General features: G+C 65.5%; 55 protein-coding genes and 1 other RNA gene (1 of these 56 running past the window's edge). 28 read left to right on the forward strand and 28 right to left on the reverse strand.

Going from position 1 to position 55,979, the window contains the following annotated elements; translation table 11 throughout:
* Nucleotides 1–867: sodium/proton-translocating pyrophosphatase (locus tag B2527_RS04600; protein ID WP_293706361.1), on the reverse strand; the 867-nt coding region annotated here is incomplete at its 3' end.
* Nucleotides 868–1,114: 247 nt separating this feature from the next.
* Here B2527_RS04600 and B2527_RS04605 point away from each other — a divergent pair.
* Nucleotides 1,115–1,621, forward strand: coding sequence for a hypothetical protein (locus tag B2527_RS04605; RefSeq protein ID WP_293706362.1), 507 nt, complete (start codon nt 1,115–1,117; stop codon nt 1,619–1,621).
* Between the two features lie 414 nt (nt 1,622–2,035).
* On the opposite strand, the gene B2527_RS04610 is transcribed toward B2527_RS04605, so the two are convergent.
* Both B2527_RS04610 and B2527_RS04615 read right to left on the reverse strand, forming a co-directional pair.
* Nucleotides 2,036–2,692 carry a YiiX family permuted papain-like enzyme gene (locus tag B2527_RS04610; protein ID WP_293706363.1) on the reverse strand — a complete coding sequence of 219 codons (657 nt, stop codon included), beginning with the start codon at nt 2,690–2,692 and terminating at the stop codon, nt 2,036–2,038.
* Nucleotides 2,692–3,948 carry a 6-phosphofructokinase gene (locus tag B2527_RS04615; protein WP_293706364.1) on the reverse strand — a complete coding sequence of 419 codons (1,257 nt, stop codon included), beginning with the start codon at nt 3,946–3,948 and terminating at the stop codon, nt 2,692–2,694. The genes B2527_RS04610 and B2527_RS04615 overlap by 1 nt, the downstream gene beginning before the upstream one ends.
* Before the next feature lie 141 nt (nt 3,949–4,089).
* On the opposite strand from B2527_RS04615, the gene B2527_RS04620 reads away from it, so the two are divergent.
* A complete protein-coding gene (locus B2527_RS04620) occupies nt 4,090–4,653 on the forward strand; it encodes an adenylate kinase (RefSeq protein WP_293706365.1) in 564 nt (187 codons plus the stop codon).
* A gap of 332 nt (nt 4,654–4,985) precedes the next feature.
* Nucleotides 4,986–6,443, forward strand: coding sequence for a UDP-N-acetylmuramate:L-alanyl-gamma-D-glutamyl-meso-diaminopimelate ligase (gene mpl, locus B2527_RS04625; RefSeq protein ID WP_293706366.1), 1,458 nt, complete (start codon nt 4,986–4,988; stop codon nt 6,441–6,443).
* A gap of 444 nt (nt 6,444–6,887) precedes the next feature.
* Here mpl and B2527_RS04630 read toward each other — a convergent pair whose 3' ends face one another.
* Nucleotides 6,888–7,733 carry an IclR family transcriptional regulator gene (locus B2527_RS04630; protein WP_293706367.1) on the reverse strand — a complete coding sequence of 282 codons (846 nt, stop codon included), beginning with the start codon at nt 7,731–7,733 and terminating at the stop codon, nt 6,888–6,890.
* Between the two features lie 61 nt (nt 7,734–7,794).
* Entirely contained in the window at nt 7,795–8,463 is a 669-nt protein-coding gene (locus B2527_RS04635) for a hypothetical protein (protein ID WP_293706368.1), read from the reverse strand.
* A 149-nt stretch (nt 8,464–8,612) separates the two neighbouring features.
* On the opposite strand from B2527_RS04635, the gene B2527_RS04640 reads away from it, so the two are divergent.
* The 8 genes from B2527_RS04640 to B2527_RS04675 all read left to right on the forward strand — a co-directional run bounded on the left by B2527_RS04640 (nt 8,613) and on the right by B2527_RS04675 (nt 15,946).
* The gene (locus B2527_RS04640) at nt 8,613–9,878 is read left to right on the forward strand and encodes an MFS transporter (RefSeq protein WP_293706369.1); all 1,266 of its coding nucleotides are present in this window, start codon (nt 8,613–8,615) and stop codon (nt 9,876–9,878) included.
* A complete protein-coding gene (locus B2527_RS04645; protein ID WP_293706370.1) occupies nt 9,879–10,103 on the forward strand; it encodes a tautomerase family protein in 225 nt (74 codons plus the stop codon).
* Nucleotides 10,100–10,897, forward strand: a complete 798-nt coding sequence (locus B2527_RS04650) for a fumarylacetoacetate hydrolase family protein (protein WP_293706371.1) — start codon at nt 10,100–10,102, stop codon at nt 10,895–10,897. The genes B2527_RS04645 and B2527_RS04650 overlap by 4 nt, the downstream gene beginning before the upstream one ends.
* A 40-nt stretch (nt 10,898–10,937) precedes the next feature.
* On the forward strand, nt 10,938–11,876 hold the full coding sequence (locus B2527_RS04655; RefSeq protein ID WP_293706372.1) for an acetaldehyde dehydrogenase (acetylating): 939 nt from the start codon (nt 10,938–10,940) through the stop codon (nt 11,874–11,876).
* Nucleotides 11,877–11,885: 9 nt separating this feature from the next.
* Nucleotides 11,886–12,926 carry a 4-hydroxy-2-oxovalerate aldolase gene (gene dmpG, locus B2527_RS04660; protein ID WP_293706373.1) on the forward strand — a complete coding sequence of 347 codons (1,041 nt, stop codon included), beginning with the start codon at nt 11,886–11,888 and terminating at the stop codon, nt 12,924–12,926.
* Entirely contained in the window at nt 12,923–13,711 is a 789-nt protein-coding gene (gene dmpH, locus B2527_RS04665; RefSeq protein ID WP_293706374.1) for a 2-oxo-3-hexenedioate decarboxylase, read from the forward strand. Before dmpG ends, dmpH begins: the two co-directional genes overlap by 4 nt.
* Nucleotides 13,712–13,883: 172 nt before the next feature.
* A complete protein-coding gene (locus tag B2527_RS04670; RefSeq protein WP_293706375.1) occupies nt 13,884–15,257 on the forward strand; it encodes a DcaP family trimeric outer membrane transporter in 1,374 nt (457 codons plus the stop codon).
* An 83-nt stretch (nt 15,258–15,340) separates the two neighbouring features.
* Nucleotides 15,341–15,946: an LON peptidase substrate-binding domain-containing protein gene (locus B2527_RS04675; protein ID WP_293706376.1), complete on the forward strand. Its 606-nt coding sequence runs from the start codon at nt 15,341–15,343 to the stop codon at nt 15,944–15,946.
* Nucleotides 15,947–16,043: 97 nt separating this feature from the next.
* Here the strand turns inward: B2527_RS04675 and B2527_RS04680 are convergent, their stop codons facing one another.
* The gene (locus tag B2527_RS04680) at nt 16,044–18,047 is read right to left on the reverse strand and encodes a bifunctional DedA family/phosphatase PAP2 family protein (RefSeq protein ID WP_293706377.1); all 2,004 of its coding nucleotides are present in this window, start codon (nt 18,045–18,047) and stop codon (nt 16,044–16,046) included.
* Nucleotides 18,048–18,173: 126 nt separating this feature from the next.
* On the opposite strand from B2527_RS04680, the gene B2527_RS04685 reads away from it, so the two are divergent.
* Nucleotides 18,174–18,839: a phosphotransferase gene (locus tag B2527_RS04685; RefSeq protein ID WP_293706378.1), complete on the forward strand. Its 666-nt coding sequence runs from the start codon at nt 18,174–18,176 to the stop codon at nt 18,837–18,839.
* A gap of 40 nt (nt 18,840–18,879) precedes the next feature.
* Here the strand turns inward: B2527_RS04685 and B2527_RS04690 are convergent, their stop codons facing one another.
* A complete protein-coding gene (locus tag B2527_RS04690; RefSeq protein WP_293706379.1) occupies nt 18,880–19,554 on the reverse strand; it encodes a hypothetical protein in 675 nt (224 codons plus the stop codon).
* 142 nt (nt 19,555–19,696) lie between these two features.
* Here B2527_RS04690 and B2527_RS04695 point away from each other — a divergent pair, with 142 nt between their 5' ends.
* Nucleotides 19,697–20,512, forward strand: a complete 816-nt coding sequence (locus B2527_RS04695; RefSeq protein WP_293706380.1) for an SDR family oxidoreductase — start codon at nt 19,697–19,699, stop codon at nt 20,510–20,512.
* 188 nt (nt 20,513–20,700) lie between these two features.
* Here B2527_RS04695 and B2527_RS04700 read toward each other — a convergent pair whose 3' ends face one another.
* The gene (locus B2527_RS04700; RefSeq protein ID WP_293706381.1) at nt 20,701–21,564 is read right to left on the reverse strand and encodes an ion transporter; all 864 of its coding nucleotides are present in this window, start codon (nt 21,562–21,564) and stop codon (nt 20,701–20,703) included.
* A 70-nt stretch (nt 21,565–21,634) separates the two neighbouring features.
* On the opposite strand from B2527_RS04700, the gene B2527_RS04705 reads away from it, so the two are divergent.
* On the forward strand, nt 21,635–22,864 hold the full coding sequence (locus tag B2527_RS04705) for an acetylornithine transaminase (RefSeq protein WP_293706416.1): 1,230 nt from the start codon (nt 21,635–21,637) through the stop codon (nt 22,862–22,864).
* A gap of 233 nt (nt 22,865–23,097) precedes the next feature.
* Here B2527_RS04705 and B2527_RS04710 read toward each other — a convergent pair whose 3' ends face one another.
* Nucleotides 23,098–23,694: an HAD-IA family hydrolase gene (locus B2527_RS04710; RefSeq protein ID WP_293706382.1), complete on the reverse strand. Its 597-nt coding sequence runs from the start codon at nt 23,692–23,694 to the stop codon at nt 23,098–23,100.
* Nucleotides 23,695–23,831: 137 nt separating this feature from the next.
* Here B2527_RS04710 and azu point away from each other — a divergent pair, with 137 nt between their 5' ends.
* Entirely contained in the window at nt 23,832–24,284 is a 453-nt protein-coding gene (gene azu / locus B2527_RS04715; RefSeq protein WP_293706383.1) for an azurin, read from the forward strand.
* Nucleotides 24,285–24,484: 200 nt separating this feature from the next.
* On the opposite strand, the gene hemL is transcribed toward azu, so the two are convergent.
* Together hemL and thiE are read right to left on the reverse strand one after the other, a co-directional pair.
* Nucleotides 24,485–25,777 carry a glutamate-1-semialdehyde 2,1-aminomutase gene (gene hemL, locus B2527_RS04720; protein ID WP_293706384.1) on the reverse strand — a complete coding sequence of 431 codons (1,293 nt, stop codon included), beginning with the start codon at nt 25,775–25,777 and terminating at the stop codon, nt 24,485–24,487.
* Nucleotides 25,778–25,930: 153 nt separating this feature from the next.
* Nucleotides 25,931–26,557, reverse strand: coding sequence for a thiamine phosphate synthase (gene thiE, locus B2527_RS04725; RefSeq protein ID WP_293706385.1), 627 nt, complete (start codon nt 26,555–26,557; stop codon nt 25,931–25,933).
* A gap of 69 nt (nt 26,558–26,626) precedes the next feature.
* On the opposite strand from thiE, the gene B2527_RS04730 reads away from it, so the two are divergent.
* A complete protein-coding gene (locus B2527_RS04730; RefSeq protein WP_293706386.1) occupies nt 26,627–26,818 on the forward strand; it encodes a rubredoxin in 192 nt (63 codons plus the stop codon).
* A gap of 22 nt (nt 26,819–26,840) precedes the next feature.
* Here the strand turns inward: B2527_RS04730 and B2527_RS04735 are convergent, their stop codons facing one another.
* The 8 genes from B2527_RS04735 to B2527_RS04770 form a co-directional block, all read right to left on the reverse strand.
* Nucleotides 26,841–27,689, reverse strand: a complete 849-nt coding sequence (locus B2527_RS04735) for a SirB1 family protein (RefSeq protein WP_293706387.1) — start codon at nt 27,687–27,689, stop codon at nt 26,841–26,843.
* A gap of 65 nt (nt 27,690–27,754) precedes the next feature.
* A complete protein-coding gene (locus tag B2527_RS04740; protein ID WP_293706388.1) occupies nt 27,755–28,213 on the reverse strand; it encodes a DUF192 domain-containing protein in 459 nt (152 codons plus the stop codon).
* A gap of 229 nt (nt 28,214–28,442) precedes the next feature.
* A complete protein-coding gene (rpiA, locus tag B2527_RS04745) occupies nt 28,443–29,090 on the reverse strand; it encodes a ribose-5-phosphate isomerase RpiA (protein WP_293706389.1) in 648 nt (215 codons plus the stop codon).
* Between the two features lie 155 nt (nt 29,091–29,245).
* Complete coding sequence (locus tag B2527_RS04750) at nt 29,246–29,722, reverse strand: EVE domain-containing protein (protein ID WP_293706390.1); 477 nt, start codon at nt 29,720–29,722, stop codon at nt 29,246–29,248.
* The gene (locus B2527_RS04755; RefSeq protein ID WP_293706391.1) at nt 29,719–30,309 is read right to left on the reverse strand and encodes a 5-formyltetrahydrofolate cyclo-ligase; all 591 of its coding nucleotides are present in this window, start codon (nt 30,307–30,309) and stop codon (nt 29,719–29,721) included. The genes B2527_RS04750 and B2527_RS04755 overlap by 4 nt, the downstream gene beginning before the upstream one ends.
* Nucleotides 30,310–30,516: 207 nt before the next feature.
* A non-coding RNA gene (gene ssrS, locus B2527_RS04760) (6S RNA) lies at nt 30,517–30,701 on the reverse strand.
* Between the two features lie 87 nt (nt 30,702–30,788).
* Nucleotides 30,789–31,088, reverse strand: coding sequence for a cell division protein ZapA (locus B2527_RS04765; protein WP_293706392.1), 300 nt, complete (start codon nt 31,086–31,088; stop codon nt 30,789–30,791).
* Entirely contained in the window at nt 31,085–31,306 is a 222-nt protein-coding gene (locus tag B2527_RS04770; protein ID WP_293706393.1) for a TIGR02449 family protein, read from the reverse strand. Before B2527_RS04770 ends, B2527_RS04765 begins: the two co-directional genes overlap by 4 nt.
* A 126-nt stretch (nt 31,307–31,432) precedes the next feature.
* Here B2527_RS04770 and B2527_RS04775 point away from each other — a divergent pair, with 126 nt between their 5' ends.
* Nucleotides 31,433–31,978: a YecA family protein gene (locus B2527_RS04775; RefSeq protein ID WP_293706394.1), complete on the forward strand. Its 546-nt coding sequence runs from the start codon at nt 31,433–31,435 to the stop codon at nt 31,976–31,978.
* Between the two features lie 8 nt (nt 31,979–31,986).
* Nucleotides 31,987–33,312 carry a Xaa-Pro aminopeptidase gene (gene pepP, locus B2527_RS04780; RefSeq protein ID WP_293706395.1) on the forward strand — a complete coding sequence of 442 codons (1,326 nt, stop codon included), beginning with the start codon at nt 31,987–31,989 and terminating at the stop codon, nt 33,310–33,312.
* A 1,070-nt stretch (nt 33,313–34,382) separates the two neighbouring features.
* Here pepP and pepQ read toward each other — a convergent pair.
* The 8 genes from pepQ to rph all read right to left on the reverse strand — a co-directional run bounded on the left by pepQ (nt 34,383) and on the right by rph (nt 42,182).
* Nucleotides 34,383–35,711, reverse strand: coding sequence for a Xaa-Pro dipeptidase (pepQ, locus tag B2527_RS04785; protein ID WP_293706396.1), 1,329 nt, complete (start codon nt 35,709–35,711; stop codon nt 34,383–34,385).
* Between the two features lie 82 nt (nt 35,712–35,793).
* Nucleotides 35,794–36,141, reverse strand: coding sequence for a PilZ domain-containing protein (locus B2527_RS04790; RefSeq protein WP_293706397.1), 348 nt, complete (start codon nt 36,139–36,141; stop codon nt 35,794–35,796).
* Nucleotides 36,138–38,606, reverse strand: coding sequence for a DUF1631 domain-containing protein (locus tag B2527_RS04795; RefSeq protein ID WP_293706398.1), 2,469 nt, complete (start codon nt 38,604–38,606; stop codon nt 36,138–36,140). Before B2527_RS04795 ends, B2527_RS04790 begins: the two co-directional genes overlap by 4 nt.
* A 71-nt stretch (nt 38,607–38,677) precedes the next feature.
* A complete protein-coding gene (hemW, locus tag B2527_RS04800) occupies nt 38,678–39,913 on the reverse strand; it encodes a radical SAM family heme chaperone HemW (protein ID WP_293706399.1) in 1,236 nt (411 codons plus the stop codon).
* Between the two features lie 41 nt (nt 39,914–39,954).
* Nucleotides 39,955–40,455 carry a hypothetical protein gene (locus B2527_RS04805; RefSeq protein ID WP_293706400.1) on the reverse strand — a complete coding sequence of 167 codons (501 nt, stop codon included), beginning with the start codon at nt 40,453–40,455 and terminating at the stop codon, nt 39,955–39,957.
* Between the two features lie 16 nt (nt 40,456–40,471).
* On the reverse strand, nt 40,472–41,071 hold the full coding sequence (gene rdgB / locus B2527_RS04810; RefSeq protein WP_293706401.1) for an RdgB/HAM1 family non-canonical purine NTP pyrophosphatase: 600 nt from the start codon (nt 41,069–41,071) through the stop codon (nt 40,472–40,474).
* Nucleotides 41,068–41,457, reverse strand: coding sequence for a VOC family protein (locus B2527_RS04815; protein WP_293706402.1), 390 nt, complete (start codon nt 41,455–41,457; stop codon nt 41,068–41,070). The genes rdgB and B2527_RS04815 overlap by 4 nt, the downstream gene beginning before the upstream one ends.
* Entirely contained in the window at nt 41,454–42,182 is a 729-nt protein-coding gene (gene rph, locus B2527_RS04820; protein WP_293706403.1) for a ribonuclease PH, read from the reverse strand. The genes B2527_RS04815 and rph overlap by 4 nt, the downstream gene beginning before the upstream one ends.
* Nucleotides 42,183–42,301: 119 nt before the next feature.
* On the opposite strand from rph, the gene B2527_RS04825 reads away from it, so the two are divergent.
* The 6 genes from B2527_RS04825 to B2527_RS04850 all read left to right on the forward strand — a co-directional run bounded on the left by B2527_RS04825 (nt 42,302) and on the right by B2527_RS04850 (nt 49,105).
* Nucleotides 42,302–43,162 carry a YicC/YloC family endoribonuclease gene (locus B2527_RS04825; RefSeq protein ID WP_293706404.1) on the forward strand — a complete coding sequence of 287 codons (861 nt, stop codon included), beginning with the start codon at nt 42,302–42,304 and terminating at the stop codon, nt 43,160–43,162.
* Nucleotides 43,163–43,476: 314 nt separating this feature from the next.
* Nucleotides 43,477–44,097, forward strand: coding sequence for a guanylate kinase (gmk, locus tag B2527_RS04830; RefSeq protein ID WP_293706405.1), 621 nt, complete (start codon nt 43,477–43,479; stop codon nt 44,095–44,097).
* A gap of 123 nt (nt 44,098–44,220) precedes the next feature.
* On the forward strand, nt 44,221–44,520 hold the full coding sequence (gene rpoZ, locus B2527_RS04835; protein ID WP_293706406.1) for a DNA-directed RNA polymerase subunit omega: 300 nt from the start codon (nt 44,221–44,223) through the stop codon (nt 44,518–44,520).
* Between the two features lie 107 nt (nt 44,521–44,627).
* A complete protein-coding gene (locus B2527_RS04840; protein WP_293706407.1) occupies nt 44,628–46,787 on the forward strand; it encodes a RelA/SpoT family protein in 2,160 nt (719 codons plus the stop codon).
* A 901-nt stretch (nt 46,788–47,688) separates the two neighbouring features.
* The gene (locus B2527_RS04845) at nt 47,689–48,333 is read left to right on the forward strand and encodes an FABP family protein (RefSeq protein ID WP_293706408.1); all 645 of its coding nucleotides are present in this window, start codon (nt 47,689–47,691) and stop codon (nt 48,331–48,333) included.
* A gap of 388 nt (nt 48,334–48,721) precedes the next feature.
* Nucleotides 48,722–49,105 carry a RidA family protein gene (locus B2527_RS04850; RefSeq protein WP_057629049.1) on the forward strand — a complete coding sequence of 128 codons (384 nt, stop codon included), beginning with the start codon at nt 48,722–48,724 and terminating at the stop codon, nt 49,103–49,105.
* A gap of 58 nt (nt 49,106–49,163) precedes the next feature.
* Here the strand turns inward: B2527_RS04850 and B2527_RS04855 are convergent, their stop codons facing one another.
* Nucleotides 49,164–50,201, reverse strand: a complete 1,038-nt coding sequence (locus B2527_RS04855) for an AraC family transcriptional regulator (RefSeq protein ID WP_293706409.1) — start codon at nt 50,199–50,201, stop codon at nt 49,164–49,166.
* Between the two features lie 117 nt (nt 50,202–50,318).
* Here B2527_RS04855 and B2527_RS04860 point away from each other — a divergent pair, with 117 nt between their 5' ends.
* From B2527_RS04860 to recG, 4 genes are all read left to right on the forward strand, one after another.
* Nucleotides 50,319–51,554 carry a parallel beta-helix domain-containing protein gene (locus B2527_RS04860; protein ID WP_293706410.1) on the forward strand — a complete coding sequence of 412 codons (1,236 nt, stop codon included), beginning with the start codon at nt 50,319–50,321 and terminating at the stop codon, nt 51,552–51,554.
* Between the two features lie 9 nt (nt 51,555–51,563).
* Nucleotides 51,564–52,751, forward strand: coding sequence for an SO2930 family diheme c-type cytochrome (locus tag B2527_RS04865; protein WP_293706411.1), 1,188 nt, complete (start codon nt 51,564–51,566; stop codon nt 52,749–52,751).
* Nucleotides 52,752–52,794: 43 nt separating this feature from the next.
* Complete coding sequence (locus tag B2527_RS04870) at nt 52,795–55,239, forward strand: TonB-dependent receptor (protein ID WP_293706412.1); 2,445 nt, start codon at nt 52,795–52,797, stop codon at nt 55,237–55,239.
* Nucleotides 55,240–55,481: 242 nt separating this feature from the next.
* A protein-coding gene (recG, locus tag B2527_RS04875; protein WP_293706413.1) for an ATP-dependent DNA helicase RecG crosses the window boundary here: on the forward strand, nt 55,482–55,979 show its 5' portion. 1,632 nt of this gene lie beyond the right edge of the window; only the first 498 of its 2,130 coding nucleotides appear in the window; it begins with the start codon at nt 55,482–55,484; its stop codon lies beyond the right edge, outside the window.

Raw genomic sequence — 55,979 nt, forward strand, 5'->3', positions numbered from 1 at the left:
GCCCATGATCGAGCCGCCGGCTTTCACCTTGACGAAGAACGCGCCGATGATCGAGGCGATGATGGATACGCCGCCCAGCACCAGCGGGTAGAGCACCGCATTGCGGCCAACCTCGTCCATCATCATGCCGCCCAGCAGCATGGTGGCGATCACGGTCACCGCATACGTCTCGAACAGGTCAGCGGCCATGCCGGCGCAGTCGCCGACGTTGTCACCGACGTTGTCGGCGATCACCGCCGGGTTGCGCGGGTCGTCCTCGGGTATGCCGGCTTCGACCTTGCCGACCAGGTCGGCGCCGACGTCCGCACCCTTGGTGAAGATGCCGCCGCCCAGCCGCGCGAAGATCGAGATCAGCGAGCTGCCGAAGGCCAGCCCGACCAGCGCATGCAGGTTGTCGGCCTGGCTCAGGCCCATGCGTTGCAGCAACAGGAAGTAGCCGGCCACACCGAGCAGGCCCAGGCCCACCACCAGCATGCCGGTGATCGCACCACCACGGAAAGCAACATCCATCGCCGCGCTCATGCCATTGCGGGCGGCCTCGGCGGTGCGCACGTTGGCGCGTACCGAGACGTTCATGCCGATGTAACCGGCAGCGCCGGACAGCACGGCGCCTATCGCAAAGCCAATTGCCGTATACCAGCTGAGGAAAATGCCCACCAATACGAACAGCACCACGCCGACCACGGCGATGGTCAGGTATTGGCGGTTGAGATAGGCGCGGGCGCCTTCCTGGATGGCGGCGGCGATTTCCTGCATGCGGGCATTGCCGGCAGGTTGCCGCAGGATCCACTGGGCCGAAATGATGCCGTAGAGGATGGCAACTACCGCACAGACCAAAGCGAGCACAAGACCGTACTGTTCGAGCATGACCCCTCCCAACGTTGGTGGATGCCAACCAGCGAATGGCTGAAGCGGGGGACACGCCGGGCAGATCGAAGCACTGGAACAGACCCGGGGCCGCTGGGCGGCTGTGGTACGTGTCGCTGTGTTCAAACACTCCTGGAGCGGCCCGAGTATGACTGCCAGCTGTCTCCTCCGCCAGCCGTCCTCGCGTTTGCCTGCCGGTTCAGCACGCCGGTGGCAACGTGCTGCGTCTGTCACCAGGAGTTGCCCGATGAAATCTGCCGCGCCATTCATGTTGTTGGCCCTGTTGCCATTGGGTGCGTTGGCCGCAACGCCCAAGGCCGAGATCGAGCGCCCGGCGGCTGCGGCGCAGGCCATTGGCGTGGTGCATACCGTGCGCCAGATCCCCGAGGCCTGTACCCGCATCGAAGGCCGTTTCACCGGTACGGCGGCGCAGCCTTATGACATGCAGCTGGTGCGGACCAATCCGCAGTGCCAGCCACGTGCGGTGTTCCTGGATGCAAGCAAGGTCAATCCCAGTGAAGCGGCTGGCTGGAAGCTCAACGAAGTAGTGCATGTGCCCTCGGCGGCCTGCAGTTCGCAGCAGGCGCTGATCGAGGTATGGCGCAAGCCTGCAGGCCAGCAGGTGGCGTTGGATGGCCAAGGCCAGAACCGGGTGTACTTGGAAGATGCCAAGCAGCAGGCCGCAGCCGGTCGGCTGGCGGCGCTGCCGGCGTATTCGGTAAAGCTGGCAATGCAGGGCGCAGCCTGCCGTTGAAGCCGCTGCCGGGCAGGGTTCGGCATTACGCATGGATCGCAGTGAGCCCCTCTCCCGCATGCGGGAGAGGGGTTGGGGTGAGGGCGCTTTGCTGGTAACGCCCCTGCCGAACATGGCTCGGCACTACGTTGTTGCGCCCTCCCTTTCGCGCAGCGAAGGGGAGGGTTGGGAGGGGTGCTTTCTGCGGGTAACGCCCCTGCCGAACATGGCTCGGCATTACGTTGTTGCCCCCTCCCTTTCGCGCAGCGAAGGGGAGGGTTGGGGAGGGGTGCTTTCTGCGGGTAACGCCCCTGCCGAGCATGGCTCGGCACTACGTTGTTGCGCCCTCCCTTTCGCGCAGCGAAGGGGAGGGTTGGGAGGGGGGCTTTCCGCGGGTAAAGCCCTGCCGAGCATGGCTCGGCACTACCCCGGCTTTCAGTGCTGAGCGACCGTCATCAGCAGCGGAGAGTCGAAGATCGCGGCGGGTGAAATCACCGGTTCCGCCAACGGGATGCGGTTGCCATAGCGTTCGCGCAACTTGCTGCGGACCGCCGGCGTCTGCAGGTTGAAGCTGTCCAATCGCGCCAGCGGTGCCAGTTCAATGCCGGCGGCGTCGCGGTACAGCTTCCACACCAGTTCCGAACAATAGATGCGCTGGTCCGACCATTCAAAAGTCAGGTCGTAGGGACGGCCGATATACGGCGCTGCGGCTGCATGCAGGCGCTGCTTGTCCGCCGGGCCGAGTGGGGTGGTGGTGCGCTTGATCACATACCGCCCCTCCAAGCCGCGTTGCAGCCAGGCCTGCAAGGGCGTGTAACGCACCGGTTGCACGGCTTCCAGGACATAGGGGCGCCCTTCGCGCAGCAGCACCATGCCCATGTGGCTGTAGCGCGAACCGGTGGCCGCCTGCACCGCTGCGCTTTGGCTGGAGGTGGAGGTGTGGAAGACGATGTCGCCATCTTCGGGGGTGTAGGCATTGGCCAACGGTGCCAATGCCAGGCACAGCAGCAAGGCAATGCAGCGCATCACCTTCGGTGCCGCATGCAAGGGCCCCGCTGCCGTCCTGCCACGATAGCGCAGGCCTGATCGCATCAGCCTTCCCAGGCCGCCAGCTTCTTCGCCACCGCCACGTTCTTCAGGGTGACGTACTTCGGCAGGCCGTCACGGCCGTAGGGCAGCGGCGCTTCGCCACGGATCAGCGGCTGCAGGTAGCGGCGCGCCTTTTCGGTAATGCCAAAACCATCCTTGCGGATGAAGCCGGCCGGCATCTTCTTCTCGTGGTTGGCCACCTTGGACAGTGGCGCGGCTTCGATTTTCCAGCGGTACGGCACATCCGAACTGCGCACGATCACCGGCATCACCGAGTTCTGTCCCTTCAGTGCGAATTGCACCGCCGCCTTGCCCACCGCCTGCGCCTGTTCCCAGTCGGTCCTGGAGGCAATGTGGCGGGCCGAGCGTTGCAGGTAGTCGGGCAAGGTCCAGTGCACCTTGTAGCCGAGCTCGGCCTTGACCTTGCCGGCCAGGTAGGAGGCCACGCCGCCGAGCTGGGTATGGCCGAAGGAATCCTTGACCCCGCCGGCATCGGCGACGAACTGGCCATCGGCGGTGTGGATGCCTTCGCTGGCGACCACCACGCAGAAACCGACCTTCTCAACGACTTGCTTCACCTTGGCCAGGAACACTGGCTCGTCATAGGCACGCTCCGGCAACAGGATGATCTGCGGTGCGTCATCGGGGTTCTCGCCAGCCAGTCCTGCAGCGGCGGCCAGCCAGCCAGCGTGGCGGCCCATCGCTTCGTAGATGAAGACGCGGGTCGAGGTTTCGGCCATCGCCGCCACATCCAGCGCCGCCTCGCGCACCGAGATGGCGGTGTACTTGGCCGCCGAGCCGAAGCCAGGGCAGGTATCGGTGACCGCCAGATCGTTGTCGATGGTCTTGGGAACGCCCACGCAGGTCAGCGGGTAGCCAAACTCCTTGGCCAGCTGTGAGACCTTCAGCGCGGTGTCGGCCGAGTCATTGCCACCGTTGTAGAGGAACCAGCGCACGTCGTGTGCCTTGAACACCTCCAGCAGGCGCTCGTACTTGGCGCGGTCGGCCTCCAGCGACTTGAGCTTGTAGCGGCAAGAGCCGAACGCGCCGCCCGGGGTGTGGGCCAGCGCGGCGATGTTGGCGGCCGACTCCTTCGAGGTGTCGATCAGCTCCTCGCGCAGGGCGCCAAGAATGCCGTTGCGTGCAGCCAACACCTTGATTTTCTTCGATCTTGCCTCGCTGATGACGGCCGAGGCGGTGGCATTGATGACGGCGGTGACGCCGCCGGACTGGGCATACAGCAAGGTGCCTTTGGACATGGGCAATACTCTCCAGAGCGGGGGACATTCCGGGACATTGGCCGGATGCGGTAAGCTGCACATATTGCGGTGCAGCGTGAATCGGCCCATGAGTCTAACGCCGCTGTCCGTCCCGTTACCTCAAACATATGGGAGTCAGGAATGCGATTGGTTCTGTTGGGACCGCCCGGTTCGGGCAAGGGCACGCAGGCGACGAGCCTGAAGGAACAACTGCAGGTTCCGCACATTTCCACCGGTGACCTGCTGCGTGCCGAAGTGGCTGCCGGCACCGAACTGGGCAAGCAGGCCAAGGCGGTGATGGATGCCGGCAACCTGGTGTCCGACGACATCCTGCTGGGCATGCTGGAGTCGCGCCTGTCCCAGGCCGATACCGCCAAGGGCTTCATCCTGGACGGTTACCCGCGCAACGTGGCCCAGGCCAATGCACTGGGTGAACTGCTGGCCAAGCTGAACCAGCCGCTGGATGCCATCGTGCAGCTGGACGTGCCGACCGACCTGCTGGTCGAGCGCATCGCCGGCCGCGCCAAGGAGCAGGGCCGCGCCGACGACAATCCGGAATCGGTGCGCCAGCGCCTGCAGGTCTACAACGATTCCACCGCACCGGTGATCGACTTCTACGCTGCCAAGGGCACCCTGGCCCGCGTGGACGGCGTTGGCGCGCTGGACGAAGTGCTGGCCCGCATCCTGGCCGCGATCAAGCGCTGATGATCCAGGGGCTGTGACGGTTTGCCGCCGCAGCCTCGATGCGCCGCCGCGCTGGTGGTGGTGGCGCATACGGAAACGCCCGGATCCATGAGCTGGATCCGGGCGTTTCGCATGTAAAAGCCAGCAAAGGGCGTGCTCACGGCCCCATCAGCATGAGCTCCCTGGGGATGGCCTCTTGGGGAGTAGGACCTGAGGGATACTGAGGCTGGCGTCACGCATTTTCGTTGTGAAATGGTCGTGACGGTATCGGGGAATCCCCTACATCGATTGGGGGTACACCTACACGATTTCGGGCGTACCCCTTACCCGCGCGCATCGGCGACAATCAACGCATGAGCAAGATCCACATTCTCGGCATTGCCGGAACTTTCATGGGCGGTGTGGCCGCCTTGGCCCGCGAGCTCGGTCATCAGGTTGAAGGCAGCGACCAGGCGGTCTATCCGCCGATGTCCACGCAGCTGGAGACCTTGGGCATCAGCCTCTCGCAGGGTTACCTGCCGTCCAATATCAGTGTTGATTGCGACGAAGTGGTGGTCGGCAACGCGCTGTCGCGTGGCAACCCGGCGGTGGAGGCGGTGCTGGATGCGGGGCGTCGCTATACCTCGGGGGCACAATGGCTGTCCGAGCAGGTGTTGCCGGGCCGCGACACGCTGGCCGTGGCCGGCACCCATGGCAAGACCACCACCACCACCATCCTGGCCTATCTGCTGCAGGCCGCGGGCCGCGAGCCCGGTTTCCTGATTGGTGGTGTAGCCGAGGATTTCGGGGTATCGGCACGACTGGGGCGATCGATTGCTGTGGTTGCGGGTAAGGCCTTACCCCCATCCGCCCCTGCGGGGCACCTTCCCCCGGCGGGGGAAGGGGAGGACGTATCGATCCTTTCGGATCGACCACTTTTTGTGGTGGAAGCTGACGAATACGACACGGCGTTCTTCGACAAGCGCAGCAAGTTCGTCCATTACCGCCCGCTGGTGGCCATCCTCAACAACCTGGAGTTCGACCACGCCGATATCTTCCCGGACGTGGCCGCGATCCAACGCCAGTTCCACCATCTGGTACGCACCGTTCCCGGCCGTGGCCGCCTGATCGTCAACGGCGAGGACGAGCATCTGGCCGAAGTATTGGCGATGGGCTGCTGGACGCCGGTGGAGCGCTTTGGCTTTGATGCGGCGCTGGAATGGAGCGCGCGTCTGATCCAGCAGGATGGCAGTGCATTCGCGGTGCTGCACCGGGGCAGGGAAGTGGCCACGGTGGAATGGTCGCTGCTGGGCCGGCACAACGTGCTCAATGGCCTGGCTGCGTTGGCCGCCGCGCATGCGGTGGGCGTGGACCCGGCGCAGGTGGCGCCGGCGCTGGCCGGTTTTCGCAGCGTCAAGCGGCGCATGGAAGTCATCGGCCAGGCGCAGGGCATCACCATCTACGATGACTTTGCCCATCACCCCACCGCCATCCACACCACGCTGGAGGGTCTGCGTGCCAAGGTGGGCGATGCGCACATCGTGGTGGCGATGGAGCCACGCAGCAATTCGATGCGGTTGGGCGCGCATTCCGATGCGCTGGCGCCGTCATTGGATATCGCCGATGCGGTGGTGTTCCTGGCCCGGCCGGAGCTGCCCTGGGATGCTGCCAAGGTGATTGATGCCGTGCGCGGTGATGCACAGGCCGTGGCCGATACCGATGCGTTGCTGGCCAAGCTGGGTGAAGTCGCGCGTGCTGGGGACCACGTGGTGTTCATGTCCAACGGTGGCTTTGATGGCGCGCCGCGGCGCTTTCTTGCGCAGTTGAGCTGAGCAGATCCGTTTCGGTCCGGTAGTGCCGAGCCATGCTCGGCAGGGGCCTTACCAGCAAAACCAAAAGCACCCCTCCCCAACCCTCCCCTTGGCCTGCGGCCAAAGGGAGGGAGCGTTGTAGTGCCGAGCCATGCTCGGCAAGGGGCTTTCCCAGCCAAGCCAAAAGCACCGCTCCCCAACACTCCCCTTGGCCTGCGGCCAAAGGGAGGGGCGTAGTGCCGAGCCATGCTCGGCAAGGGGCTTTCCCAGCCAAGCCAAAAGCACCCCTCCCCAACTCTCCCCTTGGCCTGCGGCCAAAGGGAGGGGGCGTAGTGCCGAGCCATGCTCGGCAAGGGCCGTTCCCAACCAAGCCAAAAGCACCCCTCCCCAACTCTTCCCTTGGCCTGCGGCCAAAGGGAGGGGGAGTAGTGCCGCGCATGGCCCGGCATTACCGGTGTGTTGTGGCTAACGGGTCTTCGCCGCGCTGTATCCCATCGAGGCTGATATATGCGCGGCGGCGCTCAGCAGGGCCTGTACGTGGGCCGGGTCGGGGGTACTGGGCAGGTAGTGGATCGATCCCACGATCGCCAGGGTGCCGAACAACTCGCCGTTGCCCTGCAGCAGTGGCGCGGCCAAGGCATTGATGCCGATGTACAGCTCTTCCGGCGCGTCGGCCCAGCCACGCTTGCGTACCAGCTCGATCTCCGCCGCCAGCCGGTCGGGGTCAACGATGGTGCGCGGTGTGCAGGCCGGCAGGGTTTGCGACAGGTAGGCACGGCGCAGCTTGTCGGGCCCGTAGGCCAGCGCGATCTTGCCCTGCGCCACGCTGTTGTGATGGAAACGGGTGCCCGGGCGCAGGCTGATTTCCACCGGCGCGGTGCCGCGCAGCAGATCCAGCACCACGACTTCGTTGTCGGAGAAGGTGGAGATCACCACTGTCTGCCCGACCTCGTCGCGCAGTTGCTCCAGCACCGGCTTGGCCAGGCCCATCACGTCGAAACGGCTGCTGCAGGCGCGGCCCAGCAGGAACATCTGCCAGCCCACGCGGTACTGGTTGTTGTCCGGGTCCTGATCGACATAGCCGTGTTCGCGCAGCACGCTGAGGTGACGATGCACGCGTGCCTTGGGCATACCCAGCAACTGCGCCAGGCGGGTGACGCCCAGCCCGGTGGGGGCAGCGGCCAGGGCCTCGATGACCTTCAACGAGACGATGGCGGTGGGCAGGCCGTGCTCGGCGCTTTCTTCCTGTGCTTCGACCGCGCCGTTGGCGGCACGCACTTCCTGTTTGTCATTGACGACGTTGCGGGGCATCGGTTACCTGTCGGCGTTTCCATGGTCGGAGCGCGACCGAACAGGTCGCGCTTTGTGCCGATTATGGCAGGTCGATGTATCGCTCTGCGAAAACCTTGTACCGCTGGGTCTTCTGCGCGGCGGCGTCCTCCGGGCGCACGTAGCGGATCGAGCTGCGCCCCTTGAGCTGGCGCGGCAGCAGGAAACAGCGGATGAAGCGGGTCTCCTCGGCGTCGGTGGTGGGCGCCAGCACCGGTGCGTGGCCGAGCTCGAACCAGGCGCTGCCGGGCGGATGTTGATGGCTGTTGCCCAGTGTTTCGATGCTGATCAGGCCGTAATCGCAGATGCGGATGCCCGGGCCCTGGTGCACGTGGGTCAAGGCGACGCCGCCCTTGGGAAAGTCGACCCGGTCGCAGCGCATCAGCCATTCGAAGCGGCGGTCCAGGCTGATCGGCGCTTCCAGCTTCAGTTCGCTGCGGGTAGCCGGGGCCGAGGGCAGGGCAGCGGCCGGGTGGGCGCTGTCGGTCAGGTCCCAGCGCCACAGCACCGTGTCCTGGTCACCATTGAGCAGGGTCAACGCCTGCTGGGACACCCGCGCCTGGGCGGGATCCAGGGCCTGGCTGTCATGCGGCGATTCAACGCTCAGGCCGCCGCTGCGCACATAGAGCGCGCGCGGGCCGCTGGGCAGGTAGACCGGCGGACAGCCGGCGGGCAGGTGGTCTTCATGGAGGCGGAGGATCAGCTCGGACATCGGAATCTCGCGGTTGGTACGACGGGTGTATCGTATATCGATACGAAATCGATTGTCATGTTCCATTTTTGGAAAAAGTCAGATATTTTGTGCCATCGGTATCGTTCACCGATACTTTCGTTTCAGCCAAGATTCCGGAGGGGAAGACCATGGCGCAGCGCGATTCAACGATCCAAGAGGTAACCGCCGTCAGTGGCGGACGCTGGTGGCAGGGCGCCAGCAAACAGCAGTGGGGCACGTTCCGTTCGGCCTACCTGGGCTGGATGCTGGACGTGATGGACCTGATGCTGTTCGCGATGGTGCTCAAGCACGTCAGCGCCGACCTGGGCTTCGACAAGTCGCAGGCGGGCATGGTGATGTCGGCCACGCTGCTGGCCACGGCCTTCGGTGGCCTGGTGTTTGGTTATCTGGCCGACCGCATGGGCCGCGCCAAGTCGATGATGCTCAGCATCATCTGCTACTCCATCGGTACCGCCCTGTGTGGCCTGTCCGATTCGCTGGGCCAGCTGATGCTGTTCCGCATCATCGTCGGCCTGGGTGTGGGCGGTGAATGGTCGGCCGGCTCGGCCCTGGTCAGTGAGAGCTGGCCGGCGCAGCACCGTGGCAAGATCCTGGCCTGGATCCAGAGCGCGTTTGCATCCGGTTATGCCGCTGCGGCGATCGTGGCGGCGCTGGTGGTGCCGACCCTGGGTTGGCGCTGGGTGTTCGTGGTTGGCCTGCTGCCGGCGCTGCTGGCCTTCTACGTGCGCCGCCACGTCAAGGAGCCGGAGATCTGGGTCAACCAGACCGAGCGCCTGAGCTTCACCCAGACCATGGGCAAGCTGTTCGGCTCGCATGCACGCAGCACCCTGGTCGGCCTGGCCTTTGTTACCGCCGCGATGTGCGGTTACTGGGGCCTGTTCACCTGGATCCCGACCTATCTGGCAACTCCGGTCGCCGACGGCGGCCCCGGCCTGGACATGGTCAAGTCCACCATCTGGATCGTGATCATGCAGGTGGGTGCGGCGCTGGGTTTCATCACCTTCGGCTACATCGCCGATGCGATCGGCCGCAAGAAGGCCTTCATGCTGTTCTTCGTTGCCTCCGCACTGACCGTGCCGGTGTTCGTGATGATCAAGTCGCCGATGGCGCTGATGGCCTTCGGCATCGTCGTGGCCTATTTCGGTACCGGTTTCTACAGCGGCTTCGCGCCGACCTTCGCCGAGATGTTCCCGACCACGGTGCGCGCCACCGCGCAGGGCTTCGTCTACAACGGCGGCCGCGCCATTGCCGCCATCGCACCGGCCTTGATCGGATTCCTCGCCAACCGCTATGGCGTGGCCAGCGGGCTGATGGCCACCGCCGGCTTCTTCGCGCTGGCCGCGGTGATCGTGCTGTTGTTCCTGCCCGAAACCAAGGGCGCCGAGCTGACCTGATTGCAACAACGGAGTAGAGAAATGCCGATCATCCAAGTGACCCTGGTGCAGGGCCGCGACGAGCACAAGGTGCAGCGCTTCATCCGCGAACTGGCGCGGGTGGCGCATGCCGAACTGGATGCGCCGATGAGCGCGATTCGGGTAATGGTCAACGAAGTGCCACCGCAGCGGTTCGCGGTGGGCGATGTGCTCAAGAGCGATCCGCTGGACGGAGGCAAGCCATGAGCGGGCCGGTGCTGGACAGCGCGGCGATCGCCCGGCACGGCGCCGAACTGCATGCCGCGCTGCGCAGCGGCGTTGCCGTCGAGCCGCTGAGCGAGCGCATCCCCGGCCTGGGGCTTGCCGATGCCTATGCGATCTCCAACGACCTGCTGGCACGGCGCCTGGCCGATGGCGAGCGCGTGCTTGGCAAGAAGATCGGTGCCACCTCGGTGGCCGTGCAACGCATGTTGAAGGTGGACCAGCCGGACTTCGGCTTCCTCACCGACCGCATGCAGGTAGCCAACGGTGGCGTGCTGGCCACCGCGGGCATGATCGCGCCGCGTGCCGAGGGTGAGATCGCCTTCCATCTTAAGCGCGACCTGGTCGGCCCGGGCATCACCCACCACGACGTGTTGGCGGCAACCGAGGCACTGTCGGTGTGCTTCGAGATCGTCGACTCGCGCATCCGTGACTGGCGCATCGGCATCACCGACACGGTGGCCGACAATGCCTCGGCCGCGGCTTATGTACTGGGCGAACTGCGGGTGCCGCCTAAGAACCTGGACCTGGGCACGTTGGGCATGGTGGTCGAGAAGAACGGCGAGCTGGTCGCAACCGGTGCCGGTGCCGCCGCGCTCGGCTCGCCGGTCAACTGCGTGGCCTGGCTGGCCAACACGCTGGGCCGGCTGGGTACGCCGCTCAAGGCCGGTGAAGTGATCCTCTCCGGTGCCCTGGTGCCGCTGATCCCGGTGGCTGCCGGTGACCACATGCGCGTGCGCGTCGGCGCGCTGGGCAGTGCCGATATCCAGTTTGCATGACGCCTGCTTCCTCCCCCCCATTGAACGACAGGAGTTCTGCATGACCCTGAAAGCGGCCATCGTCGGTCCCGGCAATATCGGCACCGACCTGATGATCAAGATCCTGCGCCACGGCAAGCATGTCGAAATGGCGGCGCTGGTTGGCATTGACCCGGCCTCGGACGGTCTGGCGCGCGCGGCGCGCATGGGCGTGCCCACCGTTGCCACCGGCGTGGCGGGGCTGATTGCGTCGGAGCTGTTCGCCGACATCGACATCGTGTTCGACGCCACTTCGGCATCGGCCCACATCGCCAACGATGCCCTGTTGCGCAAGGCCAAGCCGGGCATCCGCGTGGTCGACCTTACCCCGGCGGCGATTGGCCCGTACTGCGTGCCCACCGTCAACCTCGAGGACAACCTGGACGCGGCCAACGTCAACATGGTCACCTGCGGCGGCCAGGCCACCATCCCGATGGTGGCGGCGGTGGCCTCGGTGGCCAAGGTCAAGTACGCCGAGATCGTCGCCAGCATCTCCAGCAAGAGCGCCGGCCCGGGTACCCGCGCCAATATCGACGAATTCACCGAGACCACCTCGCGTGCGATCGAAACCGTGGGCGGTGCTGCCGTCGGCAAGGCCATCATCGTGCTCAACCCGGCCGAGCCGCCGTTGCTGATGCGCGACACCGTCTACGTGCTCAGCGAGCTGGCTGACACCGCTGCCGTCGAGGCCGCGGTCAATGCCATGGTCGCGCGCGTAGCCGCCTATGTGCCCGGCTACCGGCTCAAGCAGCAGGTGCAGTTCGAGGTGCTGGACGAAGCCGTCAACGTGCCGGGCGTGGGCCCGACCACCGGTTTGAAGACCTCGGTCTTCCTGGAAGTGGAAGGTGCCGCGCACTACCTGCCGGCCTATGCCGGCAACCTCGACATCATGACCTCGGCCGCGCTGGCCACCGCCGAGCGCATCGCCGCCGCGGTGCTGGCCAAGCGCGACGCCGCGTGAGGAACAAGCATGACTGACAACAAGCTCTATATCTCCGACGTCACCCTGCGCGATGGCTCGCACGCCGTGCGCCACCGTTACAGCGTCGATCAGGTGCGCAGCATCGCCGCGGCCCTGGACAAGGCCCGCGTCGACTCCATCGAAGTGGCACATGGTGACGGCCTGCAGGGGTCTTCGTTCAACTACGGCTTCGGCGCGCACAGCGACGTGGAGTGGATCGAAGCGGCCGCCAGCGTGGTGTCGCACGCGAAGATCGCCACCTTGCTGTTGCCGGGTATCGGCACCGTGCACGATCTGAAGAACGCCCATGCCGCTGGCGCCCGCATCGTGCGCGTGGCCACCCATTGCACCGAGGCCGATATCTCGCGCCAGCACCTGGAGGCCGCCAATGCCCTGGGCATGGATGCGGTGGGCTTCCTGATGATGAGCCACATGACCACGCCGGCCGCGCTGGCGGTGGAAGCGCAGAAGATGGAAAGCTACGGCGCCTCCTGCGTCTATGTGGTGGATTCCGGTGGCGCGTTGAACATGAATGATGTGCGCGAGCGGGTCAGTGCGCTGCGTGAGGTGCTGCAGCCGGCGACCCAGATCGGCATCCACGCGCACCATAACCTGTCACTGGGCGTGGCCAATTCCATTGCCGCGGTGGAAGCCGGTGCCATCCGCATCGACGCCAGCCTGGCCGGGATGGGCGCCGGTGCCGGCAACGCGCCGCTGGAAGTGTTCATTGCCGCTGCCGAGCGCATCGGCTGGAACCATGGCTGCGACCTGTACACCTTGATGGATGCGGCCGACGATATCGTGCGCCCGCTGCAGGACCGGCCGGTGCGGGTGGACCGCGAGACCCTGGCACTGGGTTATGCCGGGGTCTATTCCAGCTTCCTGCGTCACGCCGAGGCGGCATCGCGCCGGTTCGGCATCAATACCGTCGATATCCTGGTCGAGCTGGGCAAGCGCCGCATGGTCGGTGGCCAGGAAGACATGATCGTCGACGTTGCCCTGGACATGCTGCGTGCGCGCGGCGAACACCCGCAGGAGAAACTGGCATGAGCCTGGACCGTTCCCTCATCGAGGCCTGCGCGCTGCAGCTGCTTGCCGCCGAGCAGGAAGTCCGCGAGGTGGTCAAGATCACCGATGCGCACCCACAGATCGGCGTGGATGACGGTTATGACATCCAGGAATGCCTGCGTGGCATGAAGCAGGCCGCCGGCGTGCGCATCGTCGGCATGAAGATGGGCCTGACCTCCAAGCCGAAGATGCAGCAGATGGGCGTGGACACGCCGATCTACGGCTTTCTGGGTGACGACAATGCGGTGGATGACGGAGCCGTGGTCGATACCGCGCGCCTGATCCATCCCAAGGTGGAGGCCGAGATCGCCTTCGTGATGCGTGATGCATTGGCCGGCCCCGGCTGCGACATCGCCAAGGTGCTGGCCGCCACCGACTACGTGGTGCCGGCGATCGAGCTGATCGATTCGCGCTACGAGAACTTCCGCTTCGACCTGCCCAGCGTGATTGCCGACAACACCTCCGCATCGCGCTATGTCCTCGGTTCGCGCCCCACGGCGGTGCAGGGGCTCGATCTGGAGACCCTGGGCGTGGTGATGGAGAAGAACGGCCAGGTGGTGGAGGTGGGTGCAGGGGCAGCGGTACTCGGCAATCCTGCCGAAGCGGTGGCGATGCTGGTCAACATGCTGGGCGAACGCGGCCAGGCGTTGCCGGCCGGCAGCGTGGTGCTGTCCGGTGCGATCACCGCGGCGGTGGCGGTGGCTGCGGGAGACAACGTGCTGGTGCGGGCCGATGGCATCGGTAGCACGTCGATGCGCTTTGTCTGACTTGCCATGGCGGGAGCGACAGCTTGGTCATTCCCACGCAGGGGGAATGACCAGCTGAAAGCGGATTGGGGAATCAGGACCAGCGATTTTCCACAGTAAAAACGGCGTCATTTCGACCGGCCTTTCCAGCAAGGGCCGGAACGGTGTTCTGTTGCCCTGGGAGGGGAAAACAATGATCAGCAATAAACAACTGACGGCACTTGCCGTCACCACAGCCTTGGCGGCGATGCCGCTGAGCGCACTCGCGCAGGCAATGGATGCCACGGCGATGGAAGCGCGGATGCTGCAACTGGAGCAGGAAATGCAGCAGATGCGCGCCGAGCTTCAGCAGTACCAGCAACGCGAATCCGCCAACGCGGCCGGATCGCCTGCGCCCAGCGCCAGCGCGCTGGACGCAACCCGCGTGGTCCCCGCAGCAGCACCGGCTGCGCCGGTGGCGACCCTGCCCAATGCCATGCCGGGCACGAAGTTCTCCTTCGGTGGCTTCATCAAGCTGGACTCGATGTATACCCGCACCAGCGACGGCGAGATTGCCGATGGCTCGGCCGGCCGCCTGTTCTACTTCCCGGGCGCGACCCCGGTCGCCGCTGACGGCAATGGCCGCAGCGCCAGCTATACCGACGTACACGCGCAGTTCTCGCGTTTCTGGTTTGGTGCCGATACCACCACGGATAATGGCGACAAGCTCAAGGCCTATATCGAGGCCGACATGTATGGCGGCGGCAGCAATGCGTTTGCCGGCAACGAGGTCATCACCAATACCTATGCATTGACCCTGCGTCAGGCCTATGTGAGCTGGAACAACTGGCTGGCCGGCCAGACCTGGTCCAACTTCCAGGACGTGGCGGCATTGCCGGACACGGTGGATTTCACCGGTCCGTCGGAAGGCACCATCTTCTCGCGCCAGGCGCAGCTGCGTTACACCCGTGGCGCCTGGTCGTTCTCGGCGGAAAACCCGCAGACCACGATTACCCCATTTGCCGGCAAGGGCGCACGCTTCAACAGCGGTGCGGACACCGTGCCCGACCTGACCGCACGCTGGAGCACGCGGGGCGACTGGGGTCACTTCACCGCCGCCGCGCTGCTGCGCAGCTTCCGTTACGACGGTGATACCGAAACCGGCGCAGCGCTGAGCATGTCTGGCCGCTTCAACATGGGTGCCAACGATGACCTGCGCTACATGGTCAGTGGCGGCAGTGGCGTGGGCCGCTACCTCGGCTTCGCGCTGGGCAGCGACACCGTGCTGGACGAGCACGGACGCCTGCATGCGATGGATGGCTACGGTGGCTTTGCCGCCTGGCGTCACGCATTCACCCCCAAGCTGCGTGGCAACCTGGTGTATTCGGTGGCGGTGCTGGACAACGACGCCGCACTCACCGGCTACGAGGTCACCGAGAAGGCGCAGTCGGTACGTGCCAACCTGATCTACTCGCCGTTCCCGAAGCTGGACCTGGGTGTGGAGCTGAGCCACGCCACCCGCCGCATCGAAAACGGCGAAGAAGGCGACATGAATCGCCTGCACACGCATGTGAAGTACAACTTCTGAGTGCCGCCGGGCGGCGCGCGCCGCCCGGTTTGATACAGGCGGGCTGGGGTACCATCAACCCCGGTCCGTCTTTTTTCTGTCCCATGCGCAGCTCGCAAACCCTGCCGTTGTTTCCGTTGCACGCCGTGTTGTTGCCGGGGGCTGCGCTGAACCTGCGTGTGTTCGAAGCACGCTATCTGGATATGGTGCGCGAATGCGGGCGCAACGGCGGCAGCTTTGGCGTCTGCCATATTCTGGCGGGTGGGGAGGTCGGCGCGCCGGCCACTCCGGCCGCCTGGGGCGTGGAGGCATTGATCGAGGATTTCGATGTGGGCCCGGATGGCGTGCTGGTGCTGCGCCTGCGCGGTGCCCGCCGCTTCCATGTTGGCAGCACACGCGTACGTGACAACGGCCTGGTGGTTGCCGAGGTCAGCTGGTGCGAGCCGGATAGCGACGACGAGCTGCAGCCCGAGCATGGCCTGCTCGGCACCCTGCTCGAACACATCCTGGAACAGGCCGGTGGTGAACATGCCGGGGCCGGCCCGGCACAGCTGGATCAGGCGGCGTGGGTGGGTTGGCGGCTGGCCGAACTGTTGCCGCTGAGCGAACAGCAACGGCTATGCCTGCTGCAGGAGAACGACCCGCAGCAGCGCCTGGATCGGCTATTGCAGTGGATCCCCGATTTCGACGTGCCCGAGCAGGAGCTGTAGGCAAGCGCCGTGCTGCCCCTTTGTAGTGGACGTGCCGAGCCCTGCCCGGCAGTTGCAATGCGTGGATGAAAGCAGCGGAGCAGGGCTCCGCTGTCCATCACGGCTGCGGCTTGTGCCGGATCATCAGCACCGGCAGGCCGGTCTCGGGCTGCACCTGCTGCTGGGTTTCCATGCCATCCAGCGATTGCTTGAGTGTATCCAGCGCCGGGTCCACGCCACGCAGCGGCCGCCACATGCCGAACAGCTTCAGATGCCGCTGGTAGCGCAGGGTCTGCGCGCTGCCCAGCCACACCGGTGCCTGGCCGGGCTCCAGCCGTACCGGCGAAGGCCATAGCCGCAGTGCATACACTTCATCGGCGCGTTTGCCGGGGTGCAGCATCAGCAGCGCCTCGACATTGGTATCCAGCGTAGCGGGCAGCACCGGCACATCATTGGGTGTTGCTTTCATGTCCAGCATCAGCAGAGCCTGCTGCCAACCGGCCTGCGGCTGCATGCGCCAGCCATTGGCCTGCAACTGCTGCTGCAGATCAGGCAGCGGGCCGGCCACCTGCACGTCCAGCGGCCAGCGCTGGTCATCATCAAAATCGTTGCGTCGTGCGGGCAGCTCGCGCCAGCCGTCCTGCCACCAGTGTGCGCTGCTCATCAGCCGGGGGGCCTCGGCGGCGGGTTCGAACTTGGCCAGTTTTGCAGGTACGTTGCGGGGTGCATACCAGAACCCGGCCAGCGCAAAAACGCCATAGAACAGCCAGGCTACCGGTTTGACCCAGAACGAGCGGTTGAAGCGCCGCCGGTAGGCCACGCCCAGCAACAGCAGCCAGAAAATGCCGAACAGCATGCCGCCGATCACGTCGCTGACCCAGTGTGCGCCCAGGTAGATCCGCGCAAAACCGATCAGGGTGACCACGATGCCGGAGACCAGGTAGGGCCACACGCGGGTGCGCCCCGGCAGCTCACGGCCGATCAGCACCGCAAAGAAGCCGAAGGTGATGGTGGCCATGGTCACCGCCACCGAAGGAAAGCCGAAGCCGCTGCTGGCCGACGGCGGGCGCACCACGTCCACCGTGGCCCCCAGCAGCTTGGTCAGGGCCAGGCCGAAGGCCAGTGCCGCCAGCCAGTGGAAAACTGCCATCCAGCGCCGCCGCCAGGCCAGGTAGCCCATGCCGGCGGCGATGGCCGGCAGCAGCACCTGCCAATCCGCCAGCGAAGCCAGCGCGGCCATCGGGTAGTCCGCCAGCGGGTTGCGCAGGGCCAGCATCAAGCGGTGCACGGCCAGGTCCAGTGCCAGGGGCTCACCGTGGCCCACCACCACCATCAACAGCACGAACCAGCCCCAGCCCAGCACCAGCAGCATCAGTGCCAGCATTGCCAGCGGCACCGATTCACGGCGCTTGGGGTCGAACAGATCGGTCAGCGAGCGGCCCAGCAACTGCGGATGCCGTTGGGACCACGCCAGCAACCGGGCCAGCCAGACATCCATGCGGGCGGCCGACCAGCGGTAGCTGTACAGCACGATGGCCCAGACCAGACCCAGCATCGCGCCCAGCAGCGCCACCACCAGGAACAGGCGCCCGGCCACTGCCGCCACGGCGTCATAGGCCTGGCCCAGTGCCCAGCCCGGCAGCAGGAACAGCACCGCCCACGACAGGCACGCCAAGCCGCTGGCCTTGAGATAGTTGCGGAACGGCATGTGGGCGATACCGGCGATGGCCGGTACGAAGGGCCGGATCGCGCCCACGTAGCGGGCGACGAGGATGCTCTTGAAGGCATTGCGGCGGAACATCAGCTCACCGCGGTCCAGCAGTTGCGGATAGCTGCGGAACGGCCACACCAGGCGCAGGCGGTTGCCCCAGCGCCGGCCCACCCAATAGCTCAGGCCATCGCCGGCAAAGGCGCCCACGGTGGCGCAGGCTACTGCATAGGGGCCGGACAGCTCTCCCATGCCGATCAGTACGCCCACCGCGATCATCAGCGGCAATGCCGGGACGATGGCGCCAAGAATGATGACCGCATCGCAGAAGGCGATGGCGAAAATAACGGCACCGGCCAACACGGGGTGGGCGGCGATCCACGCAAGCGTGGCGTCGATCCAGGAAGAATTCATCGGCCGATTATAGAGGGAAGGCTTTTCAGACCGGCGTCAGACGACAGGGTTCCCGTACGCAGGGCGCGCACACCGTTCACGCGCCATGCCGGTGGATGAAGGCGGGCTGCCCGCTAGAATGCATGCATGGTAGAAACACTCCCCAACTCCTCCGTTATCGCCCTCAAAGCCGATAGTTTTGGTCGCATTCTGCTGGTTCAAGGGGCACAGGGCCGTTTTGTCCGCCGCGACCTGGGGGCCACACCGCTGTGGCTGCGGTTGCCGGCATGGTGGCTGGCCCGTCGCGAGGCGCGCGCGCTGGCCAAGCTGGATGGCATGGAGGCGACCCCGCGACTGTTGGGCTGGGATGGCCGCTGGCTGGACCGCAGCTACATGGAAGGGGCGGCCATGTACCAGCGCCCCCCGCGTGATGACCTGGCTTACTTCCGTGCCGCGCGGCGCCTGCTGCAGCGCGTGCACCGGCATGGCATCGCCCACAACGACCTGGCCAAGGAGGCCAACTGGCTGGTCCGCGAGGATGGCTCGCCGGCCCTGATCGATTTCCAGCTCGCCGTGTGCGGCAACCCACGCTCGCGCTGGATGCGCCTGCTGGCGCGTGAGGATCTGCGCCACCTGCTCAAGCACAAGCGCATGTACTGCCCGCAACGGCTCACCCCGGTGGAGCGGCGCGTGCTCAAGCGCCACTCCTGGGTCCGCGAGTTGTGGTTTGCCACCGGCAAGCCGGTCTACCGCTTCGTCACCCGCCGCATCCTGCATTGGGAAGACAACGAAGGGCAGGGCCCCAAGCCCTGAGCTGTCACTGCAGTGCCTGCGCACCGCAGTTGACGGTGTATCAGTGCAGCTGCAGCAGTTGCTTGCCGACAAAACGTCGTTGCGCGTCGAAATCGTAGGCAAGCACAAGCTGCCCGTCGTCGGCACAGGCGTGGCAGCTGCGCAACGGGGTGCTGTAGCGCAGGCGCAGGCCACCGTCAGGCAGGGGATCGCTGCCGACATTGACCGCAGGTGCGAACGGCCCCGATTCCGGATGTTTGGCGGCAAAGGCTCTATAGGCATCGGCTGCGCGGGTGCTGTCATCGAGCACTTCCTCGTCCACATCGATGGCCTTGCCATTGGCATCCACCAGCCAGGTGCCTTGGTTGGTATTGGCGCGGAACGGGAACTCCAGGGTGGCTACGCCGACACCGTCCACGTTCTTCCAGGAGCTGACATAGCCTGGCTTGCCCTGGGCCGACAGGGTGCGGGCCGCGGCCAGGGCGGCGGCCGATGCGCCGCTGTCGCGCAGGGCCTGCAGCAGGCAGGCATCACCGGCAGTGCTGCTGCGGCAGGCTTCCACCGAGCCGTTCCAGACTGCATCCGGGCCGATGCGGGTGGCTTCCTCGCCCAGACCGGTGGTCTGGGTGGTGACATCCTTGGCCGGGGCCAGGACCTCGGCCGCGGGTTGCGGCCTCTGGCAGGCAGACAGGGCCAGTACGAGCAGCAGGGGCGTACTGCGGAACAGGGTGTTCATCGGTGGATCCTTGCGTAATAGCCCCACCAGTATCGGTGGCCTGCATGAACACAAAATGTCGCGCGCGTGGGAAAACGCAGCCCGCGTGTGGCAGGGATGGGCGGCATAATGGCGGCCGCCACACCCTGCTTCCGGAGAACGCATGAGCAGCCTGCAAGGCAAGACCCTTTTCATTACCGGTGCCTCGCGTGGCATCGGCCTGGCCATCGCCCTGCGCGCGGCGCGCGACGGTGCCAATGTCGCCATTGCCGCCAAGTCGGCGGTGCCCAATCCCAAGTTGCCCGGCACCATCCACACTGCCGCCGAAGCGGTCAATGCTGCCGGTGGCCAAGGTCTGGCGCTCAAATGCGACATCCGCGAAGAAGACCAGGTCAACGCTGCGGTGGCGGCAACCGTGGACGCGTTCGGTGGCATCGACATCCTGGTCAACAATGCCTCGGCGATCTGGTTGCGGGGCACCCTGGATACGCCGATGAAGCGTTTCGACCTGATGCAGCAGGTCAACGCGCGCGGCAGCTTCCTGTGCGCGCAGGCCTGCCTGCCGCATCTGCTGCAGGCACCCAATCCGCACATTCTCACCCTGGCACCACCGCCCAGCCTGGATCCGAAGTGGTGGGGGCCGCATACCGGCTACACCCTGGCCAAGATGGGCATGAGCTTCGTGACCCTGGGCCTGGCCGCCGAATTCGGGCCGCAGGGGGTGGCGGTCAATGCCTTGTGGCCGCGCACGGTGATTGCCACCGATGCGATCAACATGATTCCGGGCGTGGACGTGGGGGGATGCCGCAAGCCGGAAGTCATGGCCGATGCTGCCCATGCGGTGCTGACGCGGCCGGCGGCCGGTTTCAGCGGGCAGTTCCTGCTGGATGACGAGGTGCTGGCGGAGGCGGGCATCACCGATCTGTCGGGCTACGCGATGGACCCGACGCGCCCGCTGATGCCGGATCTGTTTCTCTGATGGCCATCGCCGCCAGCGGCGATAGGTAGGTAGTGCCGAGCCATGCTCGGCATTAAGCCTTTCTGGTAAGGCCCCCTGCCGAGCATGGCTCGGCACTACAGGGTATGGCCCCCTGCCGAGCATGGCTCGGCACTACAGGGTAAGGCCCCCTGCCGAGCATGGCTCGGCACTACCGTCCCCGGGTGGGCTCAATGCTCGATATGCTCGGGCAGCTCATGCCCGCAGCGGTTGCAGTAGCGCGCCTTCACCTCGTGGCCTTCATGCCCGCAGACCGCGCAGCCACGGTTGTCGCGGCGGTTCTCGCGCAGCATGTTGCCGGCCAGTTCGGCGGTATAGATGCCGGTCGGTACAGCCAGGATGCTGTAGCCGATCAGGATCAGGGCCGAGGTGATGAAGCGCCCCAGCGTGGTGTGCGGGACGATGTCGCCAAAGCCCACCGTGGCCATGGTCACCACCGCCCAGTACATGCTGGCGGGGATGTTGCTGAAGCCGTATTGCGGGCCTTCGACCACGTACATCAGCGCGCCGGCGATGATGGCGATGGTGACCACCATCGACAGAAACAGCAGGATCTTGCGCCGGCTGCGCCATAGCGCGGCCATCAGCACGCCGCTTTCCTCGATGTAACGGGTCAGCTTGAGGATGCGGAATACCCGTAGCAGGCGCAGCACGCGCACCACCAGCAGGCTCTGCGTACCGGGCACGAAGAAGGAAATATAGGAGGGCAGGATGGCCAGCAGGTCGATGATGCCCCAGATGCTGAAGGCATAGCGCAGCGGCCGTCGCACCACCAGCAGGCGCAGCACGTACTCGGCGGTGAACAGCAGGGTGAAGGCCCACTCGACCACGTAGAACCAGTTGGCCCAGGCAACATGGATGTGCTGCACGCTGTCCACCATCACCACCAGCACGCTGGCAAGGATGGCCCAGACCAGCAACAGGTCGAAACGGCGCGATGGCGGGGTGTCGGTGCGGTGGATGATGTCGAACCAGCGGCGGCGCCAACCGCTGTCGCTGGCCGGGTTCAATTGGGGGGTGGAGAACAGGCGCATGGGCGCATTGTGCCGTAGGCCCGCGGAATGGGGGACAATGGGACTTTCACACCCAATGACCCTGAACGCCATGACTGCTGTCGCCGAGCCGCTGTTGTCCCTGTCCAATTACTACCTGCCGGTGTATCGCCCGCGCCAGCTGGTGCTGGAGCGCGGCCAGGGCGCCCGACTGTGGGATACGCAGGGTCGCGAGTTCATCGACCTGGCCGCCGGCATCGCGGTGTGCAGCCTGGGCCACAACAACCCGGACCTGAAGGCTGCCCTGTTCGAGCAGGCCGACAAGCTGTGGCACACCAGCAACATGTTCTACAGCGAGCCGCCGCTGCATCTGGCACAGGAGCTGGTGGACGCCTCGCGCTTCGCCAAGCGCGTGTTCCTGTGCAATTCCGGCGCCGAAGCCAATGAAGTGGCCATCAAGCTGGTTCGCAAGTGGGCCAGCGCACAGGGCCGTGGCCCGGAGAAGCGTTTCATTGTGACCTTCCGCGGCAGCTTCCATGGCCGCACCCTGGCCACGGTCACCGCTACCGCCCAGCCGAAGTACCAGGAAGGCTACGAGCCGCTGCCCGGTGGCTTCCGCTATGTCGATTTCAACGATGTCGCCCAGCTTGAAGCAGCGATGGCCGGTGGCGATGTTGCCGCGGTGATGTTCGAGCCGGTGCAGGGCGAGGGCGGGGTGATGCCGGCCAGTGCCGAGTTCATGCGCCGCGCCCGCGAGCTGTGCGACCAGCACGATGCATTGATGGTGCTGGATGAAATCCAGGTCGGCATGGGCCGTACCGGTGAGCTGTTCGCGCATTGGAACTGGGGCGTGACCCCGGACATCGTCACCCTGGCCAAGGCGCTGGGCGGCGGTTTCCCGATCGGCGCGATGCTGGCCGGCCCCAAGGTTGCCGACGTGATGAGCGTTGGCGCGCATGGCAGCACCTTCGGTGGCAATCCGCTGGCGGCGGCGGTGGCGCGCGTGGCGTTGCGCAAGCTGTCGTCCGATGAGATCAAGGCCAATGTCGTGCGCCAGTCGGCCGCGTTGAAGGCCGGTCTGGAGGCCATCGGCGCAGAGTTCGGGGTGTTCGAGCAGGTGCGCGGCATGGGCCTGATGCTGGGTGCGGTGCTCAAGCCCGACTACGTCGCCGACATCGGCATGCTGCTGGATCTGGCGGCCGAAAAACAGGTGCTGATCCTGCAGGCCGGCACCAGCGTGCTGCGCTTCGTGCCGGCGCTGAACATCACCGACGAAGAAGTGGCCGAAGGCCTGAAGCGTGTGCGCGAGGCGATTGCGGCGTATATGGCGTCGCGCGGGTAAGTTGGGTTTTTCGGCGAGCGAAGCGCTTCCCCTCATCCGTCCTTCGGGCACTTTTTTTCGCCTGCCGGAGAAGAGAGTGCGCGTTGTTGCGGGGGCGGGGACTGCGCCAGCTAGCCGTAAGCCTAAGCCGTGACTCTTCCCTTCTCCCGTCTGCGGGAGAAGGTACCAGTAGAGCCTGCCCCCCGCGAAGGCGGGGGGCGGATGAGGGCAGGGCGTGCAACGCACGCGGCCTTTCACCCCAGGCAGTGATTCCGCTTCAACAAGCGCCGCAACGACTGTGCATGAAACGCCGTATCGGCCTGCAGCCCGGCTTCGCGCGCACCCTGCACATTGCGGAACAGATGGTCGACGAACAGGCTTCGCTCTGGTGCGCAGCCGAGCGCTGCGCAGGCCGCCAGATACGCTGCTGGGTCAGGCTTGCGCACGCCCAGCGCTGCGCTGCAGAGCACACGACGGGTGCCGAGCAACTGCTCGATCACCGGCTGCGTCAGCAGGCCGTTATTGGTCAGCACCGAAACCTGCACATCGGAATGAACGCGCTCCAGCACGGCCATGCAATCACTACGCAACCTGGTCGCAGCCAGCCGTGCAGCATGCCAGTGCGCCGCGATCAGCTCGCTGCCCAGGCGTTGGTTCAAGGCCTGCAGCAATTGCTCGCCATCCAGCTCGCCGCGGGCATGGGCGAACTCAAGCCCGTCCGTACGCAATACTGCATCCACCTGCTCGGGTGCGCGGCCGGCAGCATCGGCAAGCTGGCGCAGGTGGATACGGTGCTCGTAATCGGCGAGCAGTCCATCGAAATCCAGCAATAGTGCGTGTGGTCGTTGCATCGATGGCGAGGCAAGGGTGGGGCTGCAGTATCGCTGGCACGGCGTCTGCGTGCAGCCTGCGACATCGCGTCACAGGTGAAATCTGCGGGGTTTGCCTAGAATCAGGACACTGTAGTTGTCATTGTTTGGAGTTCACCGTGAAGCGTTCCAGCCTGCTGTTGTTGGCCCTTGCCGGCCTGTTGCCTGCCGCGCCTGCGCTGGCCCGCACCTGCGCGGTCACCATCGAAAGCAATGACCGCATGCAGTTCTCGCTGCCGCAGATCCGCGTTGCTGCCGATTGCACGCAGGTGGACCTGACCCTCAAGCATACCGGCCGGATGCCGGCTACCGCGATGGGGCATAACTGGGTGCTGACGCGTACCCCGGATTTCCAACCAGTGGCCACGGCTGGCATGCGTTCGACGCTGGCTGACAGTTACCTGCCGAAGAATGATGCGCGGGTGATCGCGTTCACGCCGGTGATCGGTGGCGGGCAGACCACGCAGGTGCGCTTTGCGACCAGCAAGTTGACGCGTGGTGGTGATTACACCTTCTTCTGCTCGTTCCCGGGGCATTGGGGAATGATGAAGGGCAAGCTGGTATTTGGTTGAGCTGATGCGCTGCCCGAATCCTGGGTTCGAGAAGCTTCAGAGCAACAGCTGCCCTCACCCCAACCCCCACTCCGCGCCCCGGCGCTTGCGCCGGCGCAACGGCGTTCGACGGGCAGCGCGAACATGTAGTTCGCAAGCTGCCCCTCTCACCCCGCGGGCGGGAGAGGGGCATTGTTTCGATCATTGCCGCTGTGGGCGGATCAACCCGCCGCAACCACCTTGAACGCCTCACGTGCTGCAACCAGGGTGGCTTCGATCACCGCATCGTCATGCGCGCTGGACAGGAAGCCGGCCTCGTAGGCCGACGGGGCGAGGAACACGCCGCGCTCAAGCATGGCGTGGAAGAACACGTTGAAGGCCTTGATGTCACAGGCGGTGGCCTGCGCATAGGTCTCGACCTTCTCGCTGGTGAAGAACAGGCCGAACATGCCGCCGACGCGATTGGTGGTCACGGCCACGCCGGCCTCGCGCGCAGCCGCTTCCAGGCCATCGCAGAGCGTGTTGGTTGCTGCCGTCAGGCGCTCGTGGAAGCCCGGCGCCTGCACCAGCTGCAACATCGCCAGGCCGGCGGCCATGGCCACGGGGTTGCCGCTCAGCGTGCCTGCCTGGTAGATCGGGCCGGCCGGTGCGATCTGCGACATCAACTCGCGGCGGCCGCCATAGGCGCCTACCGGCATGCCGCCGCCAATGACCTTGCCGAAGGTGTTCAGGTCCGGAGTAATGCCGTAGTACGCCTGCGCGCCGCCCAGGGCGACGCGGAAGCCGGTCATCACTTCGTCGAAGATCAGCAGTGCACCGTACTGCGTGCACAGGGCGCGCAGATGCTGCAGATAGCCTTCGCGCGGCGGGATGCAGTTGGCGTTGCCGACCACCGGTTCAATGATCAGGCCGGCGATATCCGCACCCTGCTGCTCGAACAGTGCGGTTGCTGCTTCGAAATCGTTGTACGGCAGGGTGAGGGTGAGTTCACTCAGCCCGGCCGGCACGCCCGGCGAGGTCGGCACGCCCAGGGTCAGCATGCCGCTACCGGCCTTGACCAGGAAGGAGTCGCCGTGGCCGTGGTAGCAGCCTTCGAACTTGATGATCTTGTTGCGGCCGGTGGCGCCGCGCGCCAGGCGGATGGCCGACAGCGTGGCCTCGGTGCCGGAGTTGACCATGCGCACCATCTCGCAGGACGGCACCAGCCGGGTGATGGTTTCGGCCATGGTCACCTCGGCCGGGCAGGGCGCACCGAACGACAGGCCGTTGCCGATCGCCTGCTGCACGGCCTCGCGCACGGCCGGGTGGTTGTGGCCGACGATCATCGGGCCCCAGGAGCCGACGTAATCGATATAGGCGTTGCCATCCACGTCATGCAGGTAAGCGCCATCGGCGCGCTGCACGAAGAAGGGTTCGCCGCCGACCGACTTGAACGCACGCACCGGTGAATTGACGCCACCCGGCAGCAAGGTCTGCGCGCGGGTGAACAGGGCGTGGGATTGGGCGTGGTTCATTGTGAAACTCCTGGATAAGGCAGTAGTTCAAGGCCCCTCTCCCCTCGGGAGAGGGGTTGGGGAGAGGGTAGGGCTCGCCTCGAATCTCTTGGCTTCGCCCGTACCCTCATCCGCCCCTTCGGGGCACCTTCTCCCGGAGGGAGAAGGAAGATGTCATTTGTGCTGGAAACAGCCTCGATAAGCCTGCAACGCCGCCACCGGGTCCGCCTCGCTGAACACGCCGCTGATCACCGCGATCAGGTCTGCACCAGCGTCCACCACCGCCCGGCTATTGTCCGGGGTCAACCCGCCAATCGCCACACGTGGCACCCCAAGTGCGGCGCTTTGTCGCAGCAGCTCCGGACTGGCGCGGCGCGGGGTGATCTTGCTGCGGCTGGGGAAGAAGGCGCCGAAGGCCACATAACTGGCGCCGGCGGCCACCGCGCGCTGCGCCAGCACCAGTTCGTCATAGCAGGAGGCACCAATGATGGCCTGCGGGCCGAGCAGGGCACGGGTAGCAGCGATGTCGCCATCGTCTTCACCCAGGTGCACGCCGGCGGCGCCGACCTGCAGGGCCAGTGCGGCATCATCATTGATGATCAGCGGCACGCCGGTTTCGGCGCAGAGTGCCTGCAGGGCAGTGGCCTGGGCCAGACGGGTGGGCGCATCCACCGCCTTGTTGCGGTATTGCAGCCAGGTAGTGCCGGCCAGCAAGGGGCGGACCCGCTCGAGCAGGCGCGCGCTGTCGGTTTCGTCGGGGGTGATCAGGTAGACGCCGCGGGCGTCGGCAAGCTGGGTCATGTATGGCTACCGGTACGGCGTGGGGAATGTGACAATCAACGCCGCTTCTTTGTCCGGTGATTATCCCCGATGTCCGACGCTACGGCCTCCACCCTGCGCACCTGGATGTGTGTCGTCTGCGGCTTCATCTACCGCGAGGCCGACGGCCTGCCGGAAGAAGGCATCGCCCCGGGCACGCGCTGGGAAGACGTGCCCGACACCTGGACCTGCCCCGACTGCGGGGTGACCAAGGATGACTTCGAGATGGTCGAGCTGGATTGACGCTGCTCCTGCGGGAAACGTTTCAGTGCAGTCTTGGGCGCTCGCCGCCCAGGTCGACCAGCCGCTCGCGGATGCTGATCGCATCGTTCGCCTCGGGCTCCATCTTCAGATAGCGCGCAAGGTCGGTGCGGGCGCCAGCCAGGTACTGCAACTGCAGATAGGCCAGGCCGCGGTCGCGCACGGCATCGGCCTGTTCGGGCGCCAGCTTGAGGATGCGGTCGGCGCTGCGCGCTGCCCGGTCCCACTCGCCACGCTCGGCGTAGACGCCGTGCAGGTTGCGCAGCATGCGCATCAGGATGGCGCGGTGCGGGGCCGGGTCCAGGATCTGCGCCAGCACGTTGTCGTCCGGGGTTTCGCCGCCCAGGTTGCTGCGGGCGCGTTCGCGCAGTTCGTCCACGCCCAGCGGACGGCCGCCGTTGAACGGGTCCATGATCAGCACCCCGTCTTCCACCGGCAGCCGCACCAGGAAATGGCCGGGGAAGGAAATGCCTTCCAGCGGCAGGCCGAGCCGGCGCGAGACCTCGATCTGCACCAGGGCCAGCGAGATCGGGTTGCCCAGGCGGCGCTCGAACACCTCGTTGAGGTAGCTGTTGCGCGGGTCGTAGTACTCGTCGTTGTCGCCGCTGTAACCGACCTCGTTGAACAGGTGGTTGTTGATGGCGGCAACCTTGAGCGGCCATTCGCCGATGGCATCCACTTCCACCCGCAGGTGGTCCGCGTGGGCCTGCAGCACGCGGTCGTACTCGGCCGGGTCCAGCTGCGGGTATTCATCGCGGGCGATCAGCAGGGCAGTCGGCAGCAGCGGCAGCGCCTCGTCGGGCAGGCCGGCCAGTTCATCCCACTGCGGCAGGGTAATACGCGTTTCAGACATGGCCCAAGACTGGCGGCAAAGCGGCGCCGGTTCAAGGGCGCCGCTGTTCAACTTGGGCCGGCCGCTCAGTTGCCGGTGGGGATGCCCGGGCCGAAGGTCAGCTCGGCGCCGTCCTGCAGCTTGAGCCTGGCGGCCTGGCCGGCGTTGAGTTCCAGCACGTACAGGGCCGGGTTGAAGCTGGGGTAGGGCGGGCACATGTCACCGGCCGAGCACGGCGGGACATCGCGCTGCTGGCCGACCAGGCGGCGCTGGCTGTCGAAGTACAGGATATCCAGCGGGATCTTGGTGTTTTTCATCCAGTACGCCTGCGGTTCCTCGCGGTCGTGGATGAACAACATGCCGTGGTCGGTTTCCATCTGTTCGCGGAACATCAGGCCGCGGGCGCGGCTTTCGTCGTTCTGCGCCAGTTCCACCTGGTAGCGGGTACCGGCCAGTTCCACCCAATGCTTGCCGTCGGCGCTGGCGCAGCCGGCCAGGGCGAGCAGGGACAGTGTGAAGAGGGTACGCAGGGAGGCGTTGAACATGGTTGGGGACCTGGTTCCTGGGAGGTGTTCAGGCGGGAGGGGGGAAGTCAAAGGCTTCCCCTCATCCGCCCTTCGGGCACCTTCTCCCGTGAACGGGAGAAGGGACAAGCAACAGCGGAAGCCGAAGCAACGGCCAAAGCAACAGCGACAGCCAAAGCAACAGCGACAGCAACAGCCAAAGCAACAGCCGAAACAGCCGAACCAGCAGCCAGAGTTGCGCGGGCTCGGCTTACAGCACCTGTGGCGGCTCGCCGCCGACGATGACCACGTCGGCTGGGCGGCGCGCAAACAGGCCGACCGTCACCACGCCCGGAATCTGGTTGAGTTGCTGCTCCAGCTTGACCGGATCGGTGATGGACAGGTTGTGTACGTCCAGAATCAGATTGCCGTTGTCGGTGACCACGCCATCGCGCCACACCGGCTGGCCGCCGGTCAGGGCCAGGATCTCGCGGGCCACCAGGCTGCGTGCCATCGGGATCACTTCCACCGGCAGCGGGAACTTGCCCAGCACCTTGACCTGCTTGCTCGGGTCGACGATGCAGACGAACTGCTTGCTGGCCTCGGCGATGATCTTCTCGCGGGTCAGCGCGGCACCGCCGCCCTTGATCAGGTTCTTGTTGCCGTCGCACTCATCGGCGCCATCCACGTACAGCGACAGGCCGCCGGTGTGGTTCAGGTCCAGCACCTCGATGCCGTGGCCCTTGAGCAGGGCGGTGCTCTGGTCGGAACTGGAGACCGCGCCTTCGATCTGGTCCTTGATGCGGGCCAGGGCTTCGATGAAGTAGGCAACGGTGGAGCCGGTGCCGACACCGACAATCATTCCCTTCTGGACGTACTCGATGGCTTTTTCGGCGGCCAGGCGCTTGGCTTCGGACATGGTTGTTTGCTTGGTGATTGGGGAGTCGGGATTGGGGATACGCAAAGGCGGGGTGTGGCGAACTTTTGGGTTGCCGGGATAGGGAAAGGCAGATTCGAGATTCGCATGGGCTGCAGTGCAGCGCTCTTGTCGAATCCCCGATCCCGACTCCCCAATCACCGCTTTTCCAGCGACAGCAGCAGCTTCCACTGTGCGGCGGTAACCGGGAACACCGACAGGCGGTTGCCCTTGGCGGTCAGCGGAAAGCCTTCGCCCAGTTCCTCGGCATGCAGCTTGATCTCGTCCAGCGCGATCACCTGCGCCAGCTTGCGCTCAAAACCCACGTCCACCAGCATCCAGCGCGGCTGTTCGCGCGTGCTCTTGGGGTCGTAGTAATCGGATTCGGGGTCGAACTGGGTGTCGTCCGGGTAGGCCTCGCTGGCCACCGTGGCGACGCCGACGATGCCCGGCACCTTGGTGTTGGAGTGGTAGAACAGGATGCCGTCGCCAACCTTCATGCCGTCGCGCATGAAATTGCGCGCCTGGTAGTTGCGCACGCCATTCCACGGCTCGGTGCCCACGCGCTGCAGGTCGTCGATGGAAAAGGCGTCCGGTTCGGACTTCATCAGCCAGTAGCGCTTGCGGGCGGTCATGCGTTCAACGGTTCCGGGTAGAGAGTGGCCTGCTCGGTACAGATGGCATCTACCGCCACGTCCCAGTCCTCGACCGGTAGTGACGGCACCTGCTGGGCGGAGAAACCTACCCCCACCAGCCACGGCGGCGCGGCCTGGCGCTGCCGAAATGCGAAGCTGCGATCATACCAGCCGCCCCCCATGCCCAGCCGCCGGCCGCTGTCATCAAAGCCCACCAGCGGCGCGACGACCAAGGCCATTTCCTCCGGCCGCAGTGCCTGCGCCGGGTCCACGTCGGGCTCGGGAATGCCGTAGCGGTTGCTGACCAGGGCCTGGCCCGGACGCCACGGCGCGAAGCGCAGCAGCTTGCCGTGCAGCACCGGCAGGCAATAGGTCTGCTGTGGCGGCAGCTGCATCTGCCAGCGGTGCAGGGCGATCTCGCCGTCCATTGCCCAGTAGCCGGCGACATGCCCACTGACCCCGGCGAAAGGCAGGGACAGCAGGTGCGCGGCCAGGGTTTCGGCCGCGGCGATGCGCTCGGCAGCAGGAATATCGCGGCGGCGCTGGCGCAGTTGTTGGCGGAGGAGTTGGCGGGGATCGGCAGTCATCGGGGAAAAATCTGCGGGCAGAGAGTTGAAGCCCCTCTCCCGTCGGGAGAGGGGTTGGGGAGAAGGTGCGGGTGAAGCGATGTGAGATCAACATGCATGAGGCTTCGCGCTCACCCTCATCCGCCCCTTCGGGGCACCTTCTCCCGGAGGGAGAAGGAAAAAAGACAAAAAAAGAACGGCGCCCGTTGGGCGCCGTTCTGGAATATTGCATTCTCCGCGGTGACGATGCGTGCGAAACGACCTTGAACCCGGGGTTCAAGTGGGAACGCTGGGGGGCCATCGGGCTTCCCGCTACAAGGCGGACTTGCACACCCGGCTCCGTCGCGCCCCCGTGGTCGTAATTAAGGGACAAGGCGAATGTTTGCACACGCCGTCGTTCACAGCAGAGAACGCGAGGCCAGTATAGCGAGGTTGCGCGCGCAGGTGCAGTCCGTTCGTCGGTCATTTACCAATTCATCAGCCTGAGCAACTCAGGCTGGTCAACGTGCGTTGTCGACCGCAATATCCAGGCGCCGGTTCAGATCATTCAACGCCGTCTGGAAGCGCTGTTGCTGCGCCGCCTGCTCGTCGCGTACCTGCTGCAGCTCATGGGCCAGGTTGAGCGCGGCCAATACCGCCACCCGGTCCACGGCGGCCATGCGGTTGCTGCCGCGGATTTCGCGCATCTTGCCATCGAGCATGCGCGCGGCAGCGGTGAGGCTCTGGCGCTCGCCGGGCTCCACGCCCACGGTGTATTCGCGATCAAGAATGTGGACGCTGACCGGTTCGTTCTGGCTCATGTGTGCTGTTCCAGCGACTTGAGGCGGTTGATCATGGCTTCCACCCGCGAGCGGGCCTGTTCGTTCTTGGTCAGCAGCTGCGAGCGCTCGCTGATCAATTGCTCCTGCTGTTGGCGCAGGCTGCGGTTCTCATCGCTCAGCCGCTGGTTGCGCTCGAGCAGCAGCTCGATGCGGGAGACAAGGGCCAGCAGCTGGCCAGCGGGGTCGAAGGCGTCCATGGGCGGCACGATAGGCATGCAGGTGAGGGGCGGTCAAGATGGAGAGTACAGCGTGGTTGATACACTGTAGGGCCGCTGCACGGTTCCCCGCGGCAGCGTTCCTCTCCGCTTTGACAGACCTGTGACATGACCGATCTTCCTGTCGTCAACGACATCCTCCAGGCCAGCAAGTCGCTGGGCCTGGGTGCTTCCCCGGCCGAACTGCACGGTGGCCTGTGTGGCTGGCTGGCTGCCGGCGGCGCCGACGTGCCGGCCTGGCCGGCCAAGGTGCTGGCTGATGATGGCCTGCCGGCGCCGGAGCCCGGCAGCGTTCTGGACCAGCTGCGCCAGGCCACGGTCGCGCAACTGGAGGACCGCGATTTTGCTTTTGAGCTGGTACTGGCCGATGCCGCAGCGCCCTTGCAGGTGCGCACCGATGCGCTGTTCGAGTGGTGCCGTGCATTCCTGGGCGGCTTCGGCCTGGCGTCGGGCAAGCGGCCGGTGCTCAGCGAGGAAGGCGAGGAGGCACTGCAGGACCTGGCGCGCCTGGCGCAGGCCTCCAGCGATGAGTTCGACAGCGCTGACGAGGACGAGGACGCACTGGCCGAGATCGAGGAGTTCGTGCGGGTGGCCGCGCTGTTGCTGCATGGCGATTGCGTGATGGGCTCGCGCCACCGGCAGAGCCTGAACTGAGGGCGGCGATGAAGCGTCTGTCCGGGATCACCCCTGCCGAATATGTGTTGCGCCGCCGCCAACTGATGGAGGCGGCCGGTGACGATGCCATCCTGGTGCTGCCGGCCGCACCGGAACGGGTACGCAGCCACGACACCTTCTACCCCTACCGCCAGGACTCGGATTTCTGGTACCTGTGCGGTTTCCAGGAGCCGGAGGCGGTGCTGGTATTGATCCCGGGCCGCAAGCACGGCGAGGTGATCCTGTTCTGCCGCGAGCGGGACCCTGACCGCGAAGCCTGGGACGGCCCGCGCGAGGGCCAGGACGGCGCGGTGTCGCGCTACGGCATGGACGACGCCTATCCGATCGACGACCTGGATGAAATCCTGCCCGGTCTGCTGGAAGGCCGTTCGCGGGTGTACTACCACTTCGGGCGCGATGCGGACTTTGATCTCAAGCTGATCGGTTGGGTCAACCGGGTACGCTCGCAGGTACGGCATGGCGCGCAGCCGCCGCATGAATTCCTGGAACTGGGCCACCTGCTGCATGAGCAGCGCCTGTTCAAGTCGGCCGATGAGATCGCGCTGATGCAGACGGCGGCCGACATCAGCGTGCGGGCGCACCGTGCGGCGATGCGCGCGGCGCGGCCGGGCATCCACGAGTATGAGCTGCAGGCCGAGGTCGAGCGCGCGTTCCGTGCCGCCGATGGCTGGCCGGCTTACAACAGCATCGTCGGTGCGGGTACCAATGCCTGCGTGCTGCACTACCGCGCCAACAGCAGCGGCAGCCGCGAGGGTGATCTGGTGTTGATCGACGCCGGTGCCGAGTACCGCGGCTATGCCAGTGACATCACCCGCACTTTTCCGGTCAGCGGCAAGTTCAGTGCCGAGCAGCGTGCGCTGCACGATCTGGTGCTGGCGGCGCAGGCGGCGGCGTTGGAGCAGGCGCTGCCGGGCATTGCGTATGAGGAGGGGCATCTGGCTGCGGTGGAGGTCCTGACCGAGGGTTTGTTGCGCTTGGGGCTGCTGCAGGGCGATCTGGAAGAGAACATCATCGAGGGGCACTACCAGCGCTTCTATCGGCACAAGACTGGCCATTGGTTGGGTCTGGACGTGCACGATGTTGGCGACTACCGGGTGGCGGGGGAGTCGCGCCTGTTGGAGCCGGGCATGGTGTTCACGATCGAGCCGGGGCTTTACATCTCGCCGGACGATCGCAGTGTGGAGGCGCGTTGGCGCGGGATTGGGATCCGCATCGAGGACGATGTGTTGATCACCGAGGACGGGCACCAGGTGCTGACGGCTGCGCTGGAGCGTAGTGCCGACGAAATCGAGGCCTTCATGGCCCAGCGCTGAGGTGTAAGGGGCGCATAGGTAGCTGTTGCAATTGCCTTTGCATTTGCCCTCCCTTACGCAAAGCGTAGGGGAGGGTATGGGAGGGGGCAGTTGCTTTGGCTTTGGCCGTTGCAGTTGTCGTTGCAGTTGCCGTTGCCGTTGCTCTAAAGCTTTTGATTTACGGGCCCCTTCTGCAGCGACGCAGCCGGCGGATAAGACCCCGAATGGGGCGACGTGCAGGACGCACGTCGTTTTTCGACGATACAGGGATGTATCGTCGAAAAATCCCGGCGGCGGAGTGGACCCGCGACGCGTAGCGGCGTGGGCGCGGAGGCAGGGTGTGCTTTCTTTTGGTTATCTTTTCTTTGCACAAGCAAAGAAAAGTAACTCGCTCCCCGAAGGGGAGTGAAAGCCTTTGCTCTTGCTCTCGTTCCAGCTCCAGCTCCAGCTCCAGCTCCAGCAGTAGCAGCTGTAGTAGCAGCAACAGCACAGCAATCAAGGTCAAGGGCTTTCGCCCGCCTTCGGCGCGCGAGCACACCTTTCTTTGCTTGTGCAAAGAAACGTGGCCCAAAGAAAGCACACCCTGCCTACGCGCCTTCCGCGCTGCGCGCTACAGGTCCACTCCGCTGGCAGGATTTTTCGACGATACATCCCTGTATCGTCGAAAAACGACGTGCATCCATGCACGTCGCCCCGTACGGGGTCTTGTCTGCCAGCTCCGTCGCTGCGGAAGGGGCCCGGTGGATCAAGAGCTTTAGAGCAACGGCAACGGCAACGGCAACGGCAACGGCAACTGCAACTGCAACTGCCAAAGCCAAAGCCAAAGCCAAAGCCAAAGCCAAAGCCAAAGCCAAAGCCAAAGCCAAAGCAACTGCACCCCTCCCATACCCTCCCCTACGCTTTGCGCAAGGGAGGGCAGGTGCCAATGTACGTAGCCCGGGTAAGCGTCAGCGCACCCGGGAAGCCGACCTCGATCGCCACCGAATAAGGTGCAAACGAATACGGCCCAGCTTTCGCCAGGCCGCAGTCAACTGCATCAACGGTGTATTCCGATAACCAGGGCAGCAGCTACACGCCGCCCCGGCAGACCATTACGCCTGCGCGGCAAATTCCGGACGGGTCAGGTTGTCCGCTTCGCCTTCGGTGCACAGCACCTCGTCTTCGATGCGTACGCCGCCATAGGGACGGAAGAAATCCACACGGTCCCAGTTGACGCTGGCGCAATTGCCGGCCTTCTTCACTTCGTCCAGCAGCATGTCGATGAAATACAGGCCCGGCTCGATGGTCACCACCATGCTTGGCTCCAGTACGCGGGTCATGCGCAGGTAGGGGTGACCGGCCGGGCGCTCGATGCGGCCGCCGTCCTCGCTGGCGGCAAAGCCGGCCACGTCGTGCACCTGCGCACCGATCAGATGGCCAATGCCGTGCGGGAAGAAGGCCGCGCTTACACCGGTGGCCAGCGCGGTCTCCGGCGAGACAGTGATCACGCCGAACTCCTTGAGGATGCCCATCAGCGACAGGTGCGCATCGATGTGCAGCTGCTTGTAGTCAAAACCGGGCCGCACCGCCGCGCACATCTTCAGCTGGGCGGCGTCGATCGCGTCGATGAAGGCCTGGAACTCATCGTGGCCCGCCGCGGCATAGGTGCGGGTGATGTCGCTGGCATAGCCATGGGCCGAGGCACCGGCGTCGATCAGGAAGCTGCGCAGCAGCTGCGGGGCCTGCTTGCCCAGGTCGGTGTAATGCAGCACCGCGGCGTGTTCGTTGAGGCCGATGATGTTGCCGTACGGCAGCTCATTGGCGTCCTGGCCGACGGCGCTGCAATACGCCATGTGGATCTCGAACTCGCTGGCACCGGCGCGGAACGCCGCCTCGGCGGCGCGGTGGCCGCGTACGCCCAGGACCTGGGCCTGACGCATCAGCGCGATCTCGTAGGCGGTCTTGTAGCCGCGGTGCCATTCCAGGTAGTTGATCACCGCCGGCGGGTTGTTGGGGGCAAAACCGCCCAGCGCGCTCTGCGGCTCACCGAGGATGGCGCAGCGGCTGGGGTCGGCCGGCAGCAGGGCCAGCGCCTCTTCCGGCTTGCGGATGATCTGGATGTCGAAATGTTCCACCCACCAGCCGCTGGGAGCGCCCGGCACCACGTGCCAGTAATCGAAGGGCTGGTAGAACACCAGGGTCGGGCGCTTGCCCGGGGTGTGGATCAGCCAGCTGTACGGCAGCTTGGTCAGCGGCAGCCAGGTCTTGAACTGCGGGTTGACCGCGTACGGATAGTCGCGGTCGTCGAACACCTGATAGTGCTGGGTGCCGCTGGGAACCACCAGGTGGTCGTAGCCAGCGCGGGCCAGGGCCGTATCGGCACGGCGGATCATTTCGCCCAGATGCTGGGAATACAGGGCGCCGGGATCTTGCTGGTTCATTGCGGTGGCTCGCTGGTCGGTACGGAATACAGGCCATGATTCTGCCGCAAACGGCTTGCCGCTGCTGTGCCGGTTTCGGCACTCAGGGTGCCGGCAGGCTCTCTTCTATCCAGTGCACCAGGTGTTCGCGCTGCTCCTTGGGCAGGGTCAGGAAGCGAAAGCCCACCCAGGACTGCTCCGGCGCCTGCGCTGGTTCGCGCCACAACAGGTGCACACCCGCATCGATCGTGGTCTGGCCGCCGCGCCCGTCGGGAATAGCGAACTGCAACTGGTACAGCGCGTCCTCGTGCAGCCCGCTGGAGGCGATCAGCAGCATGCCGGTTTCGGAAATATTGCTGAGCCGGCCGATCACTGCGCCAGTCATCTGGTCACGGACCGCGATCAGCGACGGCACCGGCAGGCGTGGGGCGCGACGGGTTTCGGTGGTCATGCGCCCTCCGCGGCGTTGGTGTCGGTGCCGGCAATGGCGCGCAAGGTGCGCAGGGTGGCCTGCCAGGCACGGTCAATCAGGCGGCCACGGTCCTCGGTGACGATGCGCAGCTGGCCACCGGCCATCAAGCGCGCAAGTGCATCGAGTGAGTGCTCGGCCACCTTCTGCCCGCGTTGATTGACGAACAACGCGTTGTCGGTGATCAGGCTATACCAGGACAGGCGCTGGCGACGGCTGTCGCCCTGCTGGTTGATGGTGAACTCGAACCAGGTGCCAAAGGGCAGGGTACGCAGCTGGCGGTAGAAGCCTTCTTCGGTGGCATTGCGCTCGGGCTGGGCATTCTTCCTGCGTTCTTCCTCCTCGTCACGGTCACCGGCTTCGCCCAGCCGCGAACGCGCCTTCAGCTTTGCGCTGAGTTCGGTCTTGGAGGTGACGTCGTCGTCGCCGCCGGGCGAGGACAGGCGGCGGGCGATGGCGCCAGCTTCGTCGCGGTGGTAGCCCACCTGCAGCAGTGCGTCCTCGATCTGCTCGCCGAAGGCGATGTCGGGAGCACCGCCCGGCGGCAGGCGGGTGATCTGGCTGATGCGGCGGGTGGCCTGCAGGCGCTGCTGCCACTCGTCGGACAGCTCGCCCTGGCGCAGCAGGGTCAGGGTCAGCACATCGGCCCACGCCTTGCGCAGCAGCGTCTGCACGAACTTTGGCGGTGCCTCGCTGGCACATAGTTCATCGATGCTGCGGTTCGCCAGTTGCTTGGCCGCTTCCAGTTTTTCCTTGCCGCGCGCGGCTTCCACCTGGCGGCGTTCGGCCACTTCGGCGCGGCGGGCGGCACCGCGCAGATGGGTCTGGATGCGTTCGTTGGCCTCGACGAAAACCGATTCGTCGCCTTCGTAGTCGGTAACGACCTTTTCAACCGCTTCGCCCAGTTTGTACAACAGCATGGGGTCGCTGTCGTCGTCACTGAGCCAGACCGCACCGGATTCGGCCACCGCATTGAGCAGTTCACGGGCCGGGTGCTGGTCGCGCTGGAAAAAATTCTGGTCACGGATCGCGGCCCTGGCCAAAGGCACCTGCAATTGGTTGAGCAGGTCGGCGGCGGGGCCCTCGGTACGGACTTCACGCTGGATCTGGGTATAGAGCATGCCCAGCAGGTCCAGGGTGTCGGCATCCTGGCTGGACAGCGCGGCGTTGCTGCCGTGTTCGGCACGCAGCTGGGCCAGCAATGCGTCGTGGATATCCTTGAAGCCACGGCGCGCGCCGGGCGCGGCGGCCTGCGCCTGCAGCTTGCCCAGCACCCCCATCACCGCATCGCTGGGCACCGCCTTGGGGGCAGCCTGGGGCGAGGTCATCGGCGGCAGGGCAGCTGAGGTGCCCGCCTGCGGGCCTACGCCAGGCTGGGGTTGCATGGCTGCGCCAGCAGCGACGCCCGCACCGGCGAAGATGCTTTGTCCGCTGGCATCGACCGTGTTGGCGGCCAGTGAGGCAATGCTGCCGCCAGTGGCAGGTGCCTGGCGGGAAAGTGTCTGCCGCGCGGCATCCAGCAGGGCATGCAGGCTGGCAGCGCTGGCCGCATCGGCCTGCGGCTTCGCTGCCACCGCGGCGGGCGCCGCTGCCGGAGCGGCGCTGGGCAGTTGTGTCCAGGAGGCCGCCGGACCTTGTCCCTGCCAACTGGTCAGCGGTGCCTGCCCGGCGTTGCGGGGGGCGTCGGCGGGGTTGCCGGCGACACTGCCTGGGCCATGCCCGCGGGGTGCCGAGGGGCGGACCAGGTAAGGCCGGTAGACCAGCCCGGGCAGGATGCCTTCGCGGGCCAGCAGGATGTTGAGGCGGTCGCACAGTTCGGTATGCCGCTCCATCGCCTGCCGGTCGAACACCTGGTACAGCAGCAGCTGGGTTTCCAGATTCACCTGCAGCTGTTCGCCGCTGTCGCGCAGGGCGCGGCACAGCGAGTACGGGCCGGTGGGCAGCCGTTCGCTGTCGAAGGCCGGCTGCGCCGCCAGTACCGCAAACCGCTGCCCCAGCAGTTGCATGGCGCTGACGCCGCGGCTGCTCTCGCGGCGGGCCATGTCGTGCAGCACGATGTCGCGGTCGATGTCGGTGTCTTCGACCAGGGTCATGGTCTTGAAGCTGGGTTTGGCGCGCTCCTCGGCGACCGGTGTGGGCAGGCTCTTGAGGTCGGCCAGCTGTGCTGCCAGGGCGTCCAGGTAGCTCTTGGGAAAACGCTCGGCGGTGTCGCGCAGCAGCCGCATCTGGGCATAGACATCGGCCTGCACCTGGCTGTTGCGTGCTTTTTCAGCGCTCTGGAACAAGGCTCTTTCCAGCTCGACCATGGTCAGCTGCAGCGGCGTGTACAGCACTTCCACCGCGGTCAGATAGACGCTTTCAAGCAGCTCGCGCACGCGCGCGGGCGCTGGCGCGCCGGCAATACGCTCCAGCGCCTGCTTGGAAGTGCGTGATGCGGTCCCTGACATCTGAGTGATCCCTGCCCCTTGGGGCGTGATTTCTATCACTTTGGTGACGTGTTCGCCACTTTTACTGGTTGTTATGTCAGGAAAAGCCCTACAACGTCGTTCGTGAAGCGACGGCCGAGTTCGGTCGGAACCCAATGCTGGCCGCTGCTGTCGGCAAGCAGCCAGCCGCGTGCACTGGCCTCCTGCAAGGCCGGCAGCAGTACCGTGCGTGACAACCCCGTGCGCGATTCGAAATCGCGCAGGCTGAAGCCTTCGTGCAGGCGCAGCAGGTTGAGCATGTACTCGAACGGCAGGCGCTCGGCGCTGATCACGTCATCGCCACCGATGCTGGCCGCGCTGCCGGCGGTGTCCATGAAGGTCTGCGGGTGCTTGTGCTTCCAGCGGCGCAGCACGTGCTGCTCGGCGCCGGAGCTGATCTTGCCGTGGGCGCCGGCGCCGATGCCCAGATAGTCGCCGAAGCGCCAGTAGTTCAGGTTGTGCTGGCACTGCCAGCCGTCACGCGCATAGGCGCTGACCTCGTACTGGCCGTAGCCGCGCTCGCCGAGCAGGGCCTGGCAATGCTCCTGGATGTCCCAGGCGCTGTCTTCGTCGGGGATACCCTGTGGCGGCTTGGCGAAGAACACGGTGTTCGGCTCCAGCGTCAGCTGGTAGTGCGAGATATGCGTGGGTTCCAGGGCAAACGCACGCTCCAGGTCGTGCTCGGCCTGGGCCAGGGTCTGCTGCGGCAGCGCGTACATCAGGTCGATGTTGAAGTTGTTGTAGCCGGCGTCCTGGGCCAGCTTGACCGCGCGTTCGGCCTCGTTGCTGTCGTGGATGCGACCCAATCGCTGCAGCGCTTCGTCGTTGAAGGTCTGGATACCGAAGCTGATGCGGTTGACCCCGGCTGCGCGGTAGCGGTCGAAGCGGCCGTGCTCGGCGGTGCCGGGGTTGGTCTCCAGCGTCACTTCCAGGTTCGGGGCGAAGCGCAGGCGTGCGCTGGCCTGCTGCAGGAAGCGATCGATCGCTTCGGGCGGGAACAGGCTGGGTGTGCCACCGCCAAAGAACACGCTGCTGACCACCCGGCCCCAGACCAGCGGCAGGTCCTGGTCCAGGTCGCGGATCAAGGCATCGATATAGGCATCGAACGGCAACTCGCCCTTGCCGGCATGCGAGTTGAAATCGCAGTACGGGCATTTGCGCACGCACCACGGCAGGTGCACGTATAGCGCCAGCGGTGGCGGTACCAGCTGCAGGCCGGCAGCGTGACCGTGATCGATCGCGCAGGATTCGCCGGGAAGGTGGTTGCAGTGGTCGTGGGAGTGCGGCATGGACGGCTGTTGGAAAGAGTGGGAGTACAGGGTTACAGGCGCTATTGCCCGGCCAGCAGGATTGGATCGACCAGCGAACGTGGTTGTGCACGGAGGACGGCTGCGCTGACATCGCGGAACATCGGTGACGGCCCTTGGTAACTGCCGGCCTCGTTGTCCATGAGACGGTGGCGCGCCGGCCGGATGCCATTGCGCATGTGCAGATACAGGCCGGAAACCATGGCTTTGCGCTTGTCGGCGAAGTTGTCGTAGCGGACCTCAAGCACGTCCACCAGGTCCACCTTGCGCCAGCGATGCGCGGTGGCGATGTTGTGGTAACGGAGCTGGCCAGCCCGCTCATCCAGCACCACGCGTTGCCACAGGATGGGAGCAGCGATCAGTGAAATGACCAGTGCGCAGCCCAGCGCCCAAAGCGGAAGTGCGAGCCAGGATTGCTCCCCGTCATACGCCAGCAGGGCGCCCACTATCGTGCCGCTCACAGCGCCCAGAATGGCGACGAGCTGCACAAGCCCCATCCGGGTCCGATAGCGGCGTGGCGTCATTGCCTGATCTCCGTGGTCAATCGAACGCAAGTTGCGACATGCGCTGCAACAACAGCTGCAGCGCTTTGGCGCGGTGGCTGCGGCCGTTCTTCTGCGCCGGTTCCATCTGCGCGGCGGTCAGGCCGAGTTCTTCATCCAGGAACACCGGGTTGTAGCCGAAGCCGTTGCTGCCGCGCAGTTCGTCGATGATGCGCCCTTCCCAGCTGCCTTCGCAGATCAGCGGTTGCGGGTCGTTGGCATGGCGCAGCAGCACGATCACCGCGTAGAAGCGCGCGGTGCGGCGTTCGGCCGGGACATCGCGCAGCGCATCAAGCAGCTTGGCGTTGTTGGCAGCATCGTCGGTGGGGCTGCCGGCGTAGCGCGCGCTATACAGGCCGGGCGCGCCGTCCAGTGCATCGACGATCAGGCCGGAGTCGTCGGCCAGCGCTGGCAGGCCGGTCACCGCGCAGGCATGGCGGGCCTTGATCAGCGCGTTCTCGACGAAGGTCAGGCCGGTCTCGGGCACGTCGTCCACGCCCAGCTCGCGCTGCGGCACAATCTGCAGCGGAAGCTGGGCCAATATGGCCTGCAGTTCCTTCAGTTTGCCGGCGTTGCCGCTGGCCAGTACCAGTTTCATTGCTTGGGCTCCAGCAAGTCCCAGGTGTTGCCGTACAGGTCACGGAACACCGCCACGGTGGCATAGGATTCTTCGCGCGGGGGTTCGAGGAACTCCACGCCGCGCGCGCTCATGGCCGCGTGATCGCGCCAGAAGTCATCGGTGTTGAGGAAAAAACCAACGCGGCCGCCGGTCTGGTTGCCGATGCGGCTGTGTTGCTCCTCGTCGCTGGCACGCGCCAACAGCAGCGCGGCGGCGCTGCCATCAGTGGGGCCGACCACAACCCAGCGCTTGCGGCCCTGGTCCAGGTCCTGCAGCAGCTGGAAGCCGAGCTTGCCGGTGTACCAGGCGATGGCTTCGTCGTAATCGGCGACCACCACGGTGACCAGGGCGATGCGCTGGTTCATGCCTGTGCCAGTGCTGCCTGCTGTGCGTCGAACAGCTCGCGGATGCCCTTTTCGGCCAGCACCAGCAGCGCGTCCAGTTCGTCACGGCGGAAGGCGTGGCCTTCGGCGGTGCCCTGCAGCTCGATGAAGCCGCCGCCATCATTCATCACGACATTCATGTCAGTGTCGCAGTCGCTGTCCTCGGCGTAATCCAGGTCCAGCACCGGCTGGCCCTTGTAGACGCCAACCGAGACCGCGGCCACCGCGCCGAACAACGGGTTGCGCTTGATCTCGCCACGCTTCATCAGCAGGTTCACTGCATCCACCAGGGCCACATAGGCGCCGGTGATGGCGGCGGTGCGGGTGCCGCCGTCGGCCTGCAGCACGTCGCAGTCCAGGGTGATGGTGCGCTCGCCCAGCGCGTTGCGGTCGATGCAGGCGCGCAGGGTGCGGCCGATCAGGCGCTGGATTTCCAGGGTGCGGCCACCCTGCTTGCCGCGCGCGGCTTCACGGTCGGAGCGGGTATGGGTGGAGCGCGGCAGCATGCCGTATTCGGCGGTGACCCAGCCTTCGCCCTTGCCGCGCAGGAAGCCCGGCACGCGGTTTTCAACGCTGGCGGTGCACAGCACGCGGGTGTCACCAAAGCTCACCAGCACCGAACCTTCGGCATGGCGGGTGAACGAGCGCTCGATGGTGACGGTGCGCAACTGGTCGGCCTGGCGGCCGCTGGGACGGGAAAAGGTCATGGGGGGTCCAATAAACGAGAGAGCAACAGAGCAGCGGGTGGGGCGCCCGGGCGGCCGCAGGGCCGGCATCCAAGGGTGCCTAGGTTACCATTCACCCTTTGCAACGCACCGGAATTCCAATGATTCGAAGCATGACCGCCTATGCCGGCGGCGAACGCGTCACCCCCTGGGGCACCCTGGGTTGCGAACTGCGCTCGGTCAACCATCGTTTCCTCGAAGTGGGCGTGCGCCTGCCCGAGGACCTGCGTTCATTGGAGCCGCAGCTGCGCGAGCGCATCGCCGCGCGCCTGAGCCGCGGCAAGCTGGACCTGATGATGCGCCTGCGTGCGCCGGAAACCGCCACCTCGCTGTCGGTCAACGAGGCCCTGGTGGATCAACTGGGTGACCTGGCCCGGCGCCTGCATTCACGCTTCCCGGACATGCGCATCGGCTTCACCGAGCTGCTGCAGTACCCGGGCGTGCTGCAGGCAGAAAGCACCGACGCGGCGGCCCTGCAGGCCGAGGCCTTGGCGCTGCTGGACGAAGTGGTGGATGGCTTTGTGGCCGCGCGTGAGCGTGAAGGCGACAAGCTGGCCACGGCGATCAGCGAGCGGGTGGACGCGGTGGAGCGTATCGCCGCCGAGGTGCGCGAACTGATCCCGGCCATTCGCGAAGGGCAGCGGGTGAAGCTGGCCGCGCGCCTGGCCGACCTGCCGCATCCGGTCGACCCCGGCCGCGCCGAGCAGGAACTGGTGATGTGGCTGCAGAAACTCGACGTGGATGAGGAACTGGACCGGTTGGGCAGCCATATCGCCGAGATCCGCCGGGTGCTGCGCCAGCGCGAGCCGGTCGGCCGCCGCCTGGACTTCCTGCTGCAGGAGTTCAACCGCGAGGCCAATACGCTGGGCTCCAAGTCGGTGGACGCACGCACCTCCAATGCCGCCGTCGAACTGAAAGTGCTGATCGACCAGATCCGCGAGCAGGTGCAGAACATCGAGTAAGGGTAGTGCCGAGCCATGCTGGGCAGAAGCGTTCCCAGCAAAGCTGCCCTCACCCCAACCCCTCTCCGCATACGGGAGAGGGGCCGAAACTGTAGTGCCGAGCCATGCTCGGCAGAGGCTTTCCTGGCAAGGTCCAGCCGGGCATGGCTCGGCTCTACCGGAACAGGGTTGCCGGTAAGGCCCAGCCGAGCATGGCTCGGCACTACAGGTGGAGCCGCTGCCGCGCGGTAATTGGGGGCCATGAACCCCCGATCCTGCACAGACCAGCCCGCGCCGGTACAATGCCGGGCCATTCCGACGCTGGCCCACTCTTCATGCGTGGCACCCTTTACATCGTCGCTGCCCCGTCCGGGGCCGGCAAAAGCAGCATCGTCAACGCCACCCTGGCGCGCGACCCCCACATTTCCCTGTCGATCTCCTTCACCTCGCGGGCCATGCGCCCGGGCGAGGAGAACGGCAAGCACTACCACTTCGTCCCCGCCGCCGAATTCGAGCAGATGATCGCTGCCGGCGATTTCTTCGAGCACGCGCTGGTCCATGGCGACTGGAAGGGTACGGCCCGGCAGTCGGTGGAACCGCAGCTGGCGGCCGGCAAGGACGTGCTGCTGGAAATCGACTGGCAGGGAGCGCGCCAGGTGCGTGAGAAGGTGCCGGGCGCGGTCAGCGTGTTCATCCTGCCGCCGTCGCGGCAGGCGCTGGATGAGCGCATGCGCAAGCGTGGCCAGGACAGCGAGGCGGTCATGGCCCAGCGCTTGGCCGCCGCGCGCGAGGAAATGCTGCATTACGACGAGTTCGACTACGTCATCGTCAACGAGGACTTTGACACCGCGGTGGGCGAGATGTGTTCCATCTTTGCCGCCAGCCGCCTGCGGCGGGAGCCGCAGCAGCAGCGTCACGCCCAGTTGATTGCCTCGTTGTTGACCCCTGAAAACTGAGCAAGTGATTGATCCCAAAGGGGCTGTTCAGGCGTCGACTTGATTTCGGCCCGGGTCTGCCCCTACAATCGCCCCCCTTTCCCTCATTCGTTCGAGCGGCCGTGCAGGTCGCCGGGAGCCCGCATGGCCCGCATTACCGTAGAAGATTGCCTGGAAGTCGTTAACAACCGCTTTGAGCTGGTCATGATGGCGTCCAAGCGCGCCCGTCAGCTGGCCAATGGCGTCCAGGCGACGATCGACAACAGCGAGAGCGAAGACAAGCCGACCGTGCTGGCGCTGCGCGAGATCGCTGCCCGCAAGATCGACAACACGCTGATCGAGGAAGTCGAGAAGGCCGAGCGCGAGCGTGCCGAGCGTGAAGCACTGGAGTGGGCCGCCGCCGAAGTGGTCGCCGACGAAGACATGTCCAAGAACGACGATTGATCGCCTCTGTGGCATTGATTGACGTTGTCTGCAGACAGCCCGCCGCAAGCGGGCTGTTTTGCATTGTGGGGTTTGCCGAAGCACGCGCGCTGGCATAGTCTTTCGCCATGAACCCAGGCCCTTCCGCCCAGGTAGCCACGCCCGCGGGCGGGGCGGTACCTGACTATGTACTGCAATTCGAACGCGCAGCCAGCTATCTCCCCGCCGAGCAGCTGCCGCTGCTGCGTCGCGCCTGGGAAGTGGGCGCGGCCGCACACGCCGGCCAGACCCGCAAGTCCGGCGAGCCCTACATCACGCATCCGGTGGCGGTGGCACGCATCCTGGCCGAGCTTGGCCTGGACGTGGAAACCCTGATCGCGGCCATCCTGCACGACACCATAGAGGACACCCCGCTCACCGGCGAGGAGCTGGCCGCCGAGTTCGGCCAGGCCGTGGCCGATCTGGTCGATGGCGTCACCAAGCTGGACAAGCTCAAGTTCCGCGACCGCCAGGAAGCGGCGGCGGAGAGCTTCCGCAAGATGCTGCTGGCGATGTCGCGCGACCTGCGCGTGATCATGATCAAGCTGGCCGACCGCCTGCATAACATGCGTACCCTGGGCGCGCAGAGTGCCGAGGCACGCCGCCGCATCGCGATGGAGACGCTGGACATCTATGCGCCCATCGCCCAGCGCCTGGGCATGAACCTGATCAAGTCCGAGCTGCAGAACCTGGGCTTCCGCGCGCTGTACCCGTGGCGCCACGCCATCATCGAAAAACACATCCGCAGCCAGCCGGTGGTGCGGCGTGAGTCGATGGCGCAGGTGGAAGTGCAGCTGTCGCAGCGGCTGGCGCGCGAAGGCCTGGAGCACCGCCTGATCAGCCGCATCAAGACCCCCTGGAGCATCTACACCAAGATGCGCGAGGAGAACAAAAGTTTCGACCAGGTGATGGACGTGTTCGGCTTCCGCCTGGTGATGCGCAACGTGCCCAACTGTTATCACGCGCTGGGCGGCGTGCATGCCGCGTTCAAGCCGCTGGACGGGCGCTTCCGCGATTTCATCGCCATCCCCAAGGCCAATGGTTACCAGTCGCTGCACACGGTGCTGTTTGGCCCGTATGGCTCGCCGATCGAGGTGCAGATCCGTACCGAGGAAATGGACCTGATCGCCGAGCGCGGTGTGGCCGCGCACTGGACCTACAAATTCGGTGGCGATGGCCCCAACAGCGCGCAGAGCCGCGCGCATGCCTGGATCGTCGAGCTGATCGATTCGCAGCGCACGGCCGGTTCGTCGCTGGAGTTCCTCGACAACGTCAAGGTCGACCTGTTCCCGGACGAGGTCTACCTGTTCACGCCCAAAGGCAAGATCCTGGCCCTGCCACGCAATTCCACCGCGCTGGACTTCGCCTATGCGGTGCACACCGACGTCGGCAACCGCGCGGTGGCCTCGCGGGTGGACAAGAAACTGGTACCGCTGCGCACGCGCCTGGCCAGCGGGCAGACGGTGGAGATCATCACCGCGCGCTCGGCCTCGCCCAAACCGCAGTGGCTGGAGTTCGTGGTCAGCAGCAAGGCACGCACCGCCATCCGCCACCAGCTCAAGCAACTGGAGCACGAAGATGCCGTGCAGCTGGGCCATCGCATGCTGGACCGTGCGCTGGAAGCAATGGACAGCTCGATCGAGCGCCTGCCCAAGGGCCGCCTGGACGCCTTCCTCAACGAGCACCGTTACCCGCGCCTGGAGGCCTTCCTTGCCGACGTGGCGCTGGGTAACTGGATGCCAACGCAGGCTGCGCAGGCCTTGATGTCCTACGCCGAGCTGCGTGCGGGCGGCACGGCGCACCGTGCGCAGGAGAAGATCCTGATCAATGGCAGCGAGCGCGGCGTGGTCAGCTTCGCCAACTGTTGCCAGCCCATCCCTGGCGACGAGATCATGGGCTACCACACTGCCGGCAAGGGCATCGTGGTGCACCGCATGGATTGCCCGAACCTGGCCGAGCTGCGCAAGACGCCGGACCGCTGGGTACCCATTGGCTGGGACACCAGCGTGGTTGGCGATTACGACACCGCCTTGGTGGTGGAAGTGGAGAACGGTACCGGCGTGCTGGCGCAGCTGGCCGCCGCCATCGCCCAGAGTCACTCCAACATCGAGCGGGTGGATTACCTGGATCGCGATTTCAACGCCGCGGTGCTGTGTTTCAACATCCAGGTCCGCGACCGCAACCACCTGGCGGAAGTCATGCGCCGCTTGCGGCGCCTGCAGGTAGTGCAGGCGGTACGCCGCCAATAAGGCAATTCCAGTAGTGCCGAGCCATGCTCGGCAGAGGCCTTCCAGCGCGATCTCACGCAATCCCAATGCCGAGCATGGCTCGGCACGACGGAATCGTTCCTGCAGCTATCCACACAGGCTGTGCCCTGCTGCTGACACAAGTTGTGGATAAGGGCGTGCAGCCCTTGTGCCGCAAGCCTTTGCAGAGTGTGGCGATTTTTTGTCCAGCCGCAACAGCGATCCCCTGTAGTGCCGAGCCATGCTCGGCAAGGGGCTTTCCCAAGCGACCCCAATGCCGAGCATGGCTCGGCACTACGGAATCGTTCCTGGAGCCATCCACACAGGCTGTGCCCTGCTGCTGACACAAGCTGTGGATAAGGACGTGCAGGCCTTGTGCCGCCAGCCTTTGCAGAATGTGGCGATTTTTTGTCCAGCCGCAACAGCGATCCCCTGTAGTGCCGAGCCATGCTCGGCAAGGGGCTTTCCCAAGCGACCCAATGCCGAGCATGGCTCGGCACTACGGAATCGTTCCTGGAGCTATCCACACAGGCTGTGCCCTGCGGCTGACACAAGTTGTGGATAAGGGCTTGCAGCCCTTGTGCCGCAAGCCTTTGCAGAGTGTGGCGATTTTTTGTCCAGCCGCAACAGCGATCCATGTAGTGCCGAGCCATGCTCGGCAAGGGGCCTTCCCGAGCGACCCCAATGCCGAGCATGGCTCGGCACGACGGAATCGTTCCTGCAGCTATCCACACAGGCTGTGCCCTGCGGCTGACACAAGTTGTGGATAAGGACGTGCAGGCCTTGTGCCGCAAGCCTTTGCAGAACGTGGTGATATTTTGTCCAGATGCTGTGGATGGGGCGCAGGAACCTGCCGCAGGTTCTGCGTACCATAGGTGGGTTCACCCCCACTGGCAGTGCTTTCATGACCACGTTTCCGCAGGACATCTACACCGAACCCACCCCGGATACCGACACCCTGGCCAACCTCGGGCCGCTGGCGGCGCTGGCCGGTGTGTGGATCGGTGGACGTGGCATGGACGTCAACCCCAAGGCCGATGGCCCGGAACACCAGGCCTACATCGAACATGTGGAAATGCAGCCGATCGACGCGCAGCCCAATGGGCCGCAACTGTTCTATGGCCTGCGCTACCACACCCGCATTGTCAAGCCGGGCGAGGTGGAGACCTTCCACGACCAGGTTGGCTACTGGCTGTGGGAGCCGGCTACCGGCACCATCATCCAGACGCTCTCGATCCCGCGCGGGCAGACCGCGATGGCGGTCGGCAAGGCGGCGCCCGATGCCAAGCGCTTCCAGCTGCGCGCCGAGCGCGGTTCGATGACCAATGGCATCAGCTCCAACCCGTTCCTCGAGCATGCTTTCCGCACCGAGAGCTACGACATCGACGTGACCATCAATGACGATGGCAGCTGGTCCTACCAGCAGCAGACCATGCTGGTGATCCCGGACCGCAGCGAGCCGTTCGCGCACACCGACCGCAACACGCTGCGCAAGGTGGGCGAGCCCACGCTCAACCCGACCGCGCGCGAGGCCGCCCTCGCCGGTTGATGCCTGGCCGGTAGTGCAGCAGTGCTCGGCAACAGGCTCCGCCGGGACTGCCACCCTGCCGAGCATGGCTACGCACTGCTGCGGTTATCCCCAACGGCTGTGCCCTGTGGGTTCCACAAGTTGTGGATAAGCCCGCGCAGCCCTTGTGCTGCAATGGTCTGCGAAAGCTGGTGATATTTTGTCCAGCACCTGTGGATGCTTGCGTCGGCTATCCACACAGGCTGTGTCCGGTTGCTGCCACAAGTTGTGGATAAGCCTGCGCAGCCCTTGTTGCACAAGGTTTCCCGTACGCTGTTGAAATTTTGTCCAAGGGCTGTGCTGCCCGGTCAGCTGCCTGCCAAGGTGGCGACGTTACAATGGCGCACCTTTTTCCAGACTGGAGCTGTCCATGTCCCGCCAGATCATCAACACCGCCAACGCCCCGGCCGCCATTGGCCCGTATTCGCAGGCCGTGCGCGCCGGCAACACCGTGTACTTCTCCGGCCAGATCCCGCTGGACCCGGCCACCGGTGAGATCGTCGCCGGCGACGTCACCGCACAGGCCCGCCGCGCTTTCGACAACCTCAAGGCCGTGGCCGAGGAAGCCGGTGGCTCGCTGGACAAGATGGTGCGCCTGGGCCTGTACCTGACCGACCTGGGCGAGTTCGCCAAGGTCAACGCGGTCATGCAGGAATACTTCCAGGCCCCGTTCCCGGCCCGTTCCACCATCGAAGTGTCGGGCCTGCCGAAGGGCGCCGCGTTCGAAGTCGACGCGATCATGATCATCGACTGATCGCGCCACGCCGCGTTGCGTGCAGACAGATGCCTGGCCTATGCCGGGCATCTGCGTTTCAGCCCGGCGGGCGGCGGATATCGCTGGGGGTATGCCCGGTCCAGCGCTTGAATGCACGGCGGAACTCGCGGGCGTCGTTGAAGCCCAGCTGGTTGCCGATGGCGGCAATGCTCAGCTCCGGCTCCTGCAGCAGTTCCAGTGCCAGTTCGGTGCGCAGGCGGTCGTGGATTTCGCTGAAGCTGGTTTCTTCCTCGGCCAGCTGGCGGCGCAGGCTGCGCTCGCTCAGGTGCAGGGCCTGGGCGAGCTCACTCATCTGCGGGTTATCGCGCAGCTGCGCGCGCAGCAGGCGCTCCACCACGGCGGTGGTTTCACCGCGCGAGGCGAGGGTGGCCAGCTGCGCGCGGCACAGCGACAGGGCCTGCTGCGAGGTCACCGGGTTGTAGCTGGCAAACGGCAGTTGCATCCAGTGGCGCTCCACCAGCATGGCGTTGCGGGCCTGGCCGAAGCGCAGCTCGCAGCGGAACAGCGCCTGGTAGGCGGCAATGCTGGGCGGGGCCGGGTAGGCCAGCTCCAGCCGCACCGGGTTGAAGCCGTCACCGGCCAGCTCGCGGCCCAGCATCAGGATGCTGGAGAACATCTCCTCGCACAGGAACGGCAGCAGGTCCTGGGCCTGTTCCGGGGCGGTGGCAACCACCGCCAGGGTATCGGCATCGCTATCGTCCAGCACCAGGTCCATCAGCGGGCCAAGGTTGCGTTGGTAGTCCAGGCCAATGCGCACGGCCTGACCGAAGGTGCGGGCGGTTTTCATCGCCAGTCCGAGCAGGCCGAAATTGCCGCCGTTCTGCGCCCCGCCCATGGCCAGCCCGGCGGCGTCGATCGGCAGCATCGGCAGCGCCCGGCGGATCACCTCATAGGCCTGGCGATAGGAGATGCGCGTGCGCGGATCGTTGAGCTGGTCCTGGCTCAGGTGCAGGCCGGCCAGCCAGCTGTCGCTGTCCACGCCCAGCTCCGCGCCGAGCAGCAACAGGCCGCTGAGCATGTTGGTTGGTACATTGGCGATGGCCAGGCGGTCGCCGCCAGCACTCCTGCGATGCATTCAAGCCCCTCCAGCTTGTCCGCTTTGCCCCCCCAAGTATGCCGCTCTTGCCCTTCGCGTGAACACTACCTGAAGGCCAGACTGCGCCCAACATCTGCCGGCGTATGGGAGTTGGTCATGCAGCGCAGCCTTACCTGGGCGGTTTCCGCCACCTTGCTCGTGCTGGCCAGTGGCTGCCAGCAGCAGGCCGAACCGGGCCCGACGGTGGCCGCCGCCGACGGGGCATTTGCGGCCACGCTGCAGGAGCGGTTGCTCGATGCCAAGCCCGGTGATGTGATCCAGATCCCGGCCGGTCGCCACCAGTTCGAGCGCAGTCTGAGCCTGCGCGCCGACGGGGTGACCATCCGCGGGGCCGGCATGGACCGCACCGTGCTCAGCTTCAAGGGGCAGAAGGCCGGCGCCGAGGGGCTGCTGGTCAACGGCGACGACTTCACCATCGAGAACCTCACCATCGAGGACTCCAAGGGCGATGGGCTGAAGATCAGCGAGTCGGAGAACATCACCATCCGTGGCATCAAGGTGCATTGGACCGGCGGCCCCAGCACCAAGAACGGTGCCTATGGCATCTATCCGGTGCTGACAAAGAACGTGCTGATCGAGAACGCCATTTCCATCGGTGCCTCCGATGCCGGCATCTATGTGGGCCAGTCCGATGGGGTGATCGTGCGAAACAGCCGCGCCGAACAGAACGTGGCCGGCATCGAGGTGGAGAACACCCGCAACGCCGATGTCTACGGCAACGTGGCCACCGGCAATACCGGCGGCATCCTGGTGTTCAACATGCCGGGGCTGTCGCAGCAAGGCGCCAATATCCGCGTGTTCAACAACAAGGTCATCGCCAACAACCACGCCAACTTCGGCGCCAAGGGCACGCCGGTGGCCAGCGTGCCGGCCGGCTCGGGCATCGTCATCAACTCCAACGATGACATCGAGGTGTTCGACAACGAGGTGCGCGACAACGCCACCACCAACATCATCGTTTCCAGCGTGTACTCCACCGGTTACAAGGACAGCAGCGCCTCACCCAACTTCGACCCGTACCCGGAGCGCATCTACATCCACAACAACACCTTGTCCGGCGGCGGTGATTCGCCCGATGGACTGGACCTGAAAGCGCTGAAGGTGGCCTTGTACGGCCTGACCGGCAACTTCCCGGATGTGCTGTGGGATGGTTATTACAACAAGGAGCGCATGGTGGACGGGGTCAAGCTGGGGCCGCAGATCTGCCTGCGCGATGTCAGCGGTGTGGTCAATGCCGACGGGCCGGGCGGCTACAAGAACCCGAGCAAGGATGCCAAGCCGTTCGACTGCGAATTGCCGCGCTTGCCGGCCATCGACCTGAACCGTGCTTGAGGGCAGGGCATGGGCACGCTGATGGTGCGGGGCATGGTAGTGGCGGCGGCGCTGCTGGCGCTGGCCGGCTGCGGCAAGCCGCCTGCGGTGCATTTCTTCGAGCAGGGCCAGCCGGCCACGCTGGACGAATGGCAGCTGCTGCGGGTGCGCGATGGCCACCTGTCGTTGAACGACGGGGTAGTGCCCTATGACTTGAACACGCCGTTGTTCAGTGATTACGCGCACAAGCTGCGCACGGTGTGGATGCCCAAGGGACAGGCGGCCGGCTACCAGCCCGAGCACGCGTTCGACTTCCCGGTGGGCACCATCCTCAGCAAGACCTTCTACTACCCCTTGCCCGCCACCGGCGACGCAGGCGGCAACGCGGTGGCACGCACGTCGCCATCGCAATCGCTGCTGCACGACGAGCGCCTGGACCTGTCCAAGGTGCGGCTGATCGAGACCCGTTTGCTGATCCACCGCAAGGACGGCTGGGTGGCGCTGCCGTATGTATGGAACCACGCGCAGACCGCGGCCACGCTGCAGCGCACCGGTGCCAGCGTCGAGCTGGAGCTGCTGGCCGCCGATGGCAGCCGTGAAGCGCTGCATTACCAGGTGCCGGACCAGAACCAGTGTGCCGGCTGCCATGTCACCGACAATCGCTCACGCCGGCTGCAACCGATCGGGCCGAAGGCGCGCCATCTCAACCGTGACTTCGACTATGCCGCTGGCCGTGACAACCAGCTGGCGCACCTGGCCGCCATCGGTTACCTGAAACACCTGCCGGCACCGGAACAGGTGCCGCGCATGGCCGATGCCAGCGACCCTGGCGCCGCGCTGGAGGCGCGTGCGCGCGCCTACCTGGACGTGAATTGCGGGCATTGCCACAGCCGTACCGGCCCGGCCATCACCTCGGGCCTGTGGCTGGATGCGCCCACCCAGGATCATCTGAAACTGGGCATGTGCAAGCAGCCGATCGCCGCCGGCAAGGGCACCGGTGATCGCCGCTACGACATCCAGCCCGGCGATGCCGAGGCCTCGATCATTGCCTTCCGCATGGACAGCGACGATCCGGCGGTGATGATGCCCGAGGTCGGGCGGGCGGTCGTGCACAGGGAAGGCGTGGCGCTGATCCGGCAATGGATCGACGCGCTGGAGACAAGCTGCGATACCGGCGGTGAAGGCCAGCCGGGCAATACAGGACCGCCGGCCGTCTGACGCCGGCTTTACACCTCACTGCGTGGGAGAGAGCGCGATGCGAGTGAAGCAACGGAATCTGGTAGTCGGGTTGCAGCGGGCCATGGCCGGGCTGGTGGTGCTGGGCACGGCGGGGACGGCATTGGCACAGTCGGCGACGGAGGATGCTGCCACCACGCTGGACCGCATCACCGTCACCGCGCAGAGCCGCCAGCAGGAAATACAGGATGTGCCGATCGCCCTGCAGGTGGTTGACCAGAACCTGCTCAGCGATGTGGCAGCGGAAAACCTCGGCGACATCGATGCCTTCGTGCCGGGATTGGTGATCAATGCGGTGCAGCCCACCCAGCCCTCGTTCAAGCTGCGGGGGGTTGAGACCGACGACTTCGGTATCGGCACCGATCCGGCGGTGGGCATCTTCGTCGATGGCGTCTACGGTGGTCGCGGCGGCGGTGTGCTGCTGCCGTTTGTCGATGTGGAGCGCATCGAGGTGCTGAAGGGGCCGCAGGGTACCTTGTTCGGCCGCAATACCGCCGCCGGCGCGATCTCGCTGGTGACACGTCGCCCGCAGGCCGGGACCGAGGCACGCGCCACCGTGCGGGTGGGCAACTACGGCAAGAAGTACGCCGATGCGATGTGGAACATCCCCACCGGTGACAACTCCGCGCTGCGCTTCAATGCACTGATCAATACCAGTGACGGCTGGTTCCAGGACGGTGCCACCGGCAAGGACCTGGGCGGCGAGAACGTCTGGGCCACGCGTGCGGCCTGGCAAAGCCGGTTCGGTGACAACACCACCGCCTACCTCAGCTGGGACCATGAAAGCCTGGACCAGAATGGCCGCGTCACCACCGGCATCGTGCCGCTGCCGGCCTATCCGGCCCGACCCAGCGTGCCGGTAGACCCGGACGACTACCTGGACCCGCGCAGGATCAAGACCTATAGCGATGCCGACAACGCCGAGTGGCGCACCTTCGACGGCGTCAGCCTGATCATCGACCACGCCCTGTCCTGGGGCAATTTCACCTCCACCAGTTCGTGGCGCAAGTACGACTCCACCAACCACACCGAGGAAGACGGCACCAACCGCTACGACCTGTACGTGGACTCCAAGAACACGGAGAGCAATGAAACGCTCTACCAGGAGTTCAAGTTCTCCGGCAGCAACGCGCGTTTCGACTGGGTGGCCGGGGCCAGCTACTTCGACGAGGACGCGCGCCAGACCAGTGAGGTCAACACCAATACCGAGGCGGTGGACAACATCATCCGCAACATGGGCGTGGCCTATCAGCTGGGCATCCCCGACGGCAGCCTGTTCAACTTCACCTCGATGCTGGCGCAGATGAATGGCATTCCGATTTCACTGGTTGGCGAGAAGTGGAACGAGCGCTTCAGCAATACCCTGGGTACGCGTTCCTACGCGGCTTTCGGTGATGTCATCTGGAAGGCCACCGACCGCCTCAACCTCACCTTCGGCCTGCGTTACACCCGCGACGAGAAGGATTTCACCTGGCTCAACACCCCGCGCAACGCGCCGGGGCTGGAGGCCAAGCTGGATACGCTGGAGATGATCGGCTTCTTCCAGGCACTTGCGGACATGGGCATCCCGATCACCCGCGAGCTGCTCACCTTCGACATGGCCTTCATCGACCCGCCGGCGATGGTCAACAAGGGCAAGCAGGTGCGCGACAAGAAGCGCTGGAGCGACTGGAGTCCGCGCTTCGTCATCGACTACCACCTCAATGACGACACCATGGTGTTCGGCTCGCTGGCCAAGGGCTACAAGGCAGGCGGCTTCAATGCCTTGCAGATTGGCCCGGCGTTCGAGAACGAGGACGTGTGGAACCTGGAGATCGGCCTGAAGCAAAGCTTTGATAGCTTCTCCTACAACCTGTCCGCCTTCCACTACCGCTATGACAACCGCCAGGCCATCCGCCTGATCGATCCGGACCCGAACAACCCGGTCGATATCCCCGTCTACGTGTTCGACACCAGCGATCTGGAAGCCACTGGCCTGGATTTCGACATGCGCTGGAAGGTCACCGAAGGTTTTACCCTGGATGCGGCGGCCGAATGGATCGACTCCAAGTACAAGAACTACGTGACGCCGGAAGGCGTTGACCTGGACGGCGCACCGACCGGTGAGCCGCGCTTCACCGCGTCGGCGGGCGCTGTCTACGTGGCCGAGCTGGGCGGCAATGGGCAGCTGCGCTTCTCCTTGCGCCATGCCTATCGTGGCGCCACCCGCTGCAATGCGGGTTCCGATCTGCAGGGCGACTGCGGTATCAGCAAGGTGCTCAACATCGGTGAATCGCAGCAGCGTACCGATGTGCGCGTCGGCTGGACCTCGCCGTTGAAGCATTGGACCTGGGCGGTGTACGCCAACAACGTGTTCGACAAGCAGTACGTGCGTGGCCTGAACACCTATGGCCGCGACCCGCTGGGCGTGGTCGGTGCCACCATCACCGAGCCGCGCACCTATGGTTTGGAGATGAGCGTGAAGTTCTGACAGCGTCGTTGCTGCTCAAAGTCCCCCGGGGCACAGGAAACCTGGGGGCGTTCGGTAGAGCCGAGCCATGCTCGGCTGAGGCTCTACCGGGAAGGCCGCTGCCGGGCATGGCTCGGCACTACGGGTTTCCTGAAGGCGCCGATCGACAACATCGGGATAAATCAGCATTGCCGAAGTAGGAAACCCCGGCGTCAAACCACGCCGGGGTTTCTGTTTGCCGCGCATGACGGCATCCTTACGCCATGTCTGCACGCCGTGACCTTGCCGCCCTTGATCTGTCCACCGAACCGCTGAGCCGTCTGGCCGGGGTTGGGCCACGGGTGGCGGCCAAGCTGGAAGCGCGTGGCCTGACCACTTTGCAGGACCTGTGGCTGCACCTGCCATTGCGCTACGAGGACCGCACCACGCTGCTGCCGATCCGCGCGTTGAAGGCCGGCATGGCCGCACAGGTCGAAGGCAGGGTAGAGGCCGTGGAGCGCGGCTTCCGCTACCGCCCGGTATTGCGGGTGGCGATCAGCGATGACTCCGGCGCCACGCTGTTGCTGCGCTTCTTTCATTTCCGCGCTGCGCAGGTAGCGCAGTTCGCGGTGGGGCGCCGTCTGCGCGCCTATGGCACGCCGCGTCCCGGCCAGAACGGGCTGGAGATCGTCCACCCCAGCTATCACGTGCTGGGCGAGGGCGAGGACGCGGCACTGGGACAGGCGCTGGATCCGGTGTATCCCGCCGTTGAAGGCATCGGC

Origin of the sequence: Stenotrophomonas sp. UBA7606, from assembly GCF_002477705.1 — a bacterium.
Taxonomy (GTDB): Bacteria; Pseudomonadota; Gammaproteobacteria; order Xanthomonadales; family Xanthomonadaceae; genus Stenotrophomonas.

Coding starts and splice junctions, on each gene's coding strand:
- pepQ (WP_293706396.1), bottom strand. CDS start 35,711: ATGAACCAGCAAGATCCCGGCGCCCTGTATTCCCAGCATCTGGGCGAA.
- B2527_RS04740 (WP_293706388.1), bottom strand. CDS start 28,213: ATGTTCAACGCCTCCCTGCGTACCCTCTTCACACTGTCCCTGCTCGCC.
- gmk (WP_293706405.1), top strand. CDS start 43,477: ATGCGTGGCACCCTTTACATCGTCGCTGCCCCGTCCGGGGCCGGCAAA.
- B2527_RS04610 (WP_293706363.1), bottom strand. CDS start 2,692: ATGCGATCAGGCCTGCGCTATCGTGGCAGGACGGCAGCGGGGCCCTTG.
- B2527_RS04655 (WP_293706372.1), top strand. CDS start 10,938: ATGACCCTGAAAGCGGCCATCGTCGGTCCCGGCAATATCGGCACCGAC.
- B2527_RS04825 (WP_293706404.1), top strand. CDS start 42,302: ATGATTCGAAGCATGACCGCCTATGCCGGCGGCGAACGCGTCACCCCC.
- B2527_RS04770 (WP_293706393.1), bottom strand. CDS start 31,306: ATGGACGCCTTCGACCCCGCTGGCCAGCTGCTGGCCCTTGTCTCCCGC.
- B2527_RS04805 (WP_293706400.1), bottom strand. CDS start 40,455: ATGACGCCACGCCGCTATCGGACCCGGATGGGGCTTGTGCAGCTCGTC.
- B2527_RS04775 (WP_293706394.1), top strand. CDS start 31,433: ATGACCGATCTTCCTGTCGTCAACGACATCCTCCAGGCCAGCAAGTCG.
- hemW (WP_293706399.1), bottom strand. CDS start 39,913: ATGCCGCACTCCCACGACCACTGCAACCACCTTCCCGGCGAATCCTGC.
- B2527_RS04840 (WP_293706407.1), top strand. CDS start 44,628: ATGAACCCAGGCCCTTCCGCCCAGGTAGCCACGCCCGCGGGCGGGGCG.
- B2527_RS04675 (WP_293706376.1), top strand. CDS start 15,341: ATGCGCAGCTCGCAAACCCTGCCGTTGTTTCCGTTGCACGCCGTGTTG.
- B2527_RS04860 (WP_293706410.1), top strand. CDS start 50,319: ATGCAGCGCAGCCTTACCTGGGCGGTTTCCGCCACCTTGCTCGTGCTG.
- B2527_RS04735 (WP_293706387.1), bottom strand. CDS start 27,689: ATGTCTGAAACGCGTATTACCCTGCCGCAGTGGGATGAACTGGCCGGC.
- B2527_RS04680 (WP_293706377.1), bottom strand. CDS start 18,047: ATGAATTCTTCCTGGATCGACGCCACGCTTGCGTGGATCGCCGCCCAC.
- B2527_RS04795 (WP_293706398.1), bottom strand. CDS start 38,606: ATGTCAGGGACCGCATCACGCACTTCCAAGCAGGCGCTGGAGCGTATT.
- B2527_RS04690 (WP_293706379.1), bottom strand. CDS start 19,554: ATGAACACCCTGTTCCGCAGTACGCCCCTGCTGCTCGTACTGGCCCTG.
- B2527_RS04730 (WP_293706386.1), top strand. CDS start 26,627: ATGTCCGACGCTACGGCCTCCACCCTGCGCACCTGGATGTGTGTCGTC.
- B2527_RS04615 (WP_293706364.1), bottom strand. CDS start 3,948: ATGTCCAAAGGCACCTTGCTGTATGCCCAGTCCGGCGGCGTCACCGCC.
- B2527_RS04755 (WP_293706391.1), bottom strand. CDS start 30,309: ATGACTGCCGATCCCCGCCAACTCCTCCGCCAACAACTGCGCCAGCGC.
- hemL (WP_293706384.1), bottom strand. CDS start 25,777: ATGAACCACGCCCAATCCCACGCCCTGTTCACCCGCGCGCAGACCTTG.
- dmpG (WP_293706373.1), top strand. CDS start 11,886: ATGACTGACAACAAGCTCTATATCTCCGACGTCACCCTGCGCGATGGC.
- B2527_RS04845 (WP_293706408.1), top strand. CDS start 47,689: ATGACCACGTTTCCGCAGGACATCTACACCGAACCCACCCCGGATACC.
- B2527_RS04650 (WP_293706371.1), top strand. CDS start 10,100: ATGAGCGGGCCGGTGCTGGACAGCGCGGCGATCGCCCGGCACGGCGCC.
- B2527_RS04630 (WP_293706367.1), bottom strand. CDS start 7,733: ATGCCCCGCAACGTCGTCAATGACAAACAGGAAGTGCGTGCCGCCAAC.
- B2527_RS04790 (WP_293706397.1), bottom strand. CDS start 36,141: ATGACCACCGAAACCCGTCGCGCCCCACGCCTGCCGGTGCCGTCGCTG.
- B2527_RS04855 (WP_293706409.1), bottom strand. CDS start 50,201: ATGCATCGCAGGAGTGCTGGCGGCGACCGCCTGGCCATCGCCAATGTA.
- pepP (WP_293706395.1), top strand. CDS start 31,987: ATGAAGCGTCTGTCCGGGATCACCCCTGCCGAATATGTGTTGCGCCGC.
- B2527_RS04865 (WP_293706411.1), top strand. CDS start 51,564: ATGGGCACGCTGATGGTGCGGGGCATGGTAGTGGCGGCGGCGCTGCTG.
- thiE (WP_293706385.1), bottom strand. CDS start 26,557: ATGACCCAGCTTGCCGACGCCCGCGGCGTCTACCTGATCACCCCCGAC.
- B2527_RS04685 (WP_293706378.1), top strand. CDS start 18,174: ATGGTAGAAACACTCCCCAACTCCTCCGTTATCGCCCTCAAAGCCGAT.
- B2527_RS04710 (WP_293706382.1), bottom strand. CDS start 23,694: ATGCAACGACCACACGCACTATTGCTGGATTTCGATGGACTGCTCGCC.
- B2527_RS04620 (WP_293706365.1), top strand. CDS start 4,090: ATGCGATTGGTTCTGTTGGGACCGCCCGGTTCGGGCAAGGGCACGCAG.
- rpiA (WP_293706389.1), bottom strand. CDS start 29,090: ATGTCCGAAGCCAAGCGCCTGGCCGCCGAAAAAGCCATCGAGTACGTC.
- B2527_RS04670 (WP_293706375.1), top strand. CDS start 13,884: ATGATCAGCAATAAACAACTGACGGCACTTGCCGTCACCACAGCCTTG.
- rpoZ (WP_293706406.1), top strand. CDS start 44,221: ATGGCCCGCATTACCGTAGAAGATTGCCTGGAAGTCGTTAACAACCGC.
- B2527_RS04640 (WP_293706369.1), top strand. CDS start 8,613: ATGGCGCAGCGCGATTCAACGATCCAAGAGGTAACCGCCGTCAGTGGC.
- B2527_RS04750 (WP_293706390.1), bottom strand. CDS start 29,722: ATGACCGCCCGCAAGCGCTACTGGCTGATGAAGTCCGAACCGGACGCC.
- dmpH (WP_293706374.1), top strand. CDS start 12,923: ATGAGCCTGGACCGTTCCCTCATCGAGGCCTGCGCGCTGCAGCTGCTT.
- mpl (WP_293706366.1), top strand. CDS start 4,986: ATGAGCAAGATCCACATTCTCGGCATTGCCGGAACTTTCATGGGCGGT.
- B2527_RS04815 (WP_293706402.1), bottom strand. CDS start 41,457: ATGAACCAGCGCATCGCCCTGGTCACCGTGGTGGTCGCCGATTACGAC.
- rph (WP_293706403.1), bottom strand. CDS start 42,182: ATGACCTTTTCCCGTCCCAGCGGCCGCCAGGCCGACCAGTTGCGCACC.
- B2527_RS04635 (WP_293706368.1), bottom strand. CDS start 8,463: ATGTCCGAGCTGATCCTCCGCCTCCATGAAGACCACCTGCCCGCCGGC.
- B2527_RS04695 (WP_293706380.1), top strand. CDS start 19,697: ATGAGCAGCCTGCAAGGCAAGACCCTTTTCATTACCGGTGCCTCGCGT.
- B2527_RS04705 (WP_293706416.1), top strand. CDS start 21,635: ATGACTGCTGTCGCCGAGCCGCTGTTGTCCCTGTCCAATTACTACCTG.
- B2527_RS04700 (WP_293706381.1), bottom strand. CDS start 21,564: ATGCGCCTGTTCTCCACCCCCCAATTGAACCCGGCCAGCGACAGCGGT.
- B2527_RS04850 (WP_057629049.1), top strand. CDS start 48,722: ATGTCCCGCCAGATCATCAACACCGCCAACGCCCCGGCCGCCATTGGC.
- B2527_RS04765 (WP_293706392.1), bottom strand. CDS start 31,088: ATGAGCCAGAACGAACCGGTCAGCGTCCACATTCTTGATCGCGAATAC.
- B2527_RS04605 (WP_293706362.1), top strand. CDS start 1,115: ATGAAATCTGCCGCGCCATTCATGTTGTTGGCCCTGTTGCCATTGGGT.
- rdgB (WP_293706401.1), bottom strand. CDS start 41,071: ATGAAACTGGTACTGGCCAGCGGCAACGCCGGCAAACTGAAGGAACTG.